The following is a 57,671-nucleotide window of genomic DNA, read 5'->3' on the forward strand; positions in this document are numbered from 1 at the left end:
AATATGCCCCTTAAACTTCGTTTGGGGTCCTGGTGGTGTAAAAAACATCAGGAACCCCCAAAGGGTCCCCCTGATGTTTTTTACACCACCACCCCCGATAACGGAATTAGGGGCATATTCTTTTCTGCCGGTTCGCAGAACCGGTGTTACACAAGGTGGGTGGAAAATTTTTTATGGATATCTTAAAAACTCGGGCGGATATTGCTGGGCTTTCGGTGTTTTCTGCCCTTAAGAAACATCCCCTGATACAATCCCTGGATATTTTGCTGGAAAGTGTTTTTGCGGAGGCCGATCCCTTAGACTTAATTCGGGGTTGGGCGGATTTTGCGGGAAACTTAGCGCTACTCGCGCAGCAGGATTCGTTTAACTCCTTCTATTCGCTGATATCTTTTTTAACCATCACCGATGACAATGCTTTTACCCGGAAGTTAGAGTCGCAAAGCTACGCTTCGCGAACCACCGGCTCGATGGACCTGGACCAGATTTCCCCGGCGCTATGTGCCCTGGCGAAGAACGACCTGTCCCGGCTTGGGCGGCTCGCCGGCTTCGACTTGCCCGGCTTAGGCGCCCACTTAGCGGAGCTGCTCAACAAGGCAGGGTTGGGGGAAAGCGCTTCCTCCATCATAAAAGAAGCACAGGTTCTGAGCAGTAATGCTGCGGAAGGGGGATCGGGCTTCAATGTTCCCGCTGAACTTTTTCCAAGGAACGCCGACTGGGGAGAAGCCCTGTCGAAACTGGGCGAATATATCCGTACCCATGGGGCGGGTGAATTGGGGCTTTACAGTTCCTTCTCCTGGTCAGGGGCTTCACTCAGGCCGGTTCTTAACCCGGACCCTATTAGGCTGACGGATCTTTCGGGCTATGAAGACCAGCGGTCCATCGTGACGGCCAATACTCTCCGCTTCCTTGAGGGGAAAATCGCCAATAACCTGCTCCTGTACGGGGATCGGGGAACGGGAAAATCCGCCACGGTTAAGGCGGTGTGCAACGAATATACTGAACGGGGACTGCGGCTCATCGAAGTACGCAAGGAACGTCTTCCGGAACTATCGGCCATATTAGACATCCTATCATCCCGATCCCTGCGTTTCATCGTCTTTATCGACGATCTGTCCTTTGAAAGCACCGATGATTCTTTTACAAGCCTCAAGGGCTTGTTGGAAGGGGGCATCGAATCCCGGCCGGATAATGTGGTGGTCTATGCCACCAGCAACCGCCGCCACCTAGTAAAAGAACGTCTTTCCGACCGGCCCAGTTCCGCTGAAGCTGCAAACGCCGCCTCCACCGGGGATGTCCGGGCCTTCGACACCATGCAGGAACAGTTCTCCCTGGCGGACCGCTTCGGCATTACCGTGGTCTACACCGCCCCAAACCAGGATGAATATCTGCGTATCGCCTGCTTCATCGGGCAGCAGCGGGGGATCCTAAACGGCGCCGGGGAAGAGGAACAGCAGCGCTTCCGGGATAATGCCCTTCGCTGGGAACGCTGGTTCAACGGACGTTCGCCGCGGACAGCCGTACAATACGTGGAATGGGTCGCCGGAGGCGCAGGGTTTCCCTGGGAAAGCTAGGACATAAAAAACGCCGCTCACCAGTTACCCGGCAAGCGGCCTCATATATAAAACGCCCCTCATCAGGGCGCACCAGCGCGGAAGCTGGATTATAGCCCCCGCGATACCTTATACTGTAACCCCACAATGATTACCCGTAAAGGATTATTTAACGAAAATTACTATTTATTATTGACAAACTCTTTTTTCAGCAATTCCAAATCCAGCTCAGGATAAACCGGGAAGCGATCCAAAAGTTTCTTTACCCGGCTCAGCGCTTCATCCTTAACCTTGGGATCCACCACATACTTCGTTTTACTCGGCTTGGAAGGATCCTTCGTGTCAGGGCCGGGGCTGGTGCTTTTCAGGACCATGACGATGATGGCCCCAAGCTCCGCCATGTCAGCGGCACTCATGCCCAAGGTGCTTACCGCAGCGGTACCGATGCGAAGACCCGAGGTATACCAGGGGCCGTTGGGGTCATTGGGGAGGCTGTTCCGGTTCAGGATGATATCACAGTCGTGGAGGGCATTTTCCGCCTGACGGCCCGTAAGGCCCAGATTACGGACATTGACCAGGAAAAGGTGATTGTCCGTACCGCCGGTGGGAACCTCAAGGCCGCCTTTGATACAGGCGGCGGCTAAGGCCCGGCTATTATCTACGATCCGTTGGGCATAGTCCTGGAACTCCGGCTTGGCGGCTTCCCGGAAGGCTACGGCTTTGGCAGCGATGACATGGGGAAGGGGGCCGCCCATGGTAAGGGGACAACCCTTGTCCAGAGCATCGGCGAATTCCCTGGTGGCAAGGACTATCCCCGCCCGGGGACCCCGGAAGGTCTTATGGGTGGTACTGGTTACCACATGGGCCCAAGGCACCGGGTCGTATTCTCCGGTAAAAACCTTTCCCGCCACGAGGCCGGCGAAGTGGGCCATGTCTACCATCAATACCGCCCCAACCTTGTCGGCAATCTCCCGCATCCGCTTAAAGCTGATCTTCCGGGGATAGGCAGAATAGCCAGCCAGTAGTATCAGGGGCTTCACTTCCAGAGCTTGCTTTTCAATAACATCGTAATCCAGAAGACCCGTCTCTTTGGAAACTCCATAGCTATGAATTTCAAACATCCGGCCGGATACATTGTAGCGGTAACCGTGGGTAAGATGGCCCCCGGAATAGTAGTCCAGCCCCAGGAGACGCTGGTTGCCCATATCCGCCTTAAGCTGCTTCCACTGGGCATCGCTCAGTTTGTACAGATTCGTTTCGCCGTATTTGGCCAAAGCGGGGTTTTCCACCCTGGTGGTAAGAATCGCCCAATAAGCCAGCATATTGGCATCCACCCCGCAGTGAGGTTGGACATTGGCATATTCGGCGCCGAAAACTTTCCGGGCCTCTGCGGCGGCTAGAGATTCCACGGCGTCCACATTCTCATTCCCCGCATAAAAACGATGGGAAGGCATACCCTCGGCGTATTTATCGGTTAAGAGGTTCCCCATGGCCAATTGAACCGCCATGGAACAATAATTCTCACTTGCAATAAGCTTTACCCGTTTGCGCTGGTTTTCCAGTTCCTTCACAATAGAAGCGGCAATCTCAGGGGCGAGTTTAGCGATCTCCTGGAGATTACACAGATACGCCAGCAGGGATGTGTTTACCTTTTCAGGGGAGGTGGCGGCCAGATATGCAGCAACGGGATTCTTATCCATGAGGAAACTCCAATAGATTGATATGATTACCCAGCATACCCAAAAATGATGGTTTTTTTCAAGGGGATTGGAGAAGGTGTTGACGAACCCCCTCTTTATAATACAGAATGAAGTAATTATGTTTGATAATCGGCGAAGCGCCAGATATCCAACCCTTGCAAGAGCCCTTGTTCCTGAAATATTTGAAGGAGAGGCATTGCTGAAGGATCTCAGTATCACCGGGTGCTGTGTGGAATATACCATGTTTGTGGATATCAAACCTAATACCCAGTGTAAACTGCAGATTCTACCCGATTCTGCGGCGAAAATTGCCCCCTTTGAGCTCCAGGTGGAAAGTCGGTGGGTCCGTTCCGGGGGTTATTCCTGTGAAATTGGGTTTACCATAACCGTATCCCCCAAGGGACGGGATTTTCAGCGTTACGTCGATTACCTTGCCTGGCGATCCACCTCAATTTAAGCTGCCCCGCTTAGAGTACCTTCCCGGACGGATATATCAAGCGGTTTCAGGCTTTGAGGATCATCTGGAACAGGAGCTTGGTAACTGGGACGATTCCTGGGGCCCCTTCTACCGGGCACAAACCCCACCGGATCCGGTTTTCTGGTTTCAAAACTGCTGGTTCAAACCCTTTCGTTTGGAATTTAATTCCATTTCCGAAGCTGCTTCTACTTTACGAAGTATCCAGCGAAACTGGGCGCCCACCCTTTTTACCCAGTTCCGCCGGGGCGTCCTGATACGCTCTAAACTGCCACCCCTATCGTCAAAAAGACGTCCCTTCCCCTGGACGCTGCCGGACAATCCCATGGGAAGCTGGACCCTCCTGGACGCCAATACCCTCATCGGTTCCGCCCAATGCGCCAGCCCTTTTCCCGGGGGGATCATCGAATTTGATGAGGATAAACTGGGCCCCCCCAGCCGGGCCTATGTAAAACTTTGGGAGGCACTGGTCCGCTGCGGCCGTCTGCCCCAGCCGGGCGAGCGTTGCCTGGACGCCGGGGCAAGTCCCGGTGGCTGGACCTGGGCCCTTGCGAACCTGGGGGCAACCGTATTGGCCGTAGACCGGGCCCCCCTGGAGGACCGTATTCTGGTCATGCCCGGAGTCAGCTTCCAAAAGCACGACGCCTTTACCCTACTCCCCGAGGAGATAGGCCCCCTGGATTGGCTTTTCTGTGATGTGATCTGCTACCCTCAGCGTCTGTACGAGTGGATTGAAAAGTGGCTGGCCTCGGGGCTCTGCAAAAATTTCATTTGTACCATAAAGATGCAAGGCGATGGGGACTTTGAAACAAGCCGCCGTTTCGCCGCCATCCCGGGCAGCGCCGTGGTACATCTCTACCATAACAAACATGAATTGTGCTGGATGAACCTCGCCTCAAACAATATATGACATTATTACAAAATGTGTTATACTGTTAAGAATAAATATGATAATCGTGATTGCCCTTTGCGGCCTTGGTGTGGAAAAGGTAGTTTCAAACGAAATACGAAAACTCAGCGGAAATTACCGGGTCCTGGAATCGGGGTTTGGCAGGGTTCGGTTTGAGACGGACATCCCCGGAATTTACCGGGCCCTCATGGCCCTGCGGGGGGCGGATCGCCTACTCTTGGAGGCGGGCCTCTTCCCCGCTGCGGATTTTGATGCCCTTTTCGAGGGGGTAAAGACTATCTCCTGGGAAGCCTGGATACCCGCCGGAATGGGCATACGGGTTGCCAAGGTCCGGTCTAACCGGTCCAAGCTGCAGGGGATCACCACCATACAGGCCATGACCCACAAGGCTGCCGCGGACCGGCTCTGCGAAAAATACCGGCAAACCCGGTTGGACGAAACCGGCCCCCAGGCGGAGCTGCGGGTATATGTGGAAAAGGATCAGGTATCGGTACTGCTGGACCTTTCCGGGGAACCCCTTTTCAAGCGGGGTTACCGTACCGAAGGCGGGGCCGCCCCCCTCAGGGAAACCACCGCTGCGGCGCTTCTGCTCCTGGCCAACTGGCGCCGGAAATTCCCCCTCTACGATCCCTTCTGCGGATCCGGTACCATTGCCATAGAGGCGGCCCTCTACGCCTGGGATGCGGCGCCTGGCTTGGGACGGCGCTTCACCCTGTCAAATCTTATACCGGCAGATGCGAAAACTGAAGCTGCGGTACGGCAGGAACTCCTGGACAAAGTGAACTTTGAACGGACCATACGCATTTACGGAAGCGATTCGGATGTCCGGGCGGTTTCCATGGCCAAATCCAATATCCAGCGGGCCTACGAACTGGCCCAGGGCAAAAGCCCCGGCCCCGGTATACGCCCAGAAATTCGGCTTCCCTGGCTTCCGGATTTCCGGACCGTACCCATGAAGGCGGCCCGGCCCCCGGAGGGTCTTTCCGGAGAACAGGGTTTTATCATCACCAACCCGCCTTATGGAAAACGGCTGGGGGAAGTGGCGGAGGCGGAGGCAATCTACGGGGAAATGGCGGATATCGGAAAACATTTCCCGCTCTGGAAGCTGGCGGTGATCACCGATCATCCCGGATTTGAATCCCACTTCGGCAGGAAAGCCGATTCCTGCCGGGAGCTAACCAACGGCGCCCTGGACTCGTATTTTTACGAGTACGCGGCGCTCTAAGCAAATCAAGTATGCGGGAGATATGGAATGTCTATACCGGTTGAACATGAAAAGAGACGTCAGGAAATCCTGCAAAAGGCCCTGGATGTCTTTATCGATGAGGGCTTTGAAAACGCAACTTTTCAGAAAATAGCGGACCGCTGCGGCATCACCAGGACAACCCTGTATATATACTTTAAAAACAAAAAAGAAATCTTCAACTATAGCATCAAGCTTTTGCTCCAGACGGTAGAACGGGATCTCCTGCAGGTCAGGGGTGACAAAACCCTGGGCAGCATAGAGAAGTTAAGCAAGGTTATCATCCTGATAATTGAACGGCTGGAAGAAAACCGTCCTCTCCTTTCGGTGGTCCTGAATTATCTGCTCTACCTGTCAAAAAGCGATTCCGACCCGGATTACCGGGTACGCCGCAAAACCATACGGATGCGCCATATCCTGGCCTCCATGCTGATAGAGGGTATCAGGGCGGGGGAAATAAAGCCCGTCAATGTCCGCATCATGGATGACCTTCTCTACGGGCTCATAGAAACAGCCATTTTCCGCTTGACGGTCCTGAAACGCCCCGATGCGGGGGAATTGAAAAAAGCGGTGGAAGAGACGCTAAACCAGATCCGCATTAGCCCATAAATGGTTGTAAAATGCAGAATTATTATATATCATATAGAGTATGGCCCAGGGAAATACCGTTGAAGCATTAGGTAAAAAAGTCTTTTTTCTCTATCCTGCAGCGCTGGTACTGAACGAGGTGGTGGAAGAGCTGATACAGGAAGAATATGAGGTTTATGTAATCAAGGATCATGAAAAACTCAAAAAAATCATAACCAAGTACCCCGGTTCGGTTGTCCTGGTTAATATCAGCGAGCAGCTATCCGAGAGGGAGTGGGAAACATGGATCCGGGCAATCATGGCAGACCCTGTTACTGCCAAGGTGGACATAGGCATCCTTGCCCCCAATGGTGATGAGGATCTAAAGCGTAAATACGTCAATTCGGTAAAAGTAAATTGCGGGTATATCCAGGTAAAATCCGATTCAAAACTCCTCATCAAACAGGTTTTGGCGACCCTCATAGCGGTGAATACCAAGGGACAGCGAAAATATATCCGGGCTGCCCCGAGTAGCGAGACCATGACTACCATTAACCTCCCGATAAACGGAGACTTCATCAAGGGAAGCATCAAGGATATCAGTACCATGGGACTTTCCTGCATATTCGACCAAGATCCGGAGCTGGAAAAAAATTCCCTTTGCCAGAATGTCCAGATAAAGCTCCAGAGCGTACTTCTAAAGGTCGAGGGAATCGTCTTTGGTTACCGGGACGATGGGGTTACAAAAACCTACGTTATTGTTTTTACCCAGCGGACCGACCCGGCGGTACGGACCAAGATACGAAAGTTCGTCCAGGGCTCCATGCAAGCCAAACTGGACGCCGAATTTAAGTAATTACTCAACCTTAAACCGTGAAACTTCCTGAACAAGGACATCAATGCTTTCCTTGTTTTCCACACTGATGGTATTTACCCGGTTTACCGCTACATTAATTTCATCCGCCCCTATGGCCATTTCGTTCATCCCGTTGGTGATCTCCTGGGTAGCCAATTCAAGGTTCTTCCCTTCGGTGATAATTTCCTTACTCCCCTCAAGCATCTCCATGGACCCGCCCTTAACCTGCTGGGTAATATTATTAAGCTGACCAATCACTTCCAGAATCTGCTGGCTCCCAACGCTCTGCTCTTCCATGGAGTTCCGGATGTTCTCCGTCTGCTCCGATACGGTCTTTACGCCGGTATCTATGGCTCCAAATTTGCTGAGTACACTATCGGTAGATTTGGTGATCTTGTCGATAGATTCCTTTATCTTCTTCAACACCGTACTGATGGTCTTGGACTGTTCCCCGGAACTCTCCGCGAGTTTCCGGATCTCGTCGGCCACCACCGCAAAGCCCTTCCCCGCTTCCCCAGCGTGGGCCGCTTCTATGGCCGCGTTCATCGATAACAGATTGGTCTGGCTGGCTATGTTCTCCATCACCGCGTTAATTTCCAGCAAGCCCTCGGATTCCCGGGCAATTTCCTGAATATCCGTGGACACCCCCGAAAGCCCCGTGCGTCCCACATCCGAAGCTTCTATTAATTGCCGGACATTTTCCGTGTTCCTTCCCAGGGTATCGGTAACAGATTTAATGTTTGCAATCATCTCCTCAATGGCGCTGGAAGACTTAGCCACACTGGAGCTTTGATTTTCGACGTGCCCGTTGAGCTTGTCGATGTTAATGGTAATCTGTTCCATGGTGGCGTTAGTTTCATTCACCGAAGTGGACTGATTGACAACCCTGGTTTTTATACTCTGAATATTAGCGGTAATCTCATTGATAGCCGATGCCGTCTCGGTCATATTACTGGCCAGTTCGTTCCCAATATCAAAAAGGGCTGCGGTTTGCTTTTTAATGGTGATCACCAGATTCTTGATTTTTTCCAGGGTCAGGTTGAAGTACCGGGAAAGATCGCCGATTTCATCCTTCGTCTTGGTCTCTATCTGTTTAGTCAGATCCCCCTCTCCTTCGGAAATATCCTTGAGGGTATCGGACACCTTGATGATGGGCCTGATAATAGAGAGGGAAATAAAATAGACCAAAATCGACGATATAACAATCGCAATCCCCGCTAACAGCAAGGTAAAGCTCGTAATACTATTTACATTTGCCATTACTGTTTCCAGGGGCACCAGGGCGACCATCGTCCAGGGGGTAAGGGTATCTCCAATAAAGAAGGGATAGCTTTGAAATATCATTCCGTCAAATATCGCCGTATTCGGTTTTCCATCCGCCAGGGACTGTATGACACTGGTTACCCCCTGCTCGCCTACCACAACGCTGCCGGTTTCCTGGATAAATTCTCCCCGCCGATCCGCCGTCCGGTGCGCAATTATCCTGCCGTTATTGGCAAAAAGGGCGGCATACCCCGTTCCATAGGGCTTAATCGGCTCAATAAATTCCTGAGTAGCGTCAAGACTGATAAGGATACCCACCAGCCCCACAATTTCCTTGGTAGCATCCACAATAATGGGTATGACAAGCTCGGTGGTTAACACATCTTTGCCGCTGACATTTTCATACTCCGGATTAGTAATAGTCGGAACCGGTGAAATATTTTCCAATGCGGCTTCCCAAGCAACGTAAGCCTGAAGCTCAACCGGGCCCCGTTCCCGGGTGTAATAGGGAATAAAATTACCCGTCCTGTCCGTGCCGGGGGTATTGGCAAATTCGGCGTCCCTGCCGTCCAGCACCCCGGGTTTCCACACCGAAAAAATCCCCACAAAACGGGGGTTGGACTCCAGAATATCCCGGAGAATTGTCGTATAGATGGGCCGCCGGTCCGTCCGGTCCACAGCCTGATACCCGTTAAAAACATGGGTTACCGCCAACCCAATGTCGTAGTATTTTTGATACCGTGCGGCCAGATAGTTGGCGTTCAGGCCGGTCATGTTTTCCATATTTTCCAGGGTAGCCTCGGTTACCATTTCCCGGGACCGGGTAAGAAACACGAGCGTGATGGTCGCAACCACCGCCACCATCATCACCGCCATTATTATGGTAAGCCGCATTTTTAATTTCATAAATAATTCCTCCGGGAGTCCAATACCTCTGTACTTAGTTTCGCTTCTCAGAGGATGGAGGGGGAGCATTATATTATAAGATTTGTAAGTTTATTAAAAAAAAGCCCCGAATAAATCGGGGCTTGGGTTAAAGCATAAAAACAGTACCGATTATTCTACTTTGAACTTGGACACTTCCTGTACCAGAACATCTATGTTCTCTTTGTTCTGACCGCTGATCTCGTTCACCCGGTTCACCGCAACGTTTATCTGATCCGCCCCGGTGGCCATCTCGTTCATCCCGTTCGTTATCTCCTGGGTCGCCATCTCAAGGTTCTTCCCCTCGGTGATGATCTCCTTACTCCCCTCTAGCATCTCCATGGACCCGCCCTTAACCTGCTGCGTTATCCCATTCAACTGACTGATCACTTCCAGGATCTGTTGGCTCCCTACGCTCTGCTCTTCCATGGCGTTCCGGATATTCTCAGCCTGCTCAGACACGGTCTTTACCCCAGTATCTATGGCTTCAAACTTGTTCAGCACATTGTCCGTCGACTTCGTAATCTTATCTATCGATTCCTTGATCTTCTTCAACACCGTGCTGATCGTCTTACTCTGCTCCCCGGAACTTTCCGCCAGTTTCCGTATCTCATCCGCTACTACCGCGAAGCCCTTCCCCGCCTCTCCGGCGTGGGCCGCTTCTATGGCCGCGTTCATCGATAACAGGTTGGTCTGGCTGGCTATGTTCTCCATCACCGCGTTGATCTCCAACAGGCCCTCGGATTCCCGGCTAATCTCCTGGATGTCCCCGGAAACCTCCTGCAGGCCCGTACGGCCCACATCGGAGGATTCTATCAGTTCCTGGACGCTCTCGGCGTTTTTCCCCAGGGTATTGGTTACCGACTGGATATTGGCGATCATCTCCTCAATGGCGCTGGAAGACTTGGCCACGCTGGAGGTCTGGTTTTCCACATGCCCGTTGAGCTTGTCGATATTGACGGTGATCTGCTCCATGGTCGCGTTAGTTTCAGTAACCGAAGCGGACTGATTGATAACCCGGCCTTTGATACTCTGGATATTGGCGGTAATCTCGTTTATCGCCGCCGCGGTCTCGGTCATGTTGGACGCAAGCTCGTTCCCAATATCAAAGAGGGCTATGGCCTGCCGCTTGATGGTTATCACCAGGTTTTTAATCTTCTCCAGGGTCTGGTTGAAGTACTTGGACAGATCGGCGATTTCATCGTTACCCTTGATGGGGATGGATTTCGTCAAATCACCTTCGCCCTCGGAAATATCCTTGAGGGTCAGGGACACATTGACAATGGGTTTAATAATAGTGGTGGCGATAATAAAGGTGATAATCGCCGAAATAATGATGGCAATCGCCGCTAAAATAATGGTGAATTCCGTAAGGCGATTAACCGATTCAAAAACCACATCTATGTCCGATGAGGTCAGCACCGCCCAGGGAGTGGTAGTATCCCCTACCCAGAAGGGATAGGCGGCGCTTATGCGGCCGTTGTAGATCACAAAATCCGGTTTCCCGTCGCGGATAACTCCTCCAAGCCTGGTGAGCCCCTCGGGTCCCAGCACCGCTGCGGAGGAAGCCTGGGCGCTTTTGCCCACCTCGGAAAAGTTGTAATGCCCGCCGATGGTCAGATCGTTGGCATAGAGGACCGCCCGGCCGCCTTCTCCATAGGGATGCATCTCTTCAACGATTTTTTGCGCCTGATCAAGGTTCACCTCGGCGCCAATCACACCCACTATGCGGCCATCGTCGGTAACAATGGGGGTGGTCATCCTGACAACAAAGCCTGGTCTGCCATTGAGGGTCTTGGCAATGGGGTTGCTCAGGCCTTGGGAGCTAGGGATATTTGCCGCCAGATCCCTGGCTTCGGGGAAGGCCCGCAGCTCTATCTGGCCGGTTTCCCTGGTATACCAGGACATATATTCTCCGGTTTCGTCGGTTCCCGGGGTATTCCGCAGGGATAAGGCCCGGCTGTCAAGCACACCGGGCTTCCAGACTGTATATAGTCCTACTATTTCCGTTTTGGATTGGATCACCGAAAAGAGCATGTCGTTGTACTGGGTCCGCCGCTCATCTTCAGGCACTCCCTCAAACCCGTTTACGATTTGGGCAATGGTGACGATAGAATCCATAGGCTCTTCATACAGGGCCTGCAAATTCTTGGCTTCAAGGCCCGCCATGTTTTCCATGTTATCCCGGGCGGAGATGGTTTGCAGTCCCCTGGCCTGGGTTAACAAAACGACTGATACGGTGGCAACCACCACGATCATCAACGCAATAATAATGATAGTAAGTCTGAACTTCAGTTTCACTACGGCCTCCTTGCGGATCTTAAAAATCCGACATTATTCCACTTTAAACTTAGATACCTCGTTAACCAACAAATCAATATTTTCTTTATTCTGTCCGCTGATCTCGTTCACCCGGTTCACCGCAATATTTATCTGATCCGCCCCGGTGGCCATCTCGTTCATCCCGTTCGTTATCTCCTGGGTCGCCATCTCAAGGTTCTTCCCCTCGGTGATGATCTCCTTACTCCCCTCTAGCATCTCCATGGACCCGCCCTTAACCTGCTGCGTTATCCCATTCAACTGACTGATCACTTCCAGGATCTGCTGGCTCCCTACGCTCTGCTCTTCCATGGCATTCCGGATATTCTCAGCCTGCTCGGACACGGTCTTTACCCCAGTATCAATAGCCTCAAACTTGTTCAACACATTGTCCGTGGACTTCGTAATCTTATCTATCGATTCCTTGATCTTCTTCAACACCGTGCTGATAGTCTTGGACTGTTCCCCGGAACTCTCCGCAAGCTTCCGTATCTCATCCGCCACCACCGCGAAGCCCTTCCCCGCCTCTCCGGCGTGGGCCGCTTCTATGGCCGCGTTCATCGATAGCAGGTTGGTCTGGCTGGCTATGTTCTCCATCACCGCGTTGATCTCCAACAGGCCCTCGGATTCCCGGCTAATCTCCTGGATGTCCCCGGAAACCTCCTGCAGGCCCGTACGGCCCACATCGGAGGATTCTATCAGTTCCTGGACGCTCTCGGCGTTTTTCCCCAGGGTATTGGTTACCGACTGGATATTGGCGATCATCTCCTCAATGGCGCTGGAAGACTTGGCTACACTGCCGGTCTGGTTTTCTACATGATTATTGAGCTTGTCGATATTGACGGTGATCTGCTCCATGGTAGCGTTGGTTTCCGTAACCGATGCGGACTGGTTGATAACCCGGCCTTTAATGCTCTGGATATTGGCGGTAATCTCGTTTATCGCCGCCGCAGTCTCGGTCATATTGGCGGCCAGCTCGTTCCCAATATCAAAAAGGGCTGCCGCCTGCTTTTTGATGGTCAACACCAGGTTTCTAATTTTACCCAGGGTCTGGTTGAAGTACTTGGCCAGATCGGCGATTTCATCGTTGCCCTTCTGGACAATAGTCTTGGTCAGATCCCCCTCGCCCTCGGAAATATCCTTGAGGGTCAGGGACACCCTCACAATGGGCTTCGTGATGGTCCCCGCTACAAAGAAGATGATCACCGCCGCAATAACCGCAAAAATCGCCGCAAGGACTATGGTAAAGTAGGTCATCTCGTGTACTTCGGCCAGGACCACATCCTCCTCGGCGCCTATCATGATGGACCAGGAGGTTTTTGCATCTCCGATAACAAAAGGATGAAGCACTATCCGCAAATCATCATCCAAAACCGAAGAATACTCTTCCAGCGTTTGGACGTCACCGTTTTTAATAGCCGCCGCCACAACGGAGGGGGCCTTGTACAGGGTTCGATCACCATCAACAACATTTTTACCTACCCGGTCAGGGGCATAGCTGGCGATAATCGTCCCGTTGGTGGTATATACCGCCGCCACAGCAATATCCGTATTATCCTTGATCATCTGATCTATAATCGGCTGGAGATGGCTCAGATCAATACCGATACCGACCAAGCCAACCAGTTCGTTCCGGTGGTTTTTGATGGGGACCGTGATACTTAGGCTGTAAGTCGCCTTGCCCGCAATAGTCCGGGATGCGGGGTCCGTAATTTTAATCTCATCCGTAAGGGTATCAAGGTACTGCTGATAATTGGTATATGTCTTGTATTCTATTTGTCCGCTTTCCCGGGTATACCACGGGATATACTGGCCCGCAGGACCGGCCCCGTTCTGACCCGCATACTGGCTGTCGTAACTATCTATGGTATTTGGCTTCCAGACCATAAAGACGTCCACAATACGTTCATTCGCCCCTAGGACCGAAAGCAGCGTAGAGTTGTACATTTCCCGGCGCTGGACCTCCGGATCATCCTCAAAATCGCCGAAAACGGCGGTTAAATTCTGGGCGGTGGTCATATACAGGGCATAACGGCCTTCCACGTCCCCGGCCTGGGCAAAGGCAAGGCGTTCCATACTTTCAAGGGACAAGTCCATTTGAAGTTTCGATGCCCGATTAAGTAAAATAATGGAAATAGTGGCAACCACCGCTACCATAACGGCGATAACAATAATGCTTAATCGAATACGAAGCTTCATTTGCAACTCCTAGCTGCTGAATCAATCCAGAATAAGTATGTCATTTCTTCTTTCAAATCGTCAACTAATTCTAAAATATTCTAACCATATTTGAGATTATTTTTCAATAGTTACTATGGAGGGATACAAAAAATCTGCTTTTACCCGGGCTTATACAAATAATCCTGACAAATAGTACATATTATGCCATACTTAGGAGTATGAAGGATAAATTTAAGAGTTTTAATTCCGGAAGAGCGAATTTCTTCCTTGTGGCCTTTATTGCCCTGATCCTGGGAGGGGCGGTTTTAAAGATAATTGCCCCCATAGTCCTGCCCCTTACCATTGCCCTCCTATTGGCGTTTGTTATGGGACCCATGGTTGCATTCCTTCTGGAAAGACGGATTCCCCGGATCTGCTCAATTATCCTGGCGGTAATTATCATTATCGCCGGATTGTATCTCATGGGAATTATTCTTTTTTCTTCCGCCCGGGCCATTATGTCCCAGTATCCCCGGTATGAACGCCGTTTAACGGAGATTTATGTCTGGGCAGCGGGTTTCTTTGAACTTTCCTACGATGAGCATCTGAGTTTTTTGGAAAATCTCTGGGGGCAGTTGGGGTTCAGAACCAGAATACGGAGTATTACCTTTGTTCTTTCCAACTCCTTCATCGATTTTCTACGGGACGCCTTTATGGTGGTCATGTTTCTGGTCTTTATCCTCTTTGAAGCGGCCTATGCCCGGGAAAAAATCGAATTAGCCTTTGAGGATAAATGGGCAGGGTCAATTAAGAAGATATGTGACAGTATAGTCCAGCAGATTATCCGGTATCTTTCCACCAAATTCCTCATTTCCCTGGCAACGGGCATTGTGGTTGGGGTAGGGCTCAAATTGGCGGGTCTTGAATTTGCCATTGTTTGGGGACTTATACAGTTTGTCCTGAACTTTATCCCTAATATCGGAAGTATCGCCGTCGGCGCCGGGGCTACCCTTTTCGCGGTTCTCCAGTTCTGGCCCAATCCGGCGCCCATAATCCTGGTTGGGCTGATAATGCTGGGGGCCAATATAATCATCGGTAATGTGCTGGAACCAAAGATAATGGGGGATAACCTGGGCATTTCCCCCCTGGCGGTACTCCTATCCCTGACAATCTGGGGCTTCCTTTGGGGCTTTGCAGGGATGATCCTGGCGGTTCCCATGACGGTGGTGGTGAAGATCATCTGCGAGAACATCCCATTCCTGGAACCGGTATCGGTATTGCTTGGTTCCCACCGGTCGGTAATGTCTGCTTCTAACGAACCCTCGGTAGGGGCTGAATCCCAGTAGGGGTTTAACCCCAGTAGGGGTTATTTCATTTACTTGCCGCCCGAAATAGCCGGTCATTAATGGCCGGTCCCAATTCCACTAAGGGCGCTTCCTCCGTACGGATACGAGAGGCGTTCAAATGATCCAGTTCATGGAGCAGATCAAAAAGATTGGCCGCCGCTTCTTGGGTACTTGCACAGGGGGACAGCACCCGAACCGAGCCCAGGGGAAGCGTTACGCCCTGCCGGGTTTGTCCCGCAAGCCACGGATCCCGGGTAGTGGGAGAAAAAAAGAGGTAGATTTCCCCCGGAGTATACGGCAGGGCGGCCATAGCTTCCGGGCTGTGGAGGCTAAGCGGAGTTCGGGGGGCATAGTGGCTTTTTAACTGGCCGGGTGAAAGCGGGCCGGACTGCCCCGACGAAAAGGGCGCCAAAGATACACCGGCAGGCCCCGGAAACGCCACCTCCCCTATCAATATTTCGAGGGCCTCCCGGGAAACGCCGCCAGGCCGGAGTATGCGTGGAATACCCCCGCCGCTCAGATCCAATACCGTGGACTCCACCCCCACAACGGTACGCCCGCCGTCGATGATAAATTCCACCTTTTCTCCCAACTGATCCCGCACATGTTCCGCCCTGGTGGGGGAAAGCCGTCCGAAGAGGTTTGCACTGGGAGCAGCCACTGCGCCGGTAGAAAGCCGGATAAGCGCCAGAGCCGCCGGATGATTCGGAAACCGGATCGCCGCAGTGGGAAGACCGCTGGTGGCCAGATCCGGAACCGCAGGCCGCTTGGGGAGTATCAGGGTTAAAGGGCCGGGCCAAAGCCGGTCCGCCAGGAGAGCGGTCTTTTCCCGAAGCTCAGGGCTTAGGGCAGAGAGATCCGCCAAGCGATCCAGGACTTCCAAGGCAGCGATATGGATAATCAGGGGGTCGAAGCGGGGACGGCCCTTAGCGGCAAAAACCCGGGCCAGGGCGGCGGTATTAAAGGCGTCTGCACCCAAACCGTAGACAGTTTCCGTGGGAAATGCCACCAAGAGCCCCGCCTTTATCGCTTCCGCAGCCCGGCGTATATCTCCTTCAGCGGTAGAAAGTAGTTGCATAAACAAAAACCTACAACCAGTCCCGGCTTTTAAAAAAGGCTATCATTCCAAGGGCGATGAGGATCATGATCCCCCAGACTATGGGATACCCGTAGACGCTGTTTAATTCAGGCATATGGGTAAAATTCATCCCATATACCCCAACGATAAACGTAAGGGGGATGAAAATAGTGGAGATAATGGTTAGAACCTTCATCACCTTATTCAGGCGGTTAGAAGCCGCGGAAAGGTGTACTTCCATAATCCCGGAAATAGCCTCACGGTAACTCTCTACGGTTTCCGCCGCCTGGATCACATTATCCTGGAGATCCTTGAGAAAGGGGGTAAGAATTTCGTTGATATAGACCGACTCTGTCCGGAGCAGGATGGAAAGACTTTCCCGGAGGGGCCAAATGGCCCGCCGGGCGTGGTGCAGCCGTTGTTTTGTCTCCTGGAGATCGGAAATAAAAGCCACATCCTTAGCATCCACCGCCCGTTCCTCAAAGTCTTCGATAGTTGCCCCCAAACTATCCAGGACGAGAAAATAGCGGTCCACTACGGAATCCATAAGCGAATAGGCCAGATAATCCGCCCCATACTTACGGACCCGGCCCAAATTACTCAGGATACGTTTCCGGATACCGTCAAAGGAATCCCCAGCGGTTTCCTGAAAGGTGATAACCGTGTTTGCGGTAAGAACTATACTTATTTGATCAAAGACAAAGGGACTATCCTCGGGATTGCTGATTTCTTTGAGGGTAATAAAGAGGTAGTCGTCAAACTCTTCCACCTTGGGCCGGTGTTCAGTATTGAGGATATCCTCAATTGTTAGGGGATGGATCTTATACACCTCGGCCAGGCGGCTGATGGCATCACTCTCCCTAAAGCCGTTCACATTTATCCAGGTAATCCCCGAAGTATTCCGGTATTGCAGCAGTTCATCAATAGTTTCAGCGGATTTTGCCCAGGACCCTACGGGATCATACCCAATTATGGAAATGGCTATCTCCTCAGGGTGGCGATCTCCCACGTATACCGCGCTTCCCGGTGGCAATCCTATATCGGATCGTTTAAAATCTAAGGCCATAGGTCGAGAATACTATCCTGACAAGGGCATAGCAATAGGCTTTGGCGTAATAGCTATAATTTTATATAATTCAAGTACTTATTCTTGACTTTTCGGGGCTTGGGCTCTACACTCAAGGGTATGAACTTAAAAACAGTACTTACGAAAGATACTATATCTCTTCACTTAAAGGGCACCTCAAAACAGGAAATTATTGACGAACTGTTGGATATCCTGGTTGCAGCGGGGAAGATACAAGATAGGGATGCCGCTTTTTCCGCCATCATGGACCGGGAACAAAAGATGTCCACGGGCATGAAGCACGGTATTGCCATTCCCCACGGGAAGAGCGCTACCGTAAAGGATCTGGTTGCCTGTATCGGTATTTCCGACTCTGCAATTGATTTTGATGCCCTGGATAAGGAGCCATGCCGGATTTTTATCATGACCCTTTCCCCCCTGGAAAAAACCGGCCCCCATCTCCAGTTCCTTGCGGAAATAAGCTTACTCTTTAAAAGTGCGGAAAAGCGGGCGGAAATACTGAAAGCCTCTTCTACGGAAGACATCATGCACATCCTCGCCGAATAAAGCCCCATTTTCAATTATTTTTTGCTATAATTTATATAATCTTAAAAAAAACAGGGAAATATGTAAACCATATTTCCCTGTCGATGTTTTCGCTGTTCCGCCAGCTATTGAGGGAGCTTAGCCAATGCGTCATTGGCAAGGGTCTTAACCGCATTGGTAGCCGCTGAACTGTCTATAACTGCCCGTAAAGGAGATCTGCTCGATGCCTTACCAGCAACCCCAATGGCACTGATAATTGCCCGGAGCAAATCGTTTTCAGTTCTGGTAATGGCGCCGCTTTGCATTTTGCCTACAAGGATCATCAGGAAAGAGTTAAGATTCTTTGCCGAATCCTCCGAAGCCAGAGCTCCCAGGGTCTGGATGGCGATGAGTTTTTCATCATCGTCGAGCCCTTCTTTGTAGGAACGTTCCAGTAGAGGAAACACCGCAGAATCGGTGGTTCCATACCGGCGTATCATATCAATACTTGTCTTCCGCATGCGGGCTACTTCCCCCCGCTGCCGCACATCGTTGGTAGTAGCTCGCCAACCTTCGGACAGGGAAGCTACCGCTGCGGTCGCTTTCGAAGCATTAGGCGCGTTGGCGCTCTCTATGGTCTGGAGCGCTACGAATTTAATTGAGGGCGCATAACTTGAACTCTTAATAACCTGTTCGGTCAACAATGCAGAAGGGTCTTCAAGAATGATGGGGAGCGTAGCCTTGGCCAGTTCCTTTATCCGTTCCGGGTACCCCCCAACGGACATAATGAATATCGGTAGATACCCCGCTTCATCCCGGAATTTTTCCAGGGCAATAATAGCGCCGCGGGCAATCTGGCCTTTGGAATCCGCCTCCTCTTTACCACGAGGAGGAGCGGCGTTAAGATCCGAAAGCACCCGGATGACCGGGTCAAGGAATTCCGTGGCCCGCAGTTTTCCCAAGGATATCATGGCCTCCGCTTTTACCAGGGGCGCGGAAAAGGCGCCCACGGCGCGCCAGAGATCCGGTGCAGCGGTGGCATATTTTTCTTCACCAATTAGTGTGGCAAGGGCCTGCGCCAGATCATCCGCAGCAGCTTTTTCCACCGCAGGGGCACTTCTTTGAATATTAGGAATTTGATTTACCAAGCGGTTAAAAGCCCTGGCGTAGAATTCACCGGCGCCGGTAAGTTTCCGGGTTTGAAGAACCAGCAGAATATTAAACTGATCCGTAACGGTCCGCGAATTCTCATACAAATACATGTATATTTCCAGATCTTCATTCGCAGAGGCTGCAAACCCCATTGAAGCAATGCAACAAATCAAAATGAAAACTACTAAGAATCGTCGCTTCATAAACTTGGTTCCCCCCACACTTAAGTTCTGCCGCGGTCGGGCCGGAACTCGTATTCAAATTCCATTACTTGTACGGAATTTCCCTGGTAATTTTCAACGGTCTTCTTTAATAATTCACCGGCAGTACCGTATTCATTGGTGATCTTCAGCTGGGGTTTACCATCTGCGGCGGTTTGCGTAATTTCAACATCCACAGGCTTCCCCGACACGGTCTGCCAAACCGTAGAAATTTTCCGGGTTACGTTACCGGCGGCGTTAAAAAGCACCTGATTAACCAGATTTCCGTCGCGGTCATAATCATTCGTGGAGGAACTAATCGGCCTTCCGTTTCCATCCTGGGTTTTCGAAGAAATAACCAAATTCCCATTGTAGGTATAGACGGTTTCCGCAAGTTTGACATTATTGCCGTTTAGAATAGCCCGGGATGCCACATTACCGGTGGAATTATAGGAATATTCATTGGTGGACACCGCCTTGCCCGCCTTGTTAACCACGGTTTCCCGCATCAACTGGTTAGTATCATCATCACGCACATAGACAATCCGGGATTTTATCCGGTTTTCATCGTCCTTGGTCATTTTGGTAGTTACCGTCTTTGTTTCCTCATTGTAGGTAAATTCAATCTGATCCATTAACCCACCGGAGGCTGAAAAACGGTTCTGCGCAGAAAGAAGAGTAATATCCGAAGGATCATATTCGGAAATAGTAAATTCATCCACGGTCCCATCGGCAAATTTAACCACAGCCCTCTTTTCCACGGGGATTTGCCCCGGGGCAGCAGTCTTGCCTTTTGCAGGCGTCCGTGCAGAAGCATCAGAGCCAGCAGGGGTGGGCCCCGAACCGCAGGAAGCGAAAACCAGTGCAATCGCTACTATCAAGGTAATTAATCTCACGACAATTCTCCTTTTACTAAGTAATATGGCATAATTGTGAATACTTTTCAATACCGTATAAACTAATACTTTATTTTCGGAGTATACTACAATTATGTCTATTATCGATCAAAAACTTAAAGATGAACAGGGGAGAAATTTATTATTTCGCGGATGTAATCTGGGGGGAAGCAGTAAAAAACCGATTCCACCGGATCTTTCACCCCGGGAGTCAGTATCTTTCATAGGCCGTCCTTTTCCGCTTGCAGAGGCAGAATTTCATTTAGAAAGGCTTCGTTCCTGGGGTTTTTCCCTTATCCGGTTTATCATTACCTGGGAAGCCCTGGAACACGCAGGCCCGGGGATCTACGACGAATCCTACCTGGCCTATTTGCGGAAAATTCTCAATCTGGCGGGGGAAAAGGGGATTTCCGTGTTTATAGATCCCCATCAGGACGTGTGGAGCCGCTGGACTGGCGGCGATGGGGCCCCTGCATGGACCCTGGAGAAGCTTGGCATGGATGTGGACCGCCTGGACACGGTGGGCGCCGCCCTAACCCGGGAACGGTACGCCGAATTCCACCGGGGGCCCTATCCGCGTATGATCTGGCCCACCAATTACAGCCGGTATGGGGCGGCCACCATGTTCAGCCTCTTTTTCGGCGGCAACACCTATGCCCCGGAAACAAAAATCGACGGAGAAAGCGCCCAGGACTGGCTCCAGGAACGGTACCTTGCCTGTATGCGCCATTGTTTCCGGCGGCTCAAGAACTGCAAAGCCATTATCGGTTGGGACGCCATGAACGAGCCTCACCCGGGCTTTATCGGTTACACGGACCTAAAGGGTCTGGAAAACTACGCAGTTGCCACCGGCGCCATGCCCAGCGCTTTCCAGGCCATGGCCGCCGCATCGGGCTACCGGGTTTCGGCGCCGGTTTACTCCACGGGCATCCTTGGAGAGCGGGTGATCCGGCAGGAGCTGCTCAATCCGCAGGGTCTATCCCTCTTTAGGGAGGGCTATTCCTGTCCCTGGAAACAGGCCGGAGTCTGGACAGACCGGCAGGGGGAGCCTCAACTGCTCAAGCCAGATCATTTTGCCCTGTACCAAGGCCGGCCGGTACGTTTTGTGGAGGATTTCCTCAAGCCCTTCATAATCCGTTTTACCGAAAGGATGCGGGACGCCGATGAGCGGACCCTGATATTTATAGAGGGAATCCCCCAGGGGCAAGGTTTTACGCAGCCGAACCATCCCAGCTGGACAAAGGAGGATCCCCCGGAGGCGATTAACGCTTTCCACTGGTACGATGGGCCAACCCTGTTTACCAAATTTTTCCGGCCCTGGTTTTCCTTCCGTATCGACACCGGCAAGATAATTCTAGGGCGCCGGAAGGTGGCGGCCTATTTTTCGGAACAGTTGGCCCAGGGCATTGCCTGGGCTAAAGAAAAGATGGGAAATATGCCCTGCCTGCTGGGGGAATTCGGCCTGCCCTTTGATATGAACGGGAAAAGCGCCTTTAGGACCGGGGATTACCGGCTTCACGAGGAAGCAATATCCATGTACTACGATGCCATCGACAAAAATCTCCTCCATGCCGTTATATGGAACTATTCGGCGGATAATACCCACAAAGACGGGGACGGATGGAACGGCGAGGATCTGTCCATTTTCAGCCAGGGTGAAGGCCGGGCTATGGGCGGATGGCGGCGGCCCTACCCCATGGCGACCGCCGGGGAGGTCCTGGAAATATACTGGGACCGGAAACAAGGCCTATTCCGCTTCTGTTTCCGGGCGAACCCGGAAATCCCCGCCCCCACAGAGATCTACGCCCCTCCGGAGTGTTTCGGAACCGCTCCGAAAATCGAGATCCGTCGAACAACATCGGATACAGCCAAGGTTTTTGCGGAATATAAGCCGGAGGAAGCCAGGGTGTTTATACGGAACGAAGGCTACCGGGGAGATTTGGAGATCATTATTTCCCGTTGAAGGTGGGGCGCTCTTTGTACATATTCAGCCTGAAAAAGGCCTTCTATACCCTTCCGGAATTCCAGGATCCGGGATACGTGGTCCAGAGTATGCCTGGGGGTAGTCCCCGCATTGACCCGGTTGGTGCCGGCATTGTACATGGCAAGTCCCGCCACATCGGACCCTCCTGAATCCAGGCACCAGCGCAGATGGGCCATACCGTAGTAGGCGTTTACCCTGGGGTTGAAAAAATCCGCCTCCCTAAGCTTGGGGAAGGAATTGCCGTTCAGCTGAAAAAGGCCCCGGTCTATGGTCTGATTACGGTTTGTCCGGTTAACCGCCAGGGGGTTGAACCGACTTTCTCCCCAGCAAAGCGCAAAGGCCAGGGAAGGGGGGATATCAAAAGCGTCCGCGTTGGTCAGTATTGCCCCGGCAATATCCTCTGACTGAACCAGGGCGCTGAAAAAGGCTAAAACCTCGGAATGGCTTGATTCGTTCCGGTAATAATCCAGGATGTAATCCGGTTTTTCCATGGATTCCAGGATTTCCGCCGTGTAGGCAGCGTTTTCCGGCGCCGACCACGCAGGTATCTGCAAAGTTATATTGTCAACATCGTCTCCGGGGACGGTGTCATTTTTTGTAATGCTTTTAACCCGATAATATAGGTTTAGCCCAACCACTGCCGCCAGAATCACCCCGGCGGGTATTAAAAATTTGATATTCACCTTTTAGAAATGTCCTCCCAATGGTCTTTTCTGTAGTTAATATAATACTCATTTTCCGAAATATAGGCTAGACATTTTTGAACATTATGTCATTCTTTCTCTCCCCTTGCGGCCTCCTCCAAGCGTATGTCATGATAGAATAAACGGACTAATAAAATGATTGAGTATGTAACAGCCGGAAATACCGATGACCGCGTTCTTTCCCGCAGTGCGGCGCTCCTTGCCAATGGGGGTATCCTGGCCCTGCCCCTGGATACCAGTTGGGCCGTAGCTTGCTCTCTCCGTTCAAAGGAAGGGATCAAAAAGCTGCGCCGCATCTCCGGGGAACGGGACGAACGCCACTTTACCCTGCTCTGTTCGGATATTTCCCAGTTCGGCGAACTTTGCAACCTGGATAATACCCGGTTCCGGCTGATCAAACGGCTTTCCCCGGGCCCCTACGTGTGGATCCTCAAAACCCTCCTGGGTACCGAGAAAACCCTGGGGCTCCGCCGCCGGGAAGTGGGGGTCCGCATCCCGGATCATCCCCTCCCCCTGGACCTGATTGCCGCCCTAGGCTGCCCCCTCTATACGATAACTGCCAAGCGTTCCATGGCCAACGATGACCGGGATGACGCGGCCCCGGACACCGCCGCTGAGGAAAGCGCCGAGCTGCTTCCCCCCATCCCCGAGGAAGATCTCTTCGACGGAGGCTGGGAGATGGAAGGGCTAGCCGGTCTCGACCTGGTCCTGGATACCGGGGAAGAGCGCCCCCGTATTTTCTCTACCATCCTGGACATAAGCGGAGACGGGGTCCGTCTCATTCGTTCCGGCGCCGGTCCCTGGCCGATCTAATACTTTTTTTAAAAACCAGTATACACGGATACCCATATTGAATATGCTGAAACGCGAAAACTTTTTCCCTAAAAATCTATTTGCAAAGCGGGGGCGTCATGGTAAACAGGGGTGAATATATTTCCGATTCGGAGTGGCAGCGTTTCCAGAATTTTTCGAAAGACCAGGAAACACCATGCATCATCATGAACCTGCAGACGATCAAGGAAAACTACCAGCGCTTGCGGGGCCTTTTCCCCTACAGCGAAATCTATTACGCCGTCAAGGCCAACCCGGATCCGGAAATTGTCTCCATGCTTGCCGAGATGGATTCCTGTTTCGACATCGCCTCCCGGCCCGAACTGGACAAGGTCCTCGCCCTGGGGGTTATCCCCGAGCGGGTCTCCTACGGCAACACCATTAAGAAAGCCAGGGACATTGCCTACTTTTACGAGAAGGGTGTCCGTATGTTCGCCACCGACAGCAAGGAGGACCTTAAAAACATAGCCTCCGCAGCGCCGGGGGCAAAAATCTACGTCCGTATTCTGGTAGAAAACTCCGTTACCGCCGACTGGCCCCTGTCCCGCAAATTCGGCTGCCACCCCGACATGGCCTACGATTTGCTCATCCTCGCCCGGGACCTGGGATTGGTCCCCTACGGTATCTCCTTCCATGTGGGAAGCCAGCAGCGGGATATAGGCCAGTGGGACGACGCCATTGCCAAAACCAAATATCTCTTTTCCTCCCTGGAGGAGGACGAAGGCATACGTCTTTCGATGATCAACATGGGCGGCGGTTTTCCCGCAGCCTATACTACCCCCACCAATGATCTCAGCGAATACGCCACCGAAATTCAGCGCTACCTTGAGGATGATTTTGGGGACGACCTCCCAAAAATCATCCTGGAACCGGGCCGCTCCCTGGTGGGCAACGCCGGCATCCTCATGACCGAGGTGGTCCTTATCTCCCGGAAGAACAACACCGCCCTGAACCGCTGGGTCTACCTGGATGCGGGCAAATTTAACGGTCTCATAGAAACCCTGGATGAATCCATCAAGTACCCCATCATCACCAGCAAGGATGCTCCGGGGGTAAAGGAAGCGGAGGTCATCCTGGCCGGCCCCACCTGCGACAGCATGGACATCCTCTACGAAGACTATAAGTACCGTCTGCCGGTGGATCTTAAGGTTGGGGACAAACTCTACTTTTTATCCACCGGGGCCTACACCGCAAGCTACGCATCGGTGGGGTTCAACGGGTTTCTGCCCATTAAGACCCATACCATGAAGTAAAACTTAGAGAAGGGTCCCCTCCCTAGAGGAGGGCTTCCCTTCCTAAAGAAGGGCGTCTAGATCAATCTCTGCGGCAATGCAGGGCATGGTGACACCCCAGTTCTCCAATAGCTCAGGGTGGACCTCTCCAAAAACACCGATCCTTTTCCCCTGGTACAAAATTGCTGCGGCCCGCCCGGGAATAAACCGGGAATCAGTTGATTCCTCCACTTCATATTCACGAGAAATATAATAAAACAGTGTTTGTAACTGCCCAACGGCGGTATTAAAATTGGCGTCCTGGCCTGCGTGGAGAAAACCTAAATACTGGCGGGTACTGGTTCCGTAGTTTTCCGCGCTATCCCGGTAGGCAACCTTGCCCACCTCGAAGATCCGGTGGGGATACACCGAGTGGCCCGACACGGATTCGCTCTGCATCAGAGAGGCCAGGACGGAATCCCGGACATACTCGTAGTTCTCCGTCATGGGGTTAGAGATACGGATAATTTTTGCGCCGTCCCCCCGCATATTTTCTACCAGATCCTTCCGGGAACCCAGATAGTTGTAGATCATTTCCTGGTAACCCATGCCCACCAGGATTTCCTTGACCCGGCGGCTGAAGTAAGTTATCGGAGTAAGGCGGCCCACGGTAAAGTCCCGGGGACGTTCGGGTTTGAAGGAGTTGAGGGTTCGGCCTATCATCACATCCTCCGCCACATCTGCGGCGTGGAGAAAGTCATTCCGGTATTCCGGGGGCCAGGCAATGACCCCGTTCTTGACCTGCTCCAGGGCTTCACCGTTTTCAATGGAATCGGCCTTCTCTGCCTTTACACCCATGCGTTCCAGGGCTGCCAGACATTCATCGGCGCTGAGTTTTTCTCCCAGGAACCGTTCCACCCGGGCGAGGGAACAGAACACCGGCTTCTGGAAATAGTAGGGCGTGGTAAGCTTCCTGCCAAAGGGAGTGTCGTATTCGTACTCCACTTCCACAGGCTCAATGGTGTACCCCTGGTCCGCCAAATCGCAGGCCATGATCGATGCCGCCAGCGTTACTGAGGGTTGATCCGTGCCGGTAAGCTCCACAAAAAGGTCCGTGTCTCCCACCTGGACCGCCCCCAGGTCCGCAGAATTGATAATAGGCGGGTAAGAGAGGACGGCGTTTTTCGAGTCCACCAGAAGGGGGTGCAGGGGCTCATGCTCCTGGATAAAGGCATATTCCTTACCCTTGGGATGCTGCTTGAGGATCTCCCGCAGCGTCAACGGCACATCCCACTGGAGGGGTACGAAGGACACCGAATCGGGATCCACCGCCTTGTAGGTGATGGGCCATTTGATGATGGCAATGCGGTATAGGCCCATGGAAATAGTCCGGCGTTTACGGCCGAAATTCCAAGCCAGCTTCTCCTGGGTCTGGATCATGTCCCGCAAGGAAGAATCGGTGATAGATTTACCGGAGGCGATAAAGCCCGCAAGATAGGGTCGTACACCCTTAACGCTGGCCTCCACCAGGACCTTCCGGCTCGCCTTTTGAGACTTTTCGGGGCCGGAAAAGAAGGGATATTCCGGCCTCTTACCGCCGTTATGAATACGCAGCTGCCGGGCACAGCCCGCGGTAGCCCAGAGATCAGGCCTATTGGTATCGTTTAACTCAATTTTAAGCGTCCGTTCCCCTGCGGGGAGGCTTTTATCCGAATCCTCGTCCAGTTCCGCCTTGGCGCAGGTCAGGGCTTCCTCGAAAGCGTCCTTGGTATCCCAGCGACGCCCCGTCAGGGTATAGAAAAGTTCTTCGTTTACTTCAATTTTTGGCATAGTAGTAAGATAGTACGGTAAAAACTTGTCCCGTTTCAATAGCTCAATGCCAAGTTCCTTTTACACCAATGCGTTAAGGCTCATCACCTGGTCTACGGGCAGCGAGAAAATTACCCCGGCGGCCTTGGATGAAGCGCCGAAGTCTGTTTTTACCGCATCCATAATGGGGACTACCGTATTCTTATCCGCCAGAATGAAGATGATTTCCTTTTCATCCTGCACGGACATGCCAAGGAACTTTTTCATCACCTCCTGCGAAATACCACGCGCGCTGATAACCGTGCCACCCCGGGCTCCCGCCTTGCGGGCTTCGGTCATAAAAGCATCACTGTTTCCACCGTTTAATATCGAGATTATCATTTCATTCTTTATTTCAATAGCTTTCATACCCTGCTCCTTCGTATTTGACCCATCGTCCTTTCGTTGGACGGCTTCCTCGAACATCGTTAATATACGGGCCGTTACCCCGCCCAGGGGTACCGAAAAGGCAATACCGGCGCCGGCGCTCCGGGCTCCCATGGCACGGCGGACCTCCTGGATGATATGCGCCGTATCAGTGCTCTCCACAAGACAGATGAACACCGCTTTTTCCGTTGCGCCGATACCCAAGAGGTCGATGATTTCCGAACTTGCGGTACCGCTGCCGTTGCTGACAAAACTCAAGAGGCAGTTTTCCTGTGCAAATACTTCGGATACCACCGTTAGTTTATCCCAGTCCACAATGAGAAATAATGCTTTCAGACGAATCCGGTTGTCGGTTGATCCTATCGTTTTAGCCATAGAAGTACGCCTCCTCGAAGACGACCACCTCGTCCGCGCCAACACCGGCCTCCGCCGCTTTTATCGTCGCAAATTGTTTCCGGTAGATAAGTCCCAAAAGCTGGACAACCACCAAGGGGGTCATGGCAACCATGGCCACAATACCGAAGGCATCCTCCATGTGTCCGGCGGTTGCACAAGCGCCGATGGCAAAGGGTAACAGAAAGGTGCTGGTCATGGGACCGGAGCAGACGCCGCCTGAGTCAAAGGCGATACCGGTAAAAATCGGCGGAACAATAAAAGTGAGTATCAGGGCAAATACATACCCCGGAACGAGGATGTATAAAATGCTGATGTTAAAAAGAATACGCATCATGGCGATACCCAGGGCAAGGGACATGCCGATAGCGAGGGCCTTGGCCATAACTTTTTGGGTGATAGCGCCCTGGGACACATCTTCAACCTGCTTGTTCAAAACATGTACCGCAGGCTCGGCGGCCACAATGAAGTAACCAATGACCATACTGAGGGGTATCAATACCCACTTGATGGGGGATGCGCCGAGTTCGCTGCCGAAGAGACTTCCCACGGGAATAAAGCCCACATCCACGCCGGTGAGGAATACCACCAGTCCTATGAACGTATAGACAAAGCCGATGAGTATCCGTAGGAGTTGGTGCTTATGAAAGCGCCGGGTAATTAATTGGAATATAAAGAAGAAAACCAGTATTGACCCCAGGGCGGTTCCCACATTTTTCATGGTTGCGGGAAATTCGAAGAAAAAGGCTTCAACCACATCACGGTCCGTGTAATCGGCAATTGCGGCTATCTCTTCGGCGGGCAGGCTATTAGGCGGTACTTCGGTAATTTGCAGGGCCACGCCGAGTATCATCACCGACATTATCGGGCCGATACTACACAGGGCGACAAAGCCGAAGCTATCGCTCTTAGCACTTTTATCACCCCGAAGGGATGCAACGCCAACACACATGGCCAGCATAAACGGAACGGTAATCGGTCCGGTGGTTACGCCCCCGGAGTCAAAGGACACCGGGACAAAGGCGGTATTGCCATTTTTCACCATATAGTAGGCAAGGCAGAAAGTAACGGCGTAGAAAAACAACAGGAGGAAACGCAGAGGCACCCCGATGATCACCCGCAATACCGCTATTCCCATAAATATGCCGACACCCAAACCTACCGTTACAATGAGCGCCCAGATGTTCAGCGATTTGGCAAGCTGCAATGCCAGCACCATGAGGTCAGGTTCAGCAATGGTGATGATGACCCCCATCAAAAAACTGATGCCCACTGCCAGGAACACGTTCTGCCCCTTGGTGAGCTGTGCGCCTATGCCTTCGCCCATGGGCATCATTGCCATATCGGCGCCCAGGGTAAAAAAACCCATGCCGACAATGAGCAATGCGGCGCCGACCAGAAACATGACGATGATACCCGCAGACATTGGTACAAAAATAATGCTGGCGATAATCACTATCGCGGTGATTGGCAGCACCGATGAAAAGGCTTCCACAATCTTTTCGTTTAATACTTTATTCATACTATTCCAGTATACTTCTTAATCCTATAAATATCCAATGTCTGCCGCGTAGTGGAAGGATCACACCCCTTCCTTCGTCCTTCGCAGCCGTACATTCTCAATATCGTAACTGAACAGTTCCCGCAGATCATTCAGCCCCAGGGCCATAAGGGCCATGCGGTCTATGCCTATGCCCCAGGCTGCCACAGGAACGTTAACACCAAGACTGGCGGTAACTTCGGGGCGGAAGATGCCGGAACCGCCCAGCTCGAACCAGCCCAGAACCGGGTGCTTGATATGGACCTCCACCGAGGGTTCGGTAAAGGGGAAATAACCGGGAACGTACTTTACTTCCTTGGCCCCCGCCACTTCCCGGGCAAACATGTCCAGCATACCCAGCAGGGTCTTGAGGTTCACATCCTCCCCCAGGACGATGCCTTCAGTCTGGTAAAAGTCCGAAAGGTGGGTGGCGTCCACTTTGTCGTAGCGGAAACACCGGACTATGCCGAAGTACTTGCCGGGTATCTTCGCCTTGGGCAGGGTTTTGGCGGAAAGCACCGTGCCCTGGCTGCGAAGGATGAGCCGCCGGGTAAACTCCTTGTCAAAGTTGTAGTTCCAGCCCCGGCTCCCGGTCTTGCCGCCGTTTTCGTGGGCGGCGGCCACGTTGGAAAGCCAGGGTTCCTCGATAGCCTTTGCCTTTTCCGGTTCGGCGATATGATACACATCGTGGATGTCCCGGGCGGAGTGAAACTGGGGCATGAAGAGGGCGTCGGAATTCCAGAATTCGGTTTCCACCAGGGGGCCGTCGAATTCTTCAAAGCCCAGGGAAGAAAGTTTATCCTTTACATCCTCCAGGAATTTTGCGTAAGGGTTGGTCCGGCCAACGATAAGCCTGGTAGGGGGAACCTTAACATTATAGGAACGGAAGATCTTGCCCTTCCAGCCGCCGGATTCCAGCATCTCCGGGGTCAGGGTCCCAATTTCATCCCCGGTGATCCCCGCAGCCTTGAGTGCGATGGTCACGGGCTCCCAGTCCGGGGTAAAGCCGAAAACTACGGTTTCCCGATCCGCCTGACGGAAGGGTGCGTCCGCCGCTCCCCGCTTCTTAGCAATACCGCCTATGGCGATTTTTTCTGCCGAGGACAGGGCAGCTTCCGCTAAGAAGCTGCCTTCGGCAACGGCGGCTTTGTCCAGAAGACCCCGGACAACCGCAAAGTAATCCGGGGCATTCCCCGTACCAAGGGTCACCTTTTTCTCGCCATCCATGGCAAGAACTCCCAGCTTGGAGAGGGCGCCAAAGGCGCTGCCCACATCTTTGTTATCAAGGCCCAGATTTCCGGCAATATCAGGAAGGCGGAGACCTGAGGATGTTCCATCCCCTTGTTTTCCCCGAACCAGATCCAGGATCCGTTCTTCGGGACTGCCCTTTTCCTTCCACACCCGGCCTAAATCGGTCAATTCATAAAAAATACCAGCTTCCCGGCGGATTTCACTGACAATGCCCTTGCCCGCAAGCCAGGACAGGGCCTGATTGCCATTTCCGCTCTTAAACTCCAGGTCCTTTTCGACCTTTTCCACCGTAAGCTCATCACCCTTTTTATAGGCCAGGATGATCCGGACCTCCAGGGGGTGCAAATTCTTTACCGTACTTTGAATATCGATACCCATAAAAGCAGAATAGCAATTCCGAGGGGCTTTGAGAAGGGGCGGCGCTCTGGCGTGATCGGTTCTAATACGCGGCGAAGGGAATGACTTCGGTAATGTTCACCCGGAAGCGGCCTGAGGCGGCCCACTGACCGGCGTCCATCCAAAATACGGGGAAATCGGCCAGACTGATAAAGCCTTCGACGGCCTTGGGGCGGTTCCGTTCGCTGCTTCGGAGCATAGTCCGGATTGCCGTGCGGGCGGCGTCTTCCAAGGCGGCTTGTTTGATGGTAACCCAGTCGGAAATCTCCACTGGTCCGCCGAGGAGGCCATGTCCTATGGCCTGGGCGCTTCTGGTAGTCCCAGTTTTCCAGGTACGCAGCCAGCGTTGTTGGGCCTCATTCGGCCGGAAATCGGCCCACACATAGAAACGTTGATCCTGCAGCCCCGCATCGGTGGCGAAAAGCCCGGGGTCTCCCCAGGGGATGGTCCCCAGGGGCTTTAGTTCCAATTCTTCGTCTATGTCCCGGACACGTTCCCCTATGTCGTAATGAAAAGACCAGCCGTATACCATGTCAGAAAAAAACAGGGATGCTTCCTCAAGAGCCCGGCGCCGTAAAGTTTGAAGATCCGGCGGCTTAGGATCGTCTACAAACTGGCCGGGCATGGGTTCCAGTTCCACCCAGACCTGTCCCCGGAGCACTTCCTGGGCGGGAAGTATCACCGTTAGAGCCAGAGCTATAATCAAAGTACAAACTAATACACGAGACATACTTCAATTATCGGGGCTTGGTTGTTTTTATTAACCGGGATTATTTTCCCGTAAGATACTTCCAGGGATTGGCGCCGAAACGAACAAGGAAATAGATCCAGCCGAAGGCAAATCCCGCTAAATGGGTTAGATGGGCAACACCGCTGCGAAAGCCGGTAACAGAAGAGAACAATTCCAGGGCGGTAAAGCCTAAAACCATGATAGGCGCCTTGAGGGGCAGAATACCCCAGAGGTAGATCACCGAGTCGGGGAAAAAGGTGGCGTAGGCCAACTGTACCGCAAAAAGAGCCCCGGAAGCGCCCAGGAGAAAGACCCCGTAGGAACCGGTAAACCAGTAGATCACAAAAGACAGAAAGCCCGCCAGAATACCGGTGCTCAAATAGTAGACCAGGAATTCCTTGCTGCCCATACGACGTTCCACCTGGGCGCCGAAAATGAATAGGGCCAGCATATTGAAAAGGATATGGCTTATCCCGCCATGGGCAAACATATAGGTTACAAACTGCCAGTAAAAACCCCGCTGGATCAATATGGGGTTCAAAGCGAGATAAGAGGTAAACCGGGGATTAATCCGCTGCATGATGTAGACCAGTACATTGATACCGATGATATAGAGCACCACATTGTCATAACGGTAATGAAAAGGCTTGCGGATAAGATTCATATGGTAAACATACGATTCTTATCCGGTCTGGTCAATATAAATATTATTTTTCCGAGAAGGTGATCCGGTTCCTTCCGGCCTGTTTCGAATGATACAAGGCCTTATCCGCCCGGTCAATCATGTGTTCGCTGGAAGTATCCAACCCATGTTCGTAACAGACCACGCCGCAGGAAATAGTAATCTTCAGGGTTTGTTCTTTATATATAATTTCACTTTCCTCAATGGTCTTTCGGATACGTTCGGCAATTTTCAAGGCCATATTTTTGCCCGGCTGGGAAACGAGGATAACAAATTCCTCCCCGCCGTACCGGGCAGCGACATCCGAACTCCGGATATTATCCAGGAGAATCTGGGCAACGTATTTCAAAACCATATCGCCGCAGCTATGCCCGTAGGTATCGTTGACCCGCTTAAAAAAATCAATGTCAAACATAAGCAGGCTGAAGTCCTGACTGATCCGTGCGTTTCCCAGCCACTCATTCAGGATAGAAAACAAATAATGTTTCAGTTTGAGCTTGGTCATCATATCCGTGGTGGCCATCTCGAAGAGGCCGGCGTTATTGATGGCGATAGAAGCCAGGGAAGCCACATTAAGGATATACTCCTTTTCATAGCTGTCAAATTCACCCGCTTCTATCCGTTCTCCCATCATGATAATACCGTTTATCTTACCCTGGGCCTGTAGGGGAACCAGCAGGGATGGCTCAAGGTTGGTGATAGGAGCCAGGTCTTCCAGAGAAACATTTTCGTTCCGTATATCATCCAGGGTATAACAGCCGTATTTATTGTTGAATAGCTTTATCAGATCATGGTTTTCAGGAATGGTATAGGTAAGGGCGTGATCTATATCAAACCCCGTATAATTACGGTGGAGACTAAATTCTTCCGCATCCAGATGCTTGCGGACAAAGAGGCCAACCTTAAGGACCTTGAGCTGGGCCATACAAATAAGCAGAAGGGAATCGATAAGTATGGTAAAATCCAGGGTTGAATTCAGGCTTTTTGATATTTCAAAGAGTTCTTTGAGATCATATATCTGTTTATTCAACTGCTGTGTATCCGATATGCTATCTGTCATCTTGCCTGTCCAAAAGAAGAATTCAGTAATTATAACCCGCTTCCCAAGGACACTGCAAGCTAAATCTCTATAATTACCCGATAATCTTCTATACTATCGGCATGGATCAGGCGATTCCTAAGGGCCGCGCCGCCACTTATCCCCTTGGTATAGGCACAAAACTGCTTTCGCATTTCCTTGCAGGCGAATCCTTCCCCCATATCCCGGCTTAAGAGGGTCAGTTGGCGGAAAGCGGTTTCAAGCCGTTCCCGGGAGCTTGGTTCCTGCCAGGTTTCACCTGAAAGGAGAGACTTTGTCGCAGAAAAAATAAAGGGATTCCCCATGGCGCCACGGGCAAACATTACCGCGGCGCAGCGAGTTTCCCGGAGCATCCTTTCGGCATCTTCCGGGCTAAAGAGGTCTCCGGAACCGGCCACAGGAACCGGCAGCCGGGAAGCTAGGTCGCTTATCAGAGACCAATCGCTTTTGCCGGTATAGCCCTGAGTCCGGGTCCGGGGGTGTAGGCCAACCAGAGCAGCCCCGGATTCGGCGGCAATCCTCCCGCATTCTCCGTAATTAAGGGAAGCTGCATCCCAACCGGAACGGAGCTTTACCGTAACCGGAACGCCGCCCAAGGCTTCCTTCGATGCCCTGACCACCGCCTCCACAATACGGCCAAGCCTATCCGGGCTGCGCATCAAGGCGGAACCGGCCCCGGTCTTTACCACCTTGGGTACCGGGCAGCCGCAGTTTATGTCCACCGATTCGGGCCGCCAGGGGGCCAAAAGCAGGGCCGCCCGGTACATCACATCGGGATCCGCGCCAAAGAGCTGTACCGCATACCGCGCCTCGTTTTCCGCCCGGGGCAGTAAAATTTCGGTACGCACATGGTTTCGGGTTAGCGCTTCGGAGGAAACCATCTCGGTACAGGTAAAGTCTGCCCCCTGGTCTATGCAAACAGAACGGAAGGCTCGGTCAGAATAACCCGCCACCGGGGCCAGAAAGAGATTACCGGGAATAACGAGGGAACCGATGTTTACCGGACGATACAGGCCCATTTATTCATTGGGTAGACCGAAGAAACGGTTTGAGTTTTCCCAGAGGGTTGCAGCCAGTTCTTCGTCGCTTATTTCCAGCATGTCCGCCAGGAAGCCGGCGGTCAGGGGAAGATACTTAGGCATATTCCGCTTACCCCGAAAATCCGCGGGAACCATGAAGGGGCTCTCGGATTCGATGAGGATACGGTCCAGGGGCAGCACCCCGATGGTTTCGTGGAGGTTCCGGGCGTTCCGGTAGGTCAAATTGCCCGCAAAGGAGAAGTAGAGGTTCTGGTCCAGGGCTTTTTTCGCATACTCGGCGTCTTCGGAGTAACAGTGAAGGACCCCGCCCTTTGGGGGCAGCCGATCCCGAAGTATATCCAGCACATCCTTGCCCGCATCCCGGTTATGGATGATCACCGGCAAGTTAAGCTTGGCAGCCAAGTCCAACTGGGTGATAAAAAGCTCAATCTGGGACTTTTTGTCCCCAAATCTGCGGTAATAATCCAGACCGATCTCCCCTATGGCCACAACCCGGGGAAGCTGGACATTCTGCTCAATAATCTGAACCCAATCTCTGCCAGGATTCTGGACCTCCGACGGGGAAACCCCCACGGCATGATACACATTGGAGGCGGATTTAAGGTTATCGTAAACCTTCACAAAATCATGAAGGCTGTTGCATATCGAAACAAGTCTTGAAACGGTAGCCTGGCGGGCTTCCTGAATAACAATGAGCTGCTCGATAGGGTCCTCACAAATGAGCCCTATATGGGCGTGAGTATCAAAATACTGCATGGCTTAGTCCAAAGAAATGAAATCTGGTCTTTCCAAACTGGATATTTCATACTATAACATAAAACTTTCATATGGTCAATGAAATGTGAAATATAAAGCATTTAAATCCACCCATCTAAGAGTTTGGCGGTATAATCTGTGGGATAATGACAAATGTCACCCTGGAGAAAAATTTCTTGTAACCATCAGTTTTATTTGGCATACTGCATAGTGTGGCTTCAATTCAAAGGTGGTGCCATTACCATGATACGAATTGTTATTATTGATGGTCAGGATTCAGACAGGAGCAAAGCAGAGGTAGTTTTATCAGCCCAAAACGATTTTCAAATTGTCGGGGTGGGAAAAGACGGTTATGATGCAATCACTCTCGTGGAAATTTGCAAGCCCGATATTGTCTTGCTGGATATTGATCTGCCCGATCTAAATGGGGTAAAGGTTGCCTCCATCTTAAAATGCCGCTTTCCCAATACATCTATCATCATCTTTACCTATTTGAATGATGATAAATATGCGCTAAACGCCATATGTAACGGGGTTTCGGGGTATCTTTTAAAAAATACGGATATGGAAAAGCTGGCGGAGATAATACGGGTGATCAATGATGGCGGCTGCCACATATCACCCTATGTGGCGGCAAAGGTATTCCCCCACGTTTCCCGGCTTGCCCGGAAGGAATACCCGCAACTTGCAACGCAGTTTCCCGCACAGCCACCGGACACACAATTCCCGGCTAACCTGTCCAGGCAGGAGCTGCAGATCACCAACTATGTAGGTCTGGGCCTGGAAAACCAGGAAATTGCGAAAAAGCTATTCCTAAAAATAGGTACCATCCGGAACCATATTACCGTGATTCTCCAGAAAACATCCCTTCGGAACCGGACCCAACTGGCAGTCTTTGCCGTACAAAACGGACTTACAAAGGAATTACCGAACCCGCACTAGCTCCAATTCAAAGATAAGGAAGCTGTTGCCGGGGATAGCTCCATTTCCGGCACCCCGTTCACCGTAGGCAAGTTCCGGTGGGAGCGCCACCACCCGCTTTTCACCCTGCTTCATGTCCACCACGGCTTCATCAAAACCCGGTATGATCTGACCCGACCCGGTCTGGAACTCCAAGGGGCCATGAAGGTCGGAATTGTCGAAGACCTCGCCGGAAAGGAGCATTCCCTTGTAGTTTACCGATACGGTTTTTCCGGATCCGGCCTTGTTACCGGTCCCTTCCTTTTGGACAACATAGTAGATTCCCGATGGCGTAACGCTGGCGCCAGGGTATTTCTGCTGGATTTGGGCGATGTCCGCATCCCGTTGGGCCTTGAGCCGGGTGGCGCCCGCTGCGCCGGCTTCCCGCTGCAGAGCATCAAAAGCTGCCTGGTCCGCTTTGAAAGCGGCGGCGGCCGGTCCGTTCCGGATAATCGTTACCGTCTCGATCCGGTCTCCCTGCTTGATGGCGTTCACCACATCCTGCCCCTGAACAACCCGACCGAAAATGGTGTGCTTTCCGTCAAGCCAAGGGGTAGCTACGTGGGTAATAAAGAACTGGCTGCCGTTAGTGCCCGGTCCGGCATTGGCCATGGAGAGAACCCCCGGCCCGTCATGCTTGAGGGAAGAAACGATCTCATCGGGGAAACGGTAACCCGGACCACCGGAGCCGGTACCCTGGGGGTCGCCGCCCTGGATCATAAAATCCGCGATAACCCGGTGAAAGGTAAGACCATCGTAAAAGGGCTTACCCCCGGCGGCGCTCATTTTCCCTTCCGCCAGGGCGACAAAGTTACAGACCGTTAGGGGGGTCCGCTGGTATTCCAAGCGAAGGACTATGTCCCCCCGGTTGGTACGGATCCGGGCGAAAAGCCCATCCCCTAGGCTGCTATCCCCTCCCCCGATTCCACGGGAAGCTTCGCTGGAAGTACCGGAACGGGAATCTCCCGAGGGACCGCAAGCGGCGGTTCCGGCGGCAAAAAATGCCAATAAGACACTACCAATACTCAATCGTGTTAACATACGCATAGAATAATTATACCACAAAGCAATGTTGTGGGGCTAGAGTTTTATCCGGCCCCGGAAACTGCGGGAAAGGGTCAGCCGGTCGGTGTATTCCAGATCGCCTCCCACGGGCAGCCCCGAAGCGAGGCGTGTTACATCGGCGCCCGTATCCTTGAGCAGTTTCTGTAAATAGAGGGCGGTGGTATCCCCCTCCAGGGTTGGGTTCATGGCCAGGATCACCTCCCGTACCCCCTCTTTCCGAACCCGGCTGAGGAGCCGTCCTATGCTGAGATCATCCGGGCCTATTCCTTCCAGGGGGGCTATGAGTCCGCCCAGAACATGGAAGCGTCCGTGAAACTCCCGGGATTCATCGATAACTCGCACATCCTGGGCCCTTTCAACCACGCAAATTATAGAAGTATCCCTGCCGGAGTCCGTACAAATGGGGCAGGGATCGGTTTCGGTAAAGGCACCGCAGACAGAACAATGTTTAATAGCATGGTGAAGCCCCGCAAGTTCCCTCGCCAGCTCCCGGGCATAGTCGGGACTGGTTTCCAGAATATGGTAGGCCATACGGCCGGCGCTTTTTTTGCCTACCCCGGGGAGTTTTGCAAGCAGGGTTACCAGCCGGTCAAGGGCGTTAATCATGAGGCCCCCGGGGCTCCGAATCCGGGGAAGCTGCCGGGAAAGCCCGGGGGCATACCAGGTATACCTCCCGCCATGCCCATGAGGGAGCCCATCTCGCGGTTTAAGGTTTCCTTCATTTTTTCCGCAGCGCTGGTGAAGGCAGCGGCAACCAGATCCTGGAGCATTTCCATGTCCTTCCCGTCCGCCGCTTCCGGTAGTATCCGTACCCCAAGAATTTCCATACGGCCATTCATATCAATCTCCACCATGCCGCCCCCGGCGGAACCGGTCACACTAATACCGCCTAGCTTTTCCTGAAAGGATCCCATCTGTTCCTGGATTTTTTGGGCGTTTTTTAGAATATCAAAGGGATTAATTTGCATCTTTTTTCTCCATGCGTTTTTTTTCACCACCGTTCCCCGGAATATCCGCCTAACCATCTCCGCCTGGGGGGCTAAGTCCGGCTCCTTAGCGGCGGACTCTCCGGCCTTGTCGGGGGTTTCAATCACCTCAAGCATCAGGGAGTTACCCCAGAGATCCCCGAGGATTTGCCGGATAAGGGGATACTCCTTCTTTAGTAATTCCGCCGTCAGGGGATCCTGTACCGGAATGAGAAGCTTCCCGCCGACGGAAGAATCGGCCCATTCCCAAGGGAGGGACTTTTCGATCCCCGAGGCTAAAATCCCCCGGTCCCGGTTAAGATTCTTGATAAGGACCTCCCGCAGTTCCGGAAGATCCTTCGGTGTTCCTCCAGACGGTAATACCGGCTGGGCTTGCGTCTCATCGACTGGAACTTGCGCCGGTGTCCCCGCAGCTTCACGGGCAGCCATAACCCGCTTAAACTCTTCTGTAAAGGCGCCGGGACGATTAAGGTTTAGGGGCTTGTCCTGATCTGTGGAGCCTCTTTCAGCCCCGGCCCGGCTAAAGGGCCGGCTATCCCTCCCCCTCCGCCCAATTCTAGGACATTCTGTCCTAAGACATTCTGTCCTAAGACATTCTGTCCGAGGATATTCCTAGCGCCGTCGATGGCAGCCCTAAGTTCCAGGGGGGATACCCACCGGTCCAGCCAACAGAGTTTTGAAAGTACTGTTTCAAGCTCAAACCGGGGTGAAACCGAGTACCGTATATCCCGGTAAAGCCCCAAAAGCAGGGACAGGGCTTGTTCAAGCTGGGCCGAATCAAGCTTTTCCCGGACTGGGGCAGAGAAGCGATCCGGACCGTAGCCCAGAAGAGATTCCCGGGTAACCCCATTCTTCAAGAGCAGCAGGCTCCGGTAGTACCCTGCCAGATCGATGACGAATTGTTCTATCGCCACCCCGGAATCGAGCAGGCCGTCAAGCAGGGCAAAGGCTCCGGCAGTATCGTTGGCCGCACAGGTTTCCGCCAGGGCGTTGAGTTTATCCAAGCCCACCAAGCCGAGCTTGTCCCGGATCAGCTGGGAGCGGATATGCCCTTCGGAAAAGGAAGCCACCTGATCAAAAAGGGTATAGGCATCCCGAAGACTCCCGGTAGATTCCTTGGCAATCCAGAACAGGGCCTCATCCTCGGCCTCTATTCCCATCTTCGTACAGGTTTCCTTGAGGATCTTCCGGATCGTTTCTATGGGGATAAGTCTGAAATTGAATTGCTGGCAGCGGCTCCTGATAGTGGCCGGTACCTTATGGATTTCGGTGGTAGCAAAAATAAAGACGATATATTCCGGCGGCTCCTCAATAGTTTTGAGGAGGGCGTTAAAGGCGCTGTTGGAGAGCATATGGACTTCGTCTATGATGTAGATTTTTTTCTTTCCCCCATGGGGCGGGAATATGACCTCATCCTTAATTTGCCGCACACTGTCCACCGAGTTATTGGAAGCCCCGTCAATCTCGATGATATCCAGGTTTGACCCCTTGGCGATTTCCCGGCAACTGGGACATTCCCCGCAGGGATTCACCGTGGGCCCCTTCTCGCAGTTGAGCGACCGGGCGAGTATCCGGGCGGCGCTGGTTTTACCGCAGCCCCGGGGGCCGGAGAAAAGATAGGCATGGGCGATACGTCCGGATTCAATGGAACTTTTAAGGGTGGCGGCAACAAAATCCTGGCCGGCTAACTCATCGAAAGTTTTTGGGCGCTGCTTGGTGGCGGTAACTTCATAAGCCATATTGCCAGTATACCCTGAAAAGCTGATTAAAAAAAGCCCCGCAACCAGGGTGGCCACGGCGCAATAAACATCCGCTTGCCGTTGCTTCCTTCCGGACCTGGCGGAATTGGGCGGCGTTTATTCGCATGGTTCCTGGCTGCAGGACAGTTTATAATACCGAAGCAGAGCCCAGAGGTCAAGAAAGATAAATCATCATTTCCAGACCTCTTTATTGACCAGATCCCGGGGCTTCTTTCCCTGGAGGACGCTCAGCAAATTCTCCGCAGACCTGATGGCCATACCATCCCGAGCGATTCGACTGGCGCTTCCTATATGTGGAAAGGTGGTCACGTTGACCAGTTTGAGCAGAGGTTCATCCAGGGGAACCGGCTCCTTGACAAAGACATCAAGTCCGGCGCCCCAAATCCACCCTTCGGCACAGGCCGTATACAAAGCCTGCGGATCCACCAGGGGCCCCCGAGCGGTGTTGATCAGAATGGCGGTTTTTTTCATTGAACGCAATTCTTTTGCCCCGATAAGGCCTCGGGTACTTTCGGTAAGAGGACAATGAAGGGAAACAAAATCACTTTCCCTGAGCAATTCAACCAGCGGTACGTACTTGGCGTCCAGGGTCGATTCCGCCTCCGGGCAGCGGGAACGGCTAAAGTAGAGGACCTTCATATCAAAACCCCGGGCCCGTTTTGCCACTGCCTGTCCAATGTTCCCCATACCGATGATACCGATGGTACTCCCGGCAACTTCCTGACCTACCAGTAATTCGGGGCCCCAGACCTTCCAGTCACCGGAACGCAGGAAGGCGTTTGCCTCAATAAGCCTCCGGGCCGAGGCGAGAATGAGGGAGAAGGCCAGATCCGCAGTTGCGGGGGTAAGCACATCAGGCGTATTGGTTATACAGATACCACGCTTTGTCGCCTCCGGAACATCAATGTTATCGTACCCCACAGCATAGTTACTGACCACCCTGAGCTTCGGCGCAGCGTCAAACAATTCGGCGTCAACCCTAATAGGAATACTGCCAAGCAGACCTTCCACATCCCGAAGGTCCCTAAGCAGTTCATCCCGTGGCGGTACGCCGTTTTTTTCCAAAACTTTAAAATCCACATTGCCCCGGAGCAATTTCAATCCCACTTCCTGAATAGGAATACCTACATACACTTTTGGTAATGTCATACAACACCTTCCTTATAAAATATTTTCCGCTTAATTGGGTATGATTTCCAATACCTTACGCTTGGCGCCATCCTGTATTTCGAAGAGATAGATCGGTTTATTCCGGGGATAGGCCCGGGAATTGGTCCAGGTGAACTGGATGCCCTCAAAGTCCCGGATCTCGTTGCAGTAATCCCGGAGAAGGATCCGTTCGGCAGCCAGTTTCTTTGGGTCCCCGGTGATGCCGGTGGATTCGATGGCGCGTTTGATCATGTAGACCACATCGTAATAGTTGGTAGAAAGGCTGAAGGGTTCAATGCCATTGTACTCCTTCTTAAAGGCTTCCCGGAAGGCGTCCCACCTAGGGTTGCTCAGGTTCGGATCGGTGTGATTGTAGATCATGATTCCGTTAATATTAGTACCGCCAATGGTGTACAGGGGGGCATCATCACCGGAGGAAAAAATCAGGAGAGAATTCATTTTGTTCCAGCCCCGGGTCTTTAGTTCGGCAATGATGCTGGGGATCTTCTGTGCGTTGCAGGAAAAGATGATCGAATCGGGATTCTGAGAAAGGGCGTTAACCACCAGGGGGCCAAAGCTTACCGCATCGGTGGGAACATCAACCTGGTTGAGTACCACCGCCCCGGCATCGCGTATCCCCTTTTCGTGGGCCTTGGCCATCCCGGCCCATACACTGTAGTTTTCCACAAACTGAACCACCCGTTTGCCTCCGGTATGCTTAAGCCAGCCTGTAACAATGGGGGGGAGGGGCTCCTCCGTGGGGGAATACCAGCTAATAGCCCAGGGATAGAAATCCGCGACGTACTCATAGGAGGTGGTAGCCGTAAAGGAGTAGATTCCCTCTTCGGCGGCCAGGGGAACCGCCGCCAGGATTACCGGCTCCGGCACCGGGCCCATCACAACCAGGGCAGTATCAAGGAGCTTGGACATTTCGGTGATACCGTTGGCGCTTTCCATGCCCGTGTCGATCCGCACAATCCGTACCGGCTTCCCCGCAATGCCTCCGGCAGCGTTAATCTCTTCGGCGGCCCGATCAGCGCCCCACTGGAGATACGCTCCGATACTTGCTATAGGACCGGTAAGCACATTGAGAAAGGGGATCCGCCATTCATCAACCGTAGATTTCTGCTCACCCATACCACCCGCATGAACAGCAAAGCTACAGATGAGAAGTACTGCGCAAAACGAGCCAAACTTTTTATTCACCCTTTTCTCCATGTAGTTCTTTTATTTTTCGAAAGATCCGTCTCAAAACCGGCCGGGTTATAATTCCCTCGGGTTTGATCATTATAATAAATATCAGCATAAAAGCATAGAAGACATTTTTCCAGGGCTGGAGTCCCTCGGGCAGGATCAGGGGAAGCCCCCAGAGGATCGGCGCCGCCAGAAGGGCGCCCCAGGGGGTGGTATAGCCCCCCACAAAAAGTATGGTCATGAAGAGCCCCAAATTACGGAAGGTGATAAAGAGTGGGGAAATGGAACGGGTCACGTAGAGGTAGAGCACACCCGCAAGCCCCCCCAATGCGCTGGACGCAGTCTGGAGCAGCATCCCGGTTTTTTTAACATCGATCCCAAGGGATAGTGCCAGATCCCGGTCCAGGAATATCACCGATGCGGAACGACCCAGGGATGATTTTTCAAACCGGTGGATGAGAAAGCCTATTAGTATAACCATTAAATAGATGATCAGCACCAAAAAAATCCGATTGCCCTGGTTGGAATTGATGATCCGCGGAACATTGAACATCCCCATGGTCCTCCCCAGGGCACCGGTATTTTCTGCGATGGTCTTGAAAAGATACATGAAGGTGAACCCCACGATTACCACGGCAAAACAGGGAGCGTCCCCTATGGCCAGAGAAACCAGAAACCCGATTAAGCCGCTAAGCAGCGCCGCGGCAAGCAGCACCGCGGGAAAGGGCCAGTGCAGACCGATGGCGGCGGAAGCTTCCCCCTGGGAGCCGGACACCACCGCCCCGGATAGGAGGGCGCCAAAATAAGCGGAGATCACCATGTTGGCCACCGCCAAAAAATGAAGCTGTCCCATACGGTAAGGCAGGTATATGGCCCAACTGGCCAGGAGAAATATCGCCGTAAAACTCAAATAGTAAAACAAAGGACCGGACAAAATTTCTCCCTACAATTTAGTGCCGAAAATACCCCGGGGCTTAACCAGAACCACCGCCAGCATGATACCAAATACTACGGCGTTGGACCAGGAGCCGGAAAAAAAACCCTGGATAAGCGCTTCCACTATACCCAGGAGCAGGGCAATAACCAGCCCCCCCGCAAGGTTTCCCATACCGGCAATGATAGACACCCCCAGGACCTTGTGGCTCAGGAGATCCCCCAGGTCCGGCGAAGCGGAACCTAAAAGCAGGGCCATAAGCATGGCGCTCATACCCCCCAGCAGCCCCGTGAGCATATAACTTTGGAGAGCGGTTTTAAAAACCGGAATCCCCGCCAGTTTAGCGCCGTCGGGGTTTTCGGCGATAGCCCTGAAAGCCCGGCCGGATTTTGTCGCGTAGAGTATCCGGAACAGGACCGCCACCGCGATAAGAGCGGCCGCCAGGGTAAGAACCTGCCCGTAACTAACACTAATAAGACCATGCTGCCAAATCGGTTTCCCGGCGCCGGCGATGCGGAGAAAAGAAACCGGGAAACCCTTATTAATACTGTGGGAACAGAGTTCGGTGATCAACATTCCCATACCCATGGAAACAACCATGGTAGCGTTAATATCCACGGAACCGCGCTTACCCATGACATGCTGGAATATTGGGGCGGAGATCATATTGATGATAATGGCGGATACAATAGCTGCGGCTGTCCCCGCAATAATACTGCCAGTTATCTGCATGGCGAGCCAGGCCATGTACATTGAAAAAACAACCACCACCGGAAAGGAAAAGTGGATTATCATAGCCACCAGGAGCAACAGGTTAAAGCCCGTTACCAGGAGCACATAAACACTGCCCAGGGAGATACCGTTGATAATCTGTGCAATCAATACTTCCACACTACACTCCCAGATACGCTTCACGGACTGCCGGATCTTTTAACAGATCCTCCGCCCTGCCTTCCCGAACCACCCTGCCGGTCTCCAGCACATACGCCCGGTGGGCGCACTTAAAAGCCCGGTAGACATTCTGCTCAGACAGGAGAATCGAGTAGCCCTCCTTATTCAGTTTAAGCAGTATATCAAAAATAGTAGTAACAATGATAGGCGCAAGGCCGATGGAGGGTTCATCCACCAAGATAAGGTGAGGGGTAGACATAAGGGCCCGGGCAATGGCGAGCATCTGCCGTTCGCCGCCGGAAAGGGTTCCCGCAAGCTGCTTCTTTCGCGCTTCCAGTATGGGAAAAGCGTTGAAAACAAAGCTGAGTTTTTTATCCGCCCCCTTTAGTTCATGATGGGCCCCCAGGAGGAGATTATCCATCACCGACATGGAGGCAAACACCCCCCGGCCTTCGGGGACCAGGGTCATACCGTCACGTACCGTTTTATCCACCGGCGCTCCGGTAATATCCCTGCCCTCGAAAATCACGGCGCCCGAATCGGGGACATTAATCCCCAGGATAGTTTCCATCAGCGTAGTTTTACCGGCGCCGTTAGCCCCCGCCAGAACTACTATTTCGCCCCGGCGAACTTCAAGGTTGATGCCCCGGAGAATCGGCGTGTGATCATAGGAAACGGAAAGATCCTTGACCGACAGAATAACTTCATCCTTCTGTTCCAAGGTACGCCTCCGTCACCAGGGGATCCTTCCTGATAGTCTCCGGAACACCCTCGGCAATCTTTTCGCCGAAGTTCAGCACCGTAACCCACTCCGCCACATCCATGAGCATCTTGATATCGTGGCTCACCACCGCCACGGTAATACCCATGGCTTTGATCCGCCGTATCAGCGTTACTATCAGATCGGTCTCTTTGGCCGCCAACCCCGAAACCGGTTCATCCAGCAGCAGCAGTTTGGGCTTGCCGATAATTGCCCGGAGGATCTGCACAAACTGCTTTTCTGCCCACACCAGATCCACCGCCCATCGATCCGAAGCATCCCCCATGCCCACGGACTCCAGCAGTTCCATCGCTTCCACTTTCAGGGGCTTCTCATTTTTTGAGGAAGCTCCACTCATGACATTTTCCAGTACCGTTAAGGAGGGAGCCAGCTTTGCCGCCTGAAAGGTCCGGCGTATTCCTAGATTGGCGATTCGGTCGGCACGTAGTTTTGAAATATCGGCGCCGCCAAAAACTATATTGCCGGAGTCCAGGGGAATAATACCGCTTATACCGTTGAACAGGGTAGTTTTCCCGGAACCGTTGGGGCCGATGATGCCGTGGATCCGGCCCTTCTCAATGACAAGATCAAGGCCCTTCAGGGCCTGTAGGCCCCCGAAAGATTTATTTGCCCCTTCAATTTTCAGCATCTTCCACTTCCATGACCCTATTAGTATACCAGAAAAGAAGGATTACGTACCCCCTCGTACCTCCCTATTCTGGATTTTTTAAACCCTCTTGGAATAACTGCCGGATGGCCAGACCCTTATTTCCAAATCAGTTCAGTAATTACCGGATTATGATCACTTAACTTATTTCCAATGGCACTCTTGTCAATAACCGAACTTACTAAGTTAAAATGTTTTGTGGAATATAAGCAAAAATCGCAATGGTATTTTCCTTGATGAAACAAAGTAAATTCGTCACCTTCTTTTCCATATTCAACACGGTTATATGTATGCCAAGCACTTTCAATATAATATTTTTCGAACAGATTGTTTTTTATTTCAAGCCATTTCATCCATTCATTATGGTTCGAAATAGAGTCATAGATATTAAAATCCCCTAGAATAATTGATGGATATTTTTTTAATATTTCTTCATACTTTTCATATTTAAGGCCATTTTTTAGCCGTTCCATATATGATATTTTAGTTTTTCCATTAAATGTTTTCAGCCAAACATTGAATATATAAAGTATTCTCCCATCATTTAGTATGATTTTGTAAAGAGCAATAAAAGTGAAATCGCCAATCTCATCATTATTATTTACCAGACGCTCAATAGTTGCATTTTTTGCCAATAAGCTGACACCGCATAAATAATTATCCGCCCTTTCTTTTCCTCCCTCCGTCCAAATATCTCCCAATGAAGTTTTGTCATCCCATAATGTTCTGCCATTTTTAGTTATCTCATTTTTAGTTTCCTGTAAGGCGATAATATCACCCTTAAAACCATCCACATGGTCAACGACTTTATCAACCAGATTATTTCCGGCCGTTTCAATGTTCCATGTTATAATTTTCATGCCATCCCCTGATTAAGAAAAAATGTAATTCTATTTCTGATATTTGTTTAATAATATGTCCACTCGGCAATGGTTTATTCCATAATCTTTTATGATAACGTCTCAATGTAACACATTTCGTACATCAATTTTGACGCCAACCCATGGAGGGTTCATCAAGCATAATGAATTCACTTCCGGTCATCAATGCCCGGCCAACCGCAAGCATCTGCTGTTCACCGCAGGAGAGCAATTTCCCCCACTGCTTCCGCCGTTCGTAGAGCCGGGGGAAAAGGCCGTAAACTGTTTCCAGGATTTCTCCGGTTATGATATTCTTGTTCACATCCTTGCGGTGGAGGGGAGTAGGGTTAAATAGATCCTTACGAACAGGCGCCATAAAAGGAAAACGGAAAATCACCATTGATACGGCTTTACGTTTATCAAAATATTTTGGGAATAGTGTTGAATTCTGGATTGGAATACAGAATGAATATGAAATTAGAATAGAAAAAGAATTGTTGGAAAAACAATTAATGGAAATACATACATTAGAAAGAGCCTTGGCATAAAAATGGAGCGTCCTACCCCCCCAGGTATGCCTTCTTCACATCCGGATTTGCCGCCAGTTCCGCTGAGCTGCCCCCGGCGATGATTTCCCCGGTTTTAAGGACATAGCCCCGGCTGGCAAAATCCAAAGCCACCTTGGCATTCTGTTCCACCACCAGGATGGTCATATGCTTTACAAAGTTAAGCTGTTTGAGGGCGCGGAACATTTCGTACATCAACTTTGGCGCCAAACCCATGGAGGGTTCATCAAGCATAATAAATTCGCTGCCGGTCATCAGCGCCCGGCCAACCGCAAGCATCTGCTGTTCCCCTCCGGAGAGCAATTCCCCCCGTTGTTTCCGCCGTTCGTAGAGCCGAGGAAAGAGGCCGTAGACTGTCTCCAGGATTTCTCCGGTTATGATATTTTTGTTGATATCCTTGCGGTGGGGAAAGGCGGCAATTTGCAGGTTATCCTGCACACTAAGATTGCCAAAGATATGCCGACCCTCGGGAACCAGGGCCAGCATCTTTTTCTGGACCAGGGTGTGGGGCTCGGTCTTGAGGATGCTCTGACCGTTATACAGGATGTCCCCGCCGGTAACCAGCGGCGCTTCAGGCCGGGCTAAGCGGGCCAGACTCATCAGGGCGGATGTTTTTCCCGCGCCGTTAGCGCCGATAAGGGTAACGATCTCCCCCTTATCAATGGTAAACGAGATACCGTGCAGGGCTTCGATGTTTCCATAGGAAACTTTCAGATTTTTTACCTCTAACAGCATGATGTCTCCGTCATTAAATCGCTCCATCCCCAAGATAAGCTTTTATCACCTCCGGGTTGTTCCGGATTTCTTCCGGATCACCCTGGGCTATCTCCCTGCCAAAATCAATCACCGTAATTTTACTGCACAGGGTCATGATAACTTCCATCTGATGTTCGATCATCCAGATGGTAAGCTTGAAAGTATCGTGTATCCAGCGGATATAGTCGATCAGTCCGGCCACATCGGCGGTGCTCAGACCGGCGGCAGGCTCGTCCAGCATGAGCAGATCCGGCTGCAGCGAAAGCGCCCGGGCAATCTCCACCCGGCGTTGTATGCCGTAGGGCAGATTCTTTGGGTACTCATCCGCCAGTTCCGAAAGGTGAAAGATCGCCAGCAGTTCCCGGGCGGAAAGGGCAATCTTCTCCTCCCGCTCCCGGTAGCGCTTGGTATTAAAAAAAGCGTCCGCCGCATTATACCCCAACTGGTAATGCTGGGCGATACGGATATTATCCAGCACCGTCATCTCGCTCCAGAGCCGGATATTCTGAAAGGTCCTACCAACCTTCATGGCGGCGATCTCGTGGGGCTTCTTGCCGTTGATCCGCACCCCGCCAACGTTGATATCCCCCTCGGAGGGAATGTAAAATCCGCTCACCAAATTGAAAACCGTGGTTTTCCCCGCGCCATTCGGCCCGATGAGTCCGGCGATCTCCCCCTTCTTCAATGCAAGGTTGATATCCGTAAGAGCCTGGAGGCCGCCGAAACGATGGGTCAGGTTTTTAATTTCAAGCTGATTTTCCATTGCCCTTCCCCCCTCGGTTAAATAGTTTTAGTTTTGGTAATACATCCAAAATTTCCCGGTTCCCCATAAGGCCCTCGGGGCGGAATTGCATGAGTAAAATGAGCAGCAACGGTATAAAGACCCATTTGAGGATCTGCAGAGGCCGCAGCAATTCTAACAGGAAGGTGAAAAATATTGCCGAAAGAACGGAGCCCGAAAGGGAGCCCATACCCCCAAGGTAGACCATCACCATGCCTTCGGTGGACTTCATAATATTGAAGGAACCGGGGTTGATGAACCCCAACATGTGGGCAAAGAGCCCCCCGGCAATTCCCGCGAGGCCGGAAGAAAACATAAAAGCCAGCAGCTTCATCTGGTTAGTGTTAACGCTCATAATTTCTGCGGATATCTCATCGTAGCGGATGGCGGATATCCCCTTCCCCAATACGGAGCCCATGAGACGTTTAATGGCGATCACACAAATCACCGCAAAGACCATGATCCATATGAGCATCCAAGGCAGGGGGAGTACATCGTTCATGGCAAACATGGTACTCTTCATCCCCATAAGCCCCCGGCTGGCGCCAATGGCGCTGATATTGTTGATGGCGGTGGTGATGATATAGTTTGAAGCAATGGTGATAATCGCCAGATAGTCGTCCCGGGTTTTGAAGGAGGGGATAGCCACCAGAAGTCCCGCCAGGGCCGCCGCAATTCCCCCGGCAATGATCACCACCGGGAACAGAAACAGCGCCGTCTGGGGAGGAAACAGGGGATTACCGATAAATTTATTTTCCGTAAAGAAGATCAGTGATAATACGGAAGAAACATAGGCCCCCACAGCCATGAACCCCGCATGTCCGCAGGAAAATTCACCCATGTAACCGTTTACAATATTTAAGCTCGACGCAAAAATAATATTGATACAAATGGACATGATCACGCTTTGGATATACTGATTTATCAAGCCCAAGGAAGAGAGAAGCACAATTATTACCATAACAACGGCAATAAAAATGATGAGCTTAGTTTGGTTTTTCCCTTTATTTAATCCCGGTACTAGTGCCATCATTGACGCTCCTATATCTTTGTGCTGCGGGCTACGCCGAAGAATCCCGTAGGTTTAAGAACCAGGATAATAAGCAATATAATGAAGGATACCAGATCCTTAAAACTCGAAGGAAAGAAGGCGGCGATAAAAATCTCGATAAAGCCCAGGATAAAGCCTCCGATAAAAGCGCCCTTAATGTTTCCGATGCCGCCCACCACGGCGGCGATAAAGGCTTTCCAGCCAATGATCATCCCCATATAGGGGTCCAGTACGGGGTAGGACATGCCAAAAAGTATCCCCGCCACCGCCGCCAGGCTCGACCCCAGGGCAAATGTAAAGGTGATAACCCGGTTAACCGGTATCCCCATCAGCGGGATGGCAAACTTGTCGTAGGAAATGGCCTGCATGGCCATACCAAGGGTAGTCTTGTGTACGATAAACTGCAAAATGCCAAAAACTACAAACGCAGCGATTATAACCAGTACCTTTAAATTAGTAATGGTAAGGGGACCAATCTGCCAAATCTGTTTATCCAGAATATCGGGAAAGCGCAGGGCGCTGGCGCCCAGGATGGCCAGGTTGCCGTTCTCTAGGATAAAGCCCACCATAAGGGCGGTGATGACCACATAGAGCCGGTTGACCCCCTTCCGGCGCAGGGGCCGGTAGGCGACCCGCTCAATGGTTATGCCCAAGAGAGCGGTAACCAGCATGGTAAACACCAGGGTCAGCGCAAAAACCAGCCACCCCCCGCCGACAATCTTTAGCAGCAGGGCGGTGGCGATAAAGAACGCAAAATAACAGGCGGCCATAAAAATATCGCCATGGGCAAAATTGATAAGCCGCAAAACACCGTAAACCAGGCAGTACCCCAGGGCAATCATTGAATAGAAGCTGCCCCATTGGAGGGCATTAAAAATATTCTGTAAAATGGTTGTCCACATTGGGATACTCCCCTGTTAATAAAATTACAGACTTGTTACGTATTCAAATTCACCGGCTTCGTTGATCCGGACTACCACCGCCGGTTTGGCGGGATCCCCATTAGCATCGAAGGTCATTTTACCGGTAATACCATCAAAATCCTTCATTCCGGCAATTGCAGCCCGGATTGCCTCGCGATCCTTGGTCAGATCCCCGGTAAGCCCCGCAGTCTGAATGGCCTGAAGGATAATCCGAGTTGAATCGTAGGAAAGGGCCGCCACATCGTCGGGGGTATACCCGTAAGCAGCTTTGTACTGATCAATGAAAGCCTTGGTATTACCAACAGCGCCGGCAGCGGCATAGTGGGTGGTAAAGTAATACCCCGCCACTGAACCCTTGCTCAGGGTCACCAGGTCTGCGGAACCCCAGGCATCGCTGCCCAGTACGGGCTTGTCGCCCCAGCCTAAGTCCTTGGCTTGAGGAACGATAAGAGCTATATGGTTATAGTAATTGGGCAGGTAGAGCAGTTCCGCCCCGGAATTGACGATCCGGGTTAGCTGGGTGGAAAAATCCTGATCCTTCTGACCAAAGCTTTCAAAGGCCACCACCGAACCGGCGCCATTGGTCTTTTCCCAGCTATCCCTAAAGAGTTCCGCCAGGGTCTTGCAATAGTCGTCCTCCAGGTTATAGAGGATGGCGGTCTTGGTTACGGCGCTGAACTGGCTCTTGGCAAAGCTGACCGCTGCCGGAGCCTGGACCGGGTCCAGAATACAGGCGCGGAACACATAGGGCCGGTTCAGGGTAACCGCCGGATTGGTCGCCCAAGGGGAAACCATGGGAACCCGGCTTTCGTTGTTCACCTGCCCGGCGGGAATGGCCCGGCCGGAACCGCAGGGGCCCACAACCGCCAACACCTTATCCTGGTCAATAAGCCGGTATGCCGCCTGAATGGCCGACTCCGCCTTAAATTCGTTATCTACGTAGACAAATTCCAACTTGTACTTCGTACCCTTTACGTCCAAGCCGCCGGCGGCATTTACATCCTTTAGGATAAGCTCAGCGGCATACTTGGCCCCTTCCCCAACCTTGGGGGAATCCCCGGTTAAGGGAATATTGAAACCGATTTTAATCGTATTTTCCTTAGCTCCCCCAGCCGACAACAAGGCCAGGGTCATCAGGGAAAATACCCCCAGCAACACGCTTCTTTTCTTCATCATTTTTCCTCCGTTTTTGTAGCTTCCATAATTTTATGGGAGTATAAGAAAATATAAAGGAAATAAAAATAATAATCAAGCATATTTATGCATTTAATTACAAATTATCATCTTAATTCTCCTAAAACTACGAATATTTATACGTTATAATTTAAAATCGTTTAAACATACATTTATGTATGAAATTGTTAACCTTGCATGAGACTAGTTTTTGTGTATAAATACATTATGGGTAAACTACACGATCTGGGGATCGTCAATGCCATCATCGTATCCGCAAATTTCGGCTATGAGCCTTTTATCGGCTCCGTGGCGGTAAAGGATGGCCGTATCGCCGCTATCATACAGGAAAACCTTAACGTCACTGATGGCGCGGGAAACTTCGTTGCAAAATGCGCCCAGTGGATAGATGGGGAGGGCAAGATCCTTATGCCCGGCCTTTTTAACGGCCACTGCCACGGGGATATGACCCTGGGCAAAGGCTTAGGGGACGGCATGACCCTGGGGGAGCAGAACGAAGCCTTCAGCGATCATAACTGGTTCCAAAAATTTATCACCGATGAGGACCGCTATTACTCACGGCAGCTCACTTACTGTGAAGCTCTCCTTTCGGGGACAACTTTTCTCTGCGAGAATATGTATTGGAGCTTGGGCAAGTTTTCTGCAAAGGCCATGATCGAAACCGGCATCCGGGGCGCCCTGGTGGAGGATGTACGCCGGGATTTTATCAACCAGGATGATTTGGTTCCCACAGAGGATCTACGGGTTTTTATGGAAGACTGCCGGCGACAGGGCTTAGTACCCATCGCGGGACTGCCGGCGGAGGAAGATTTTGAAACCCGGCGTCTCCTGGACATCCATAAAAAACTGGAAAGCTTAGGGCTGTTCCGGACCATGCACCTGGCTGAAACGGACTGGAGGATCGCCGCGGTGGAAACCAAGTATGGCCTCACCCCGATTGATTATCTGCACCAAAATAAAATTCTCAACAAATACTTTATTGGATCCCACGTTGTCCATGCCTCGGATAAGGAGATCAATCAATTGAAGGAAGATGGAGTTGCGGTGGTCAACACCCCTCTTTGTGAGATGAAGATTGCCGATGGTATCGCCCCCATCCCCGAAATGGTCCGCCGGGGAATCACCGTATGCCTGGGGACCGACGGGGCGATGTGGAACAATTCCAATGACATTTTCCGGGAGATGAAGGGGATGGCCCTGCTCCACTCGATCAACAGCGGCGCCAGAAGCCTCTCCCCACGGGACATCCTCAACATGGCTACTATAAACGGAGCTAAGGCCTTTGGGGTGGACGCCGATTTGGGAACCATTGAGCCGGGAAAATCGGCGGACATGATTCTGATCGAAACTGCTGCGCCCCATATGCAGCCCCTGCGGCTTGGCAAACACGAAAACGTCCTGTCAAACATCGTGTACAGCGCCACCGGAGCGGATGTTACCGATGTGTTTATCGGGGGCAAACGGATCGTAGAAAACCGGGTATTGAAAAGCGCTGATGTAAAAGCCATTGCCGCAAAAGTACGGCAGGCCTCGGAAAAAATCGCCAACGCCTTGAAATAGCCAAGGCGAACGCCCTGGACTAGGGACGGATTCTAATGGTACTATGATCCCGAAATGAAAATTAATTTTTTTATGCCCACCAGGGTTATCATGGGAGATGATTGCATCTTCAATAATCGAGCCCTCCTCAAAGAGTTGGGGAAAAAGGCGTTGATTATAAGCGGAAAAAACTCCGCCAGGGCCAACGGTTCCCTAGCGGATATGCTACGCGCCCTGGAGGCTAACGGACAATCCTACTTTTTATATGACAAGGTGATGAGTAACCCCACGGTGGACTGTATCTATGAAGCCGCAGACGCCATAAAACGGGAGGGCTGCGATTTTGTGGCAGCCCTGGGGGGCGGTTCTCCCATGGACGCAGCAAAGGGCGCCGCCGTCCTCGCGCTGAATACGGTGGAGAAATCTTCCCTGTTCAGCACAAGCTTTACCATGGCCCTGCCCATTGTCGCGGTTCCCACCACCGCCGGCACCGGTTCGGAGGTAACGCCCACCGGTGTCTTCACCAATGATGCGGCCCGGACCAAAACCTCTGTAAATACACCCGCCATATTTCCCCGTTACGCCTTTCTGGACGCCAAGTATACGCTCGGCCTCAGCCGGACCATCACTATTAACACCGCCATTGACGCCATTACCCACGCGGCGGAGGGGATGCTTTCCGTAAAGGCATCTGCCCTAAGCGATGCCCTGGCGAAGGAAAGTATTGCTGTCATCGCAGAATGTTTTGACTGTCTGATCGGGGATCAGAATATCAGCCCGGATATACGGGAAAAGCTGCTCTACGGTTCCATGCTCGCCGGAATGGTTATCGCCCATACGGGAACAACTGCGGTTCACCCCATGGGTTATACCCTTACCTATAATCACAACATTGATCACGGCAGGGCCAATGGCCTGATTTTCGCAGAATATCTGAAGGTAATAGAAGAAAAAGAAAAAACCAGTAATACTACGCGTATTCCGGAAATTGTATCTGCCCTGGGTATGAAGTCCCTGGATGAATTTGCCGGGGTTCTCGACAGTCTGCTGGGTAAGAAGGAACATTTTGAAACCGCCGAACTGGAACGCTGCGCTGAACAGGCTTCCAAAGCAAAAAATATCGCCAACTGCATATTCATTCTTGAAAAAGAAGATTTGTTGGGGATATTCAAAAAATCTATAGGATAAGACAGGGTTTTATGCATTATTACAGTACCAGAAGCCGGTCGAACCCGGTCAGTTTTTCTGTGGCCGCCCTCACCGGCCTTGCCCCGGACGGTGGGCTCTTCATACCTGAAGAGATCCCTTCCTATCCGGGAAAAATAAAGAATTCCCTGGGGACCATGGATTTTTTCGATATCGCCTTTGAAACTATCCGCCCCTATGTCCACCCGGAACTGCCAGACTCCGTTTTAGAGGATCTGGTCCACTCGGCCTATCCCTTTGCGGCGCCCCTGGTGAGCGTGGGGGATAGGCTGGTGTTGGAACTTTTCCATGGCCCCACCGCCGCTTTTAAGGATTTCGGCGCCCGGTTTATGGCCCGGGCCTTTTCCTACCTCCGCCGCGGTGAGAACAAACCCCTGCGGATACTGGTGGCCACCTCCGGAGATACCGGCGGTGCGGTTGCCGACGGCTTCTACGGAGTGGAGGGCATTTCCGTAACGGTGCTCTACCCCAAAGGCCGGGTAACGCCGCTGCAGGAAAAACAGATCTCCGGTCTCGGCGGGAATATCGATGCACTTGCAGTGGAGGGCAGCTTTGACGACTGTCAGGCCTTGGTAAAAGCCGCCTTTGGCGATGAAGGCCTGCGGAAACGGCTGGTCCTTTCTTCCGCCAACTCCATCAACGCAGCCCGGCTCATCCCCCAGGCAATCTACTACAGCGCCGCCGCAGGCAAAGCCTTTGCCGGCAAAATCGACAGCGATGGTGAGGCCACCCCCCGGGCGCCGGACGGCCAAGGGGCTTCCAAAACCGTTACGACCTACGGTGTTAAAGCCGGAATCCCCATCACCTTTTGTGTGCCCAGCGGCAACTTCGGTAACCTTACTGCGGGGCTCTACGCGCTAAAGATGGGCGCCCCCATCCGGGGTTTCATAGCCGCCACTAATATCAACAAAACGGTGCCGGATTATCTGGAAAGCGGAGAGTACCATGCCCGCTTATCCCAGGCAACCATTTCCAACGCCATGGATGTGGGCGCCCCCAGTAACTTTGAACGCATGGCCGCCCAATGGACCCTTGAGCAGCTGCGGAACATGATCCGCGGCGTTCATGTATCCGATGAGGATACCCGGAAAACCATAGCTGCAGTCCACGACAGTTCTGCTTATTTCCTCGATCCCCACGGCGCCGTGGGCTGGCGGGCAGTGGATATACTAGCCGCCGGAAGCGCTCCGGTCGAAGGCCCCTTAGCGGTATTGGCAACCGCCCATCCGGCAAAGTTTGCGGAAACCGTGGAACCCCTGGTCGGCCCCGTCCCGGCTCCGGCGGCTATAAAAAACGCCCTGGGCCGCAGCTGCACATACAGGACTATCCCGGTGGAACTTTCCGCCCTGGCCGATACCCTATAATAATAGTAAGGAGTAATGCGAAACGAGAAGTTTCGCTTCAATTAATCTGTGCGGTAGCCACCGCACTAAATAGGAGTTATATCTATGAAATCTTGCCCCTGCGGTTCTGGCCGTACCTACGCTGAATGCTGCGAACCCTACATCACCGGGATCCAAAAGCCCCCCACTGCGGAAGCGTTGATGCGGAGCCGTTACACTGCCTATGCGGAACACGCTATTGATTACATTGTGGATACCTGTGTCCAGGAAGGCAAGGATAAAATCGATGTAAAGGAAACTCGGGCCTGGAGTGAAGGCTCCCGGTGGCTCGGGCTAAAGGTACTTTCGGTTACCAAGGGCGGAAGCGCCGACACCACAGGAACCGTGGAGTTTGAAGCCTCCTATGAACGGGACGGTCTGCGGGATATCCACCACGAGGAGGCCAAGTTTAAAAAAATTGACAGCCAGTGGTTCTACGACGAGGGGGATATAGTCCCAAAGACCATAGTCCGGGCTGCCCCCAAGGTGGGGCGCAACGAACCCTGCCCCTGCGGGAGCGGGAAGAAGTATAAACACTGCTGCGGTAAATAAAAAGCGGCGATGCGCATCGCACACCGCCGCTTGAAATTTCGTCTGTTTCCAAAAAGCTACTTAAGCAGTTCCTTCGCCTTAGCGGCCAGCGACCCGGAGTCCAACCCGAAGCGCTTGGTCAGGTAGTCCTGGGAACCAACTTCCCCAAACTCGTCCCGGATGCCGATCCGGGCAAACTTGCCCCGGAAACCGTCTTCCGCAAGGATCTCCGCCACAGCACTGCCAAGACCGTTGTTAATCTGGTGGTTTTCGGCGCTGATTACCGCCTTTACCTTACCGGCTTCCGATAGTATCGCTTCCCGGTCTATGGGCTTAAGGGTAAGCACGTCCAGAACCCCGGCGTCGATCCCTTCAGCAGCCAGGCTTTCCCGGGCTTTAAGGGATTCGTTCACCATGAGGCTCCCCAGGGCTACGAAAAGGACATCCTTACCCGGTTTAATAAGCTTGGCTTTCCCGAACTGGAACTTATCATTTTCCGTATACAGTACCGGAACCGGTTTGCGGGGGAACCGGAAGTACACACAGCCGTAGGTTTCCACCGCTTCCCTGACAAAGGCAGCGCCGCTCCAGGCGTCGGAGGGTTCTACAATGGTTAAGCCCGGTATGGCCCGCATCAGGGCAAGATCCTCAAAGGGCATGTGGGTACCGCCGTTTGCAGCCGCGGTAACCCCGGGATCGGTACCAACCAACTTAACGTTCAGCTTGGCATAATTGGCGGAAATGAAAAACTGATCGTAAACCCGCCGGGAAGCGAAGCAGCCAAAGGTGGCGGCGAAGGGAATCTTCCCCACCGAGGAAAGCCCTGCGGCAATTCCTACCATATTAGCTTCGGCGATACCCACGTTATAAAACCGGTCCGGGTAGGCCTTTTTGAAAACTCCGGTGTTGGTACAGCTCATAAGGTCCGCTTCCAAAACCACGATATTGCTATTTTTTGCCGCCAATTCAGTCAAAGTATCAACATATGCGGCGCGTATTTCTGCAACTGCAGTTGCTTTTGTTTCCACGTTTTACTCCTTTGCGTCCAGGGCAGCAATGGCTTCTTTAGCCTTAACAAGGTCGAAGGCCATGCTGTGATTCTTCTCGATTCCTTCGGCGAAGTTACAACCCTTGCCTTTGATGGTGTTCATGATGATCATCGAAGGCTTATCCTTCTGGGCTAGGGATTTTTCAATCGCCTCGTCCAGGGCCGCTATATCGTGGCCGTCCACCTCTTGGGTAAACCAGCCGAAGGAAGCCCATTTCGCCGTGAGATCCCCCAGATCCACAATATCCTTGGTAAAGCCGTCAAGCTGCTGTTTATTGTAATCCGTAAAGGCGGTGATATTTGAAATATGTTGGGCTGCGCCGAAAAGAGCGCCTTCCCAGATCTGTCCTTCGTCGGACTCGCCATCGCCGATTATCGTATAAACCCGAGAGGGGCTCTTGTCGATA

At 52.1% G+C, this 57,671-nt stretch carries 51 protein-coding genes, 1 other RNA gene and 2 pseudogenes (1 of these 54 running past the window's edge); 16 read left to right on the forward strand and 38 right to left on the reverse strand.

What is annotated here, in order from left to right; translation table 11 throughout:
- Positions 1-173: 173 nt before the first annotated feature.
- Entirely contained in the window at positions 174-1,571 is a 1,398-nt protein-coding gene (locus TPRIMZ1_RS0116680) for an ATP-binding protein (RefSeq protein WP_010263402.1), read from the forward strand.
- Positions 1,572-1,732: 161 nt separating this feature from the next.
- On the opposite strand, the gene TPRIMZ1_RS0116685 is transcribed toward TPRIMZ1_RS0116680, so the two are convergent.
- Positions 1,733-3,250, reverse strand: a complete 1,518-nt coding sequence (locus TPRIMZ1_RS0116685) for a glycine hydroxymethyltransferase (RefSeq protein WP_010263405.1) — start codon at positions 3,248-3,250, stop codon at positions 1,733-1,735.
- A gap of 118 nt (positions 3,251-3,368) precedes the next feature.
- Between TPRIMZ1_RS0116685 and TPRIMZ1_RS0116690 the strand changes: the two genes are divergently transcribed.
- Genes TPRIMZ1_RS0116690 through TPRIMZ1_RS0116710 form a run of 5 tightly spaced genes read left to right on the forward strand, consistent with a single transcriptional unit; the run spans position 3,369 to position 7,301 of the window.
- Positions 3,369-3,707: a PilZ domain-containing protein gene (locus TPRIMZ1_RS0116690; protein ID WP_100217116.1), complete on the forward strand. Its 339-nt coding sequence runs from the start codon at positions 3,369-3,371 to the stop codon at positions 3,705-3,707.
- The gene (locus TPRIMZ1_RS0116695; protein ID WP_010263411.1) at positions 3,682-4,635 is read left to right on the forward strand and encodes an SAM-dependent methyltransferase; all 954 of its coding nucleotides are present in this window, start codon (positions 3,682-3,684) and stop codon (positions 4,633-4,635) included. Before TPRIMZ1_RS0116690 ends, TPRIMZ1_RS0116695 begins: the two co-directional genes overlap by 26 nt.
- A 37-nt stretch (positions 4,636-4,672) precedes the next feature.
- The gene (locus TPRIMZ1_RS0116700) at positions 4,673-5,860 is read left to right on the forward strand and encodes a THUMP domain-containing class I SAM-dependent RNA methyltransferase (protein WP_010263414.1); all 1,188 of its coding nucleotides are present in this window, start codon (positions 4,673-4,675) and stop codon (positions 5,858-5,860) included.
- 27 nt (positions 5,861-5,887) lie between these two features.
- Positions 5,888-6,487, forward strand: a complete 600-nt coding sequence (locus TPRIMZ1_RS0116705) for a TetR/AcrR family transcriptional regulator (RefSeq protein ID WP_010263417.1) — start codon at positions 5,888-5,890, stop codon at positions 6,485-6,487.
- Positions 6,488-6,527: 40 nt separating this feature from the next.
- Entirely contained in the window at positions 6,528-7,301 is a 774-nt protein-coding gene (locus tag TPRIMZ1_RS0116710; RefSeq protein WP_010263420.1) for a PilZ domain-containing protein, read from the forward strand.
- On the opposite strand, the gene TPRIMZ1_RS0116715 is transcribed toward TPRIMZ1_RS0116710, so the two are convergent.
- The 3 genes from TPRIMZ1_RS0116715 to TPRIMZ1_RS0116725 all read right to left on the reverse strand — a co-directional run bounded on the left by TPRIMZ1_RS0116715 (position 7,302) and on the right by TPRIMZ1_RS0116725 (position 14,006).
- Positions 7,302-9,470 (reverse strand): methyl-accepting chemotaxis protein, encoded by a 2,169-nt coding sequence (locus tag TPRIMZ1_RS0116715; protein WP_010263423.1) that lies wholly within the window; start codon positions 9,468-9,470, stop codon positions 7,302-7,304. It lies immediately after the preceding gene.
- Between the two features lie 150 nt (positions 9,471-9,620).
- A complete protein-coding gene (locus TPRIMZ1_RS0116720; RefSeq protein WP_010263424.1) occupies positions 9,621-11,789 on the reverse strand; it encodes a methyl-accepting chemotaxis protein in 2,169 nt (722 codons plus the stop codon).
- Positions 11,790-11,822: 33 nt separating this feature from the next.
- The gene (locus TPRIMZ1_RS0116725) at positions 11,823-14,006 is read right to left on the reverse strand and encodes a methyl-accepting chemotaxis protein (protein ID WP_010263425.1); all 2,184 of its coding nucleotides are present in this window, start codon (positions 14,004-14,006) and stop codon (positions 11,823-11,825) included.
- A 200-nt stretch (positions 14,007-14,206) separates the two neighbouring features.
- On the opposite strand from TPRIMZ1_RS0116725, the gene TPRIMZ1_RS0116730 reads away from it, so the two are divergent.
- The gene (locus TPRIMZ1_RS0116730; RefSeq protein WP_010263426.1) at positions 14,207-15,313 is read left to right on the forward strand and encodes an AI-2E family transporter; all 1,107 of its coding nucleotides are present in this window, start codon (positions 14,207-14,209) and stop codon (positions 15,311-15,313) included.
- 25 nt (positions 15,314-15,338) lie between these two features.
- Here the strand turns inward: TPRIMZ1_RS0116730 and TPRIMZ1_RS0116735 are convergent, their stop codons facing one another.
- Positions 15,339-16,391: an L-threonylcarbamoyladenylate synthase gene (locus TPRIMZ1_RS0116735; RefSeq protein WP_010263427.1), complete on the reverse strand. Its 1,053-nt coding sequence runs from the start codon at positions 16,389-16,391 to the stop codon at positions 15,339-15,341.
- 10 nt (positions 16,392-16,401) lie between these two features.
- Positions 16,402-17,457 (reverse strand): magnesium/cobalt transporter CorA, encoded by a 1,056-nt coding sequence (corA, locus tag TPRIMZ1_RS0116740; RefSeq protein ID WP_010263428.1) that lies wholly within the window; start codon positions 17,455-17,457, stop codon positions 16,402-16,404.
- A 120-nt stretch (positions 17,458-17,577) separates the two neighbouring features.
- On the opposite strand from corA, the gene TPRIMZ1_RS0116745 reads away from it, so the two are divergent.
- Positions 17,578-18,024: a PTS sugar transporter subunit IIA gene (locus TPRIMZ1_RS0116745; RefSeq protein ID WP_010263430.1), complete on the forward strand. Its 447-nt coding sequence runs from the start codon at positions 17,578-17,580 to the stop codon at positions 18,022-18,024.
- Between the two features lie 104 nt (positions 18,025-18,128).
- Here the strand turns inward: TPRIMZ1_RS0116745 and TPRIMZ1_RS0116750 are convergent, their stop codons facing one another.
- Both TPRIMZ1_RS0116750 and TPRIMZ1_RS0116755 read right to left on the reverse strand, forming a co-directional pair.
- On the reverse strand, positions 18,129-19,244 hold the full coding sequence (locus TPRIMZ1_RS0116750; RefSeq protein ID WP_232616863.1) for a hypothetical protein: 1,116 nt from the start codon (positions 19,242-19,244) through the stop codon (positions 18,129-18,131).
- A gap of 113 nt (positions 19,245-19,357) precedes the next feature.
- Positions 19,358-20,230, reverse strand: a complete 873-nt coding sequence (locus tag TPRIMZ1_RS0116755) for a hypothetical protein (protein ID WP_010263436.1) — start codon at positions 20,228-20,230, stop codon at positions 19,358-19,360.
- Positions 20,231-20,324: 94 nt separating this feature from the next.
- Between TPRIMZ1_RS0116755 and TPRIMZ1_RS0116760 the strand changes: the two genes are divergently transcribed.
- Entirely contained in the window at positions 20,325-22,193 is a 1,869-nt protein-coding gene (locus tag TPRIMZ1_RS0116760) for a cellulase family glycosylhydrolase (protein ID WP_010263442.1), read from the forward strand.
- Here TPRIMZ1_RS0116760 and TPRIMZ1_RS0116765 read toward each other — a convergent pair.
- Positions 22,157-22,897, reverse strand: coding sequence for a transglycosylase SLT domain-containing protein (locus TPRIMZ1_RS0116765; protein ID WP_010263445.1), 741 nt, complete (start codon positions 22,895-22,897; stop codon positions 22,157-22,159). The two genes, TPRIMZ1_RS0116760 and TPRIMZ1_RS0116765, sit on opposite strands and share 37 nt — an antisense overlap.
- 156 nt (positions 22,898-23,053) lie before the next feature.
- Between TPRIMZ1_RS0116765 and TPRIMZ1_RS0116770 the strand changes: the two genes are divergently transcribed.
- Complete coding sequence (locus TPRIMZ1_RS0116770; protein WP_010263448.1) at positions 23,054-23,731, forward strand: L-threonylcarbamoyladenylate synthase; 678 nt, start codon at positions 23,054-23,056, stop codon at positions 23,729-23,731.
- A 98-nt stretch (positions 23,732-23,829) separates the two neighbouring features.
- Positions 23,830-25,002, forward strand: a complete 1,173-nt coding sequence (locus TPRIMZ1_RS0116775) for a type III PLP-dependent enzyme (protein WP_010263454.1) — start codon at positions 23,830-23,832, stop codon at positions 25,000-25,002.
- Between the two features lie 42 nt (positions 25,003-25,044).
- On the opposite strand, the gene pheT is transcribed toward TPRIMZ1_RS0116775, so the two are convergent.
- From pheT to TPRIMZ1_RS0116820, 9 genes are all read right to left on the reverse strand, one after another.
- Positions 25,045-26,790, reverse strand: a complete 1,746-nt coding sequence (gene pheT, locus TPRIMZ1_RS0116780; RefSeq protein ID WP_026043778.1) for a phenylalanine--tRNA ligase subunit beta — start codon at positions 26,788-26,790, stop codon at positions 25,045-25,047.
- 60 nt (positions 26,791-26,850) lie between these two features.
- A complete protein-coding gene (locus TPRIMZ1_RS0116785) occupies positions 26,851-27,570 on the reverse strand; it encodes a P-II family nitrogen regulator (protein ID WP_010263460.1) in 720 nt (239 codons plus the stop codon).
- A complete protein-coding gene (locus TPRIMZ1_RS0116790; RefSeq protein WP_010263464.1) occupies positions 27,563-29,110 on the reverse strand; it encodes a DUF1538 domain-containing protein in 1,548 nt (515 codons plus the stop codon). Before TPRIMZ1_RS0116790 ends, TPRIMZ1_RS0116785 begins: the two co-directional genes overlap by 8 nt.
- Positions 29,111-29,170: 60 nt before the next feature.
- Positions 29,171-30,757 carry a phenylalanine--tRNA ligase subunit alpha gene (locus TPRIMZ1_RS0116795; RefSeq protein WP_010263466.1) on the reverse strand — a complete coding sequence of 529 codons (1,587 nt, stop codon included), beginning with the start codon at positions 30,755-30,757 and terminating at the stop codon, positions 29,171-29,173.
- 61 nt (positions 30,758-30,818) lie between these two features.
- Positions 30,819-31,481, reverse strand: coding sequence for a hypothetical protein (locus TPRIMZ1_RS0116800; protein WP_026043779.1), 663 nt, complete (start codon positions 31,479-31,481; stop codon positions 30,819-30,821).
- 64 nt (positions 31,482-31,545) lie between these two features.
- Entirely contained in the window at positions 31,546-32,169 is a 624-nt protein-coding gene (locus TPRIMZ1_RS0116805) for a rhomboid family intramembrane serine protease (RefSeq protein WP_010263479.1), read from the reverse strand.
- 43 nt (positions 32,170-32,212) lie between these two features.
- Complete coding sequence (gene dgcA / locus TPRIMZ1_RS0116810; RefSeq protein WP_232616864.1) at positions 32,213-33,217, reverse strand: diguanylate cyclase DgcA; 1,005 nt, start codon at positions 33,215-33,217, stop codon at positions 32,213-32,215.
- An 89-nt stretch (positions 33,218-33,306) separates the two neighbouring features.
- Positions 33,307-34,284 carry a tRNA dihydrouridine synthase DusB gene (gene dusB, locus TPRIMZ1_RS0116815; RefSeq protein WP_010263486.1) on the reverse strand — a complete coding sequence of 326 codons (978 nt, stop codon included), beginning with the start codon at positions 34,282-34,284 and terminating at the stop codon, positions 33,307-33,309.
- Positions 34,285-35,061, reverse strand: a complete 777-nt coding sequence (locus TPRIMZ1_RS0116820; protein ID WP_010263490.1) for a TatD family hydrolase — start codon at positions 35,059-35,061, stop codon at positions 34,285-34,287.
- 243 nt (positions 35,062-35,304) lie between these two features.
- Between TPRIMZ1_RS0116820 and TPRIMZ1_RS0116825 the strand changes: the two genes are divergently transcribed.
- Positions 35,305-36,003, forward strand: coding sequence for a response regulator (locus tag TPRIMZ1_RS0116825; RefSeq protein WP_010263493.1), 699 nt, complete (start codon positions 35,305-35,307; stop codon positions 36,001-36,003).
- Here the strand turns inward: TPRIMZ1_RS0116825 and TPRIMZ1_RS0116830 are convergent.
- From TPRIMZ1_RS0116830 to TPRIMZ1_RS0116910, 18 genes and pseudogenes are all read right to left on the reverse strand, one after another.
- Entirely contained in the window at positions 35,986-37,068 is a 1,083-nt protein-coding gene (locus TPRIMZ1_RS0116830) for a peptidylprolyl isomerase (RefSeq protein WP_051004341.1), read from the reverse strand. The genes TPRIMZ1_RS0116825 and TPRIMZ1_RS0116830 overlap by 18 nt on opposite strands.
- 33 nt (positions 37,069-37,101) lie before the next feature.
- The gene (gene recR / locus TPRIMZ1_RS0116835) at positions 37,102-37,692 is read right to left on the reverse strand and encodes a recombination mediator RecR (RefSeq protein ID WP_010263506.1); all 591 of its coding nucleotides are present in this window, start codon (positions 37,690-37,692) and stop codon (positions 37,102-37,104) included.
- Positions 37,689-38,189, reverse strand: coding sequence for a YbaB/EbfC family nucleoid-associated protein (locus TPRIMZ1_RS21200; protein WP_420083000.1), 501 nt, complete (start codon positions 38,187-38,189; stop codon positions 37,689-37,691). Before TPRIMZ1_RS21200 ends, recR begins: the two co-directional genes overlap by 4 nt.
- A gap of 48 nt (positions 38,190-38,237) precedes the next feature.
- A pseudogene (dnaX, locus tag TPRIMZ1_RS19450) lies at positions 38,238-39,811 on the reverse strand (DNA polymerase III subunit gamma/tau); the annotation flags it as partial.
- A gap of 39 nt (positions 39,812-39,850) precedes the next feature.
- An RNA gene (ffs, locus tag TPRIMZ1_RS20175) (signal recognition particle sRNA small type) lies at positions 39,851-39,949 on the reverse strand.
- A gap of 54 nt (positions 39,950-40,003) precedes the next feature.
- Positions 40,004-40,981, reverse strand: coding sequence for a 2-hydroxyacid dehydrogenase (locus TPRIMZ1_RS0116850; protein WP_010263515.1), 978 nt, complete (start codon positions 40,979-40,981; stop codon positions 40,004-40,006).
- A gap of 30 nt (positions 40,982-41,011) precedes the next feature.
- Complete coding sequence (locus tag TPRIMZ1_RS0116855) at positions 41,012-42,118, reverse strand: ABC transporter substrate-binding protein (protein WP_100217119.1); 1,107 nt, start codon at positions 42,116-42,118, stop codon at positions 41,012-41,014.
- Positions 42,119-42,179: 61 nt separating this feature from the next.
- Positions 42,180-43,109: a branched-chain amino acid ABC transporter permease gene (locus tag TPRIMZ1_RS0116860; protein ID WP_100217115.1), complete on the reverse strand. Its 930-nt coding sequence runs from the start codon at positions 43,107-43,109 to the stop codon at positions 42,180-42,182.
- 9 nt (positions 43,110-43,118) lie between these two features.
- Complete coding sequence (locus tag TPRIMZ1_RS0116865) at positions 43,119-44,000, reverse strand: branched-chain amino acid ABC transporter permease (RefSeq protein WP_010263527.1); 882 nt, start codon at positions 43,998-44,000, stop codon at positions 43,119-43,121.
- 1 nt (position 44,001) lies between these two features.
- Positions 44,002-44,721 carry an ABC transporter ATP-binding protein gene (locus tag TPRIMZ1_RS0116870; protein WP_010263529.1) on the reverse strand — a complete coding sequence of 240 codons (720 nt, stop codon included), beginning with the start codon at positions 44,719-44,721 and terminating at the stop codon, positions 44,002-44,004.
- Complete coding sequence (locus tag TPRIMZ1_RS0116875) at positions 44,705-45,409, reverse strand: ABC transporter ATP-binding protein (protein WP_010263531.1); 705 nt, start codon at positions 45,407-45,409, stop codon at positions 44,705-44,707. Before TPRIMZ1_RS0116875 ends, TPRIMZ1_RS0116870 begins: the two co-directional genes overlap by 17 nt.
- A gap of 116 nt (positions 45,410-45,525) precedes the next feature.
- Positions 45,526-46,287 carry an endonuclease/exonuclease/phosphatase family protein gene (locus TPRIMZ1_RS0116880; RefSeq protein ID WP_010263533.1) on the reverse strand — a complete coding sequence of 254 codons (762 nt, stop codon included), beginning with the start codon at positions 46,285-46,287 and terminating at the stop codon, positions 45,526-45,528.
- A 113-nt stretch (positions 46,288-46,400) separates the two neighbouring features.
- A pseudogene (locus TPRIMZ1_RS20180) lies at positions 46,401-46,624 on the reverse strand (ATP-binding cassette domain-containing protein); the annotation flags it as partial.
- A 223-nt stretch (positions 46,625-46,847) separates the two neighbouring features.
- On the reverse strand, positions 46,848-47,588 hold the full coding sequence (locus TPRIMZ1_RS0116890) for an ABC transporter ATP-binding protein (protein ID WP_010263539.1): 741 nt from the start codon (positions 47,586-47,588) through the stop codon (positions 46,848-46,850).
- A 13-nt stretch (positions 47,589-47,601) separates the two neighbouring features.
- Complete coding sequence (locus tag TPRIMZ1_RS0116895; RefSeq protein ID WP_010263540.1) at positions 47,602-48,372, reverse strand: ABC transporter ATP-binding protein; 771 nt, start codon at positions 48,370-48,372, stop codon at positions 47,602-47,604.
- Positions 48,356-49,423: a branched-chain amino acid ABC transporter permease gene (locus TPRIMZ1_RS0116900; RefSeq protein ID WP_232616865.1), complete on the reverse strand. Its 1,068-nt coding sequence runs from the start codon at positions 49,421-49,423 to the stop codon at positions 48,356-48,358. The genes TPRIMZ1_RS0116895 and TPRIMZ1_RS0116900 overlap by 17 nt, the downstream gene beginning before the upstream one ends.
- An 8-nt stretch (positions 49,424-49,431) precedes the next feature.
- The gene (locus TPRIMZ1_RS0116905; protein ID WP_010263542.1) at positions 49,432-50,343 is read right to left on the reverse strand and encodes a branched-chain amino acid ABC transporter permease; all 912 of its coding nucleotides are present in this window, start codon (positions 50,341-50,343) and stop codon (positions 49,432-49,434) included.
- Between the two features lie 24 nt (positions 50,344-50,367).
- Positions 50,368-51,540, reverse strand: a complete 1,173-nt coding sequence (locus TPRIMZ1_RS0116910) for an ABC transporter substrate-binding protein (RefSeq protein ID WP_198429954.1) — start codon at positions 51,538-51,540, stop codon at positions 50,368-50,370.
- A gap of 225 nt (positions 51,541-51,765) precedes the next feature.
- Here TPRIMZ1_RS0116910 and TPRIMZ1_RS0116920 point away from each other — a divergent pair, with 225 nt between their 5' ends.
- The 4 genes from TPRIMZ1_RS0116920 (at position 51,766) to TPRIMZ1_RS0116935 (ending at position 56,237) form a co-directional block, all read left to right on the forward strand.
- On the forward strand, positions 51,766-53,118 hold the full coding sequence (locus TPRIMZ1_RS0116920) for an amidohydrolase family protein (RefSeq protein WP_100217120.1): 1,353 nt from the start codon (positions 51,766-51,768) through the stop codon (positions 53,116-53,118).
- 54 nt (positions 53,119-53,172) lie between these two features.
- On the forward strand, positions 53,173-54,285 hold the full coding sequence (locus TPRIMZ1_RS0116925; RefSeq protein WP_010263545.1) for an iron-containing alcohol dehydrogenase family protein: 1,113 nt from the start codon (positions 53,173-53,175) through the stop codon (positions 54,283-54,285).
- Between the two features lie 11 nt (positions 54,286-54,296).
- The gene (locus TPRIMZ1_RS0116930) at positions 54,297-55,667 is read left to right on the forward strand and encodes a pyridoxal-phosphate dependent enzyme (protein WP_010263546.1); all 1,371 of its coding nucleotides are present in this window, start codon (positions 54,297-54,299) and stop codon (positions 55,665-55,667) included.
- An 84-nt stretch (positions 55,668-55,751) separates the two neighbouring features.
- A complete protein-coding gene (locus tag TPRIMZ1_RS0116935) occupies positions 55,752-56,237 on the forward strand; it encodes a YchJ family protein (RefSeq protein WP_010263547.1) in 486 nt (161 codons plus the stop codon).
- A gap of 56 nt (positions 56,238-56,293) precedes the next feature.
- On the opposite strand, the gene TPRIMZ1_RS0116940 is transcribed toward TPRIMZ1_RS0116935, so the two are convergent.
- The gene (locus TPRIMZ1_RS0116940) at positions 56,294-57,244 is read right to left on the reverse strand and encodes a transketolase family protein (RefSeq protein ID WP_010263548.1); all 951 of its coding nucleotides are present in this window, start codon (positions 57,242-57,244) and stop codon (positions 56,294-56,296) included.
- Positions 57,245-57,247: 3 nt separating this feature from the next.
- Positions 57,248-57,671 carry the 3' portion of a transketolase gene (locus TPRIMZ1_RS0116945; RefSeq protein ID WP_010263549.1) on the reverse strand. It continues 404 nt past the right edge of the window, so only the last 424 of its 828 coding nucleotides appear in the window; its start codon lies beyond the right edge, outside the window; its stop codon occupies positions 57,248-57,250.

It is taken from the genome of Treponema primitia ZAS-1 (assembly GCF_000297095.1).
Classification (GTDB): Bacteria; Spirochaetota; Spirochaetia; order Treponematales; family Breznakiellaceae; genus Termitinema; species Termitinema primitia_A.

What these genes read in the sequence shown, in the direction of transcription:
- TPRIMZ1_RS0116700 (WP_010263414.1), top strand. Translation starts at nt 4,673, where the DNA reads ATGATAATCGTGATTGCCCTTTGCGGCCTTGGTGTGGAAAAGGTAGTT.
- TPRIMZ1_RS0116930 (WP_010263546.1), top strand. Translation starts at nt 54,297, where the DNA reads ATGCATTATTACAGTACCAGAAGCCGGTCGAACCCGGTCAGTTTTTCT.
- TPRIMZ1_RS0116790 (WP_010263464.1), bottom strand. Translation starts at nt 29,110, where the DNA reads ATGAATAAAGTATTAAACGAAAAGATTGTGGAAGCCTTTTCATCGGTG.
- TPRIMZ1_RS0116760 (WP_010263442.1), top strand. Translation starts at nt 20,325, where the DNA reads ATGTCTATTATCGATCAAAAACTTAAAGATGAACAGGGGAGAAATTTA.
- TPRIMZ1_RS0116680 (WP_010263402.1), top strand. Translation starts at nt 174, where the DNA reads ATGGATATCTTAAAAACTCGGGCGGATATTGCTGGGCTTTCGGTGTTT.
- TPRIMZ1_RS0116875 (WP_010263531.1), bottom strand. Translation starts at nt 45,409, where the DNA reads ATGCTGAAAATTGAAGGGGCAAATAAATCTTTCGGGGGCCTACAGGCC.
- TPRIMZ1_RS0116775 (WP_010263454.1), top strand. Translation starts at nt 23,830, where the DNA reads ATGGTAAACAGGGGTGAATATATTTCCGATTCGGAGTGGCAGCGTTTC.
- TPRIMZ1_RS0116795 (WP_010263466.1), bottom strand. Translation starts at nt 30,757, where the DNA reads ATGGGTATCGATATTCAAAGTACGGTAAAGAATTTGCACCCCCTGGAG.
- TPRIMZ1_RS0116750 (WP_232616863.1), bottom strand. Translation starts at nt 19,244, where the DNA reads ATGTATTTGTATGAGAATTCGCGGACCGTTACGGATCAGTTTAATATT.
- TPRIMZ1_RS0116855 (WP_100217119.1), bottom strand. Translation starts at nt 42,118, where the DNA reads ATGGGTGAGCAGAAATCTACGGTTGATGAATGGCGGATCCCCTTTCTC.
- TPRIMZ1_RS0116705 (WP_010263417.1), top strand. Translation starts at nt 5,888, where the DNA reads ATGTCTATACCGGTTGAACATGAAAAGAGACGTCAGGAAATCCTGCAA.
- TPRIMZ1_RS0116805 (WP_010263479.1), bottom strand. Translation starts at nt 32,169, where the DNA reads ATGAATCTTATCCGCAAGCCTTTTCATTACCGTTATGACAATGTGGTG.
- TPRIMZ1_RS0116890 (WP_010263539.1), bottom strand. Translation starts at nt 47,588, where the DNA reads ATGCTGTTAGAGGTAAAAAATCTGAAAGTTTCCTATGGAAACATCGAA.
- TPRIMZ1_RS0116880 (WP_010263533.1), bottom strand. Translation starts at nt 46,287, where the DNA reads ATGAAAATTATAACATGGAACATTGAAACGGCCGGAAATAATCTGGTT.
- TPRIMZ1_RS0116715 (WP_010263423.1), bottom strand. Translation starts at nt 9,470, where the DNA reads ATGAAATTAAAAATGCGGCTTACCATAATAATGGCGGTGATGATGGTG.
- dusB (WP_010263486.1), bottom strand. Translation starts at nt 34,284, where the DNA reads ATGGGCCTGTATCGTCCGGTAAACATCGGTTCCCTCGTTATTCCCGGT.
- recR (WP_010263506.1), bottom strand. Translation starts at nt 37,692, where the DNA reads ATGATTAACGCCCTTGACCGGCTGGTAACCCTGCTTGCAAAACTCCCC.
- TPRIMZ1_RS0116710 (WP_010263420.1), top strand. Translation starts at nt 6,528, where the DNA reads ATGGCCCAGGGAAATACCGTTGAAGCATTAGGTAAAAAAGTCTTTTTT.
- TPRIMZ1_RS0116685 (WP_010263405.1), bottom strand. Translation starts at nt 3,250, where the DNA reads ATGGATAAGAATCCCGTTGCTGCATATCTGGCCGCCACCTCCCCTGAA.
- TPRIMZ1_RS0116925 (WP_010263545.1), top strand. Translation starts at nt 53,173, where the DNA reads ATGAAAATTAATTTTTTTATGCCCACCAGGGTTATCATGGGAGATGAT.
- TPRIMZ1_RS0116825 (WP_010263493.1), top strand. Translation starts at nt 35,305, where the DNA reads ATGATACGAATTGTTATTATTGATGGTCAGGATTCAGACAGGAGCAAA.
- TPRIMZ1_RS0116725 (WP_010263425.1), bottom strand. Translation starts at nt 14,006, where the DNA reads ATGAAGCTTCGTATTCGATTAAGCATTATTGTTATCGCCGTTATGGTA.
- TPRIMZ1_RS21200 (WP_420083000.1), bottom strand. Translation starts at nt 38,189, where the DNA reads ATGCTTGAGGTGATTGAAACCCCCGACAAGGCCGGAGAGTCCGCCGCT.
- TPRIMZ1_RS0116820 (WP_010263490.1), bottom strand. Translation starts at nt 35,061, where the DNA reads ATGCAGTATTTTGATACTCACGCCCATATAGGGCTCATTTGTGAGGAC.
- TPRIMZ1_RS0116690 (WP_100217116.1), top strand. Translation starts at nt 3,369, where the DNA reads ATGTTTGATAATCGGCGAAGCGCCAGATATCCAACCCTTGCAAGAGCC.
- TPRIMZ1_RS0116745 (WP_010263430.1), top strand. Translation starts at nt 17,578, where the DNA reads ATGAACTTAAAAACAGTACTTACGAAAGATACTATATCTCTTCACTTA.
- TPRIMZ1_RS0116770 (WP_010263448.1), top strand. Translation starts at nt 23,054, where the DNA reads ATGATTGAGTATGTAACAGCCGGAAATACCGATGACCGCGTTCTTTCC.
- TPRIMZ1_RS0116830 (WP_051004341.1), bottom strand. Translation starts at nt 37,068, where the DNA reads ATGCGTATGTTAACACGATTGAGTATTGGTAGTGTCTTATTGGCATTT.
- TPRIMZ1_RS0116735 (WP_010263427.1), bottom strand. Translation starts at nt 16,391, where the DNA reads ATGCAACTACTTTCTACCGCTGAAGGAGATATACGCCGGGCTGCGGAA.
- corA (WP_010263428.1), bottom strand. Translation starts at nt 17,457, where the DNA reads ATGGCCTTAGATTTTAAACGATCCGATATAGGATTGCCACCGGGAAGC.
- pheT (WP_026043778.1), bottom strand. Translation starts at nt 26,790, where the DNA reads ATGCCAAAAATTGAAGTAAACGAAGAACTTTTCTATACCCTGACGGGG.
- TPRIMZ1_RS0116905 (WP_010263542.1), bottom strand. Translation starts at nt 50,343, where the DNA reads ATGTGGACAACCATTTTACAGAATATTTTTAATGCCCTCCAATGGGGC.
- TPRIMZ1_RS0116910 (WP_198429954.1), bottom strand. Translation starts at nt 51,540, where the DNA reads ATGATGAAGAAAAGAAGCGTGTTGCTGGGGGTATTTTCCCTGATGACC.
- TPRIMZ1_RS0116900 (WP_232616865.1), bottom strand. Translation starts at nt 49,423, where the DNA reads ATGATGGCACTAGTACCGGGATTAAATAAAGGGAAAAACCAAACTAAG.
- TPRIMZ1_RS0116920 (WP_100217120.1), top strand. Translation starts at nt 51,766, where the DNA reads ATGGGTAAACTACACGATCTGGGGATCGTCAATGCCATCATCGTATCC.
- TPRIMZ1_RS0116895 (WP_010263540.1), bottom strand. Translation starts at nt 48,372, where the DNA reads ATGGAAAATCAGCTTGAAATTAAAAACCTGACCCATCGTTTCGGCGGC.
- TPRIMZ1_RS0116850 (WP_010263515.1), bottom strand. Translation starts at nt 40,981, where the DNA reads ATGACATTACCAAAAGTGTATGTAGGTATTCCTATTCAGGAAGTGGGA.
- TPRIMZ1_RS0116935 (WP_010263547.1), top strand. Translation starts at nt 55,752, where the DNA reads ATGAAATCTTGCCCCTGCGGTTCTGGCCGTACCTACGCTGAATGCTGC.
- TPRIMZ1_RS0116785 (WP_010263460.1), bottom strand. Translation starts at nt 27,570, where the DNA reads ATGGCTAAAACGATAGGATCAACCGACAACCGGATTCGTCTGAAAGCA.
- TPRIMZ1_RS0116730 (WP_010263426.1), top strand. Translation starts at nt 14,207, where the DNA reads ATGAAGGATAAATTTAAGAGTTTTAATTCCGGAAGAGCGAATTTCTTC.